The sequence below is a fragment of the Xanthomonas sp. 3075 genome (assembly GCF_014197275.1).
Lineage (GTDB): Bacteria > Pseudomonadota > Gammaproteobacteria > Xanthomonadales > Xanthomonadaceae > Xanthomonas > Xanthomonas campestris_B.
Genome location: NZ_JACIFI010000032.1, coordinates 1 through 40,836, shown reverse-complemented (window position 1 = coordinate 40,836; position 40,836 = coordinate 1). Strand labels below are relative to the sequence as shown.

Below are 40,836 nucleotides of genomic sequence, written 5' to 3'. Positions count from 1 at the left end.
CCGGAAACGTTGGCCGGTTTGCACTTTGTCGCCTTTACGATCCTGATGCTTGGAAATGCAGCCACGCTCTTTCAAAGTTCATAACACGCTCTAAGGGAAATCTCAATAACCAAACGGCATGTTGCAGTTTCAATTAGCACCGCCTAGATGGCGTGCAATGTTGGCATCTGCGTGTCAACCATGTGCCTCCTGGCGGCTTATCCTGCCACCAGGCAGCATTACCCCTTGCTGCTTCAGCGCGAAATCTGCGCGATCCATTCCTGCAGGTTGTAGTAGTTGGTGACGCGGGTGATCGTGCCCTCGCGCGCCTCGAAGAACGCACCACCGGGCAACACGTAGGTCTGCCCGGTGGCATCGGGAAGACCTTCGTCGGTGGTGTGATAGACCCCGTGCACCACGTACTCGGCACCCACGCGCGTGCCGTCGTCGTTGGCGGTGATCGCGATGTCGCGCAGCTGCTCGCGGTAGCTGTCGTTCATGCGCTGCAGAAAGGCTGCGAAATCCGCGCGGCCGATCTCGCGCGCGCCCTGATTGAGGTCGTGTGCCACATCCTCGGCCAGGAACGCCAGCATGGCGTCCCAATCACCGCGGTTGAAGGCGTCGTAATAGGCCTGGACCAGGCCGATGGCGCGTTGCCGATTGCTCTCGCTCATGCTCGAACCTGCCGCTGGGAAAGCCGCATCATAGAACGCGTGCGGCATGGATGCGTCGGCCATGCGCCATGCCCAACGTGGCTGCGCAGCGCCGGCATGACCGTCGCCGAGGCAGGCTGCGCGGCGCACGCGGTCTGGCCAACCAGCAACCCGCGCCACCCCGGCAGTGCGTGCCGGCAATGAGGCAGCGAGCGATGGCGCGCCGAATCGACCTCGCGCAGTCTTGCGGACAGCCGGCACGGGGGCGCAGCGCCTGCCTTCTCAACGCACAGCACGCACGCATCCCAGCCAGAGCGCGCTGTCAGGCCCCTTGCACCAGCAGATCGCGGTGGAAGAAATAGACCTCCTGCAATAGAAAGCGCCAGCTGCTGTGGACGCTGCGGAAGCGCGTGCTGGGCGTGGACGAGGCCAGCGCATCCACGCCCAGTTCCTGACTCAGCCGCAGCGCGCGCGCCATGTGCAGCGGGTCGCTGACGATGATGGCCCGATGCATGCCGTGGCGCTGCATCAGCGTGCGGGCCTGCTCCAGATTCTGGCGGGTCGTGCGCGAGACCGTCTCGATCACGATCGCCTCGGATGGAATGCCATGACGCAGCGCATAGCGCCGCGCCACCTGCGACTCGGCAAAACGCGCGCCATCGCCGAAGCCCCCGGTGAACAGCAGCCGTGGCGCATAGCCTTGCGCATACAGATCCAGCGCATGCCGGATGCGCTCCTCGAACACCGGCGAAGGACGCGCGTCGTAGGCCGCCGCGCCCAGCACGATGATCACGTCCGCTGGTGCGGCCTGGTCGCGGTCGCCGATCCAGACGATCCAGCCCGCCACGCCCACCAGCCAGATCATCGCCAGCATGCACAGGCGCCACCCCCAGCCCCACAGGCCGAATCCGCGCCCACGCGAGCGCCTGCTCACGCGCTGGCCCACGGCAGCGCGTCCAGATCGACATTGCCGCCGGACAGGATCACCCCTACCCGGCGCCCGGCAAACCGCGCCGGGTCGGCCAGCACTGCGGCCAGGGCGATCGCCGACGACGGCTCCACCACCTGTTTGAGCACCTGCCAGATCAGGCGCATCGCCTGCACCACCGCAGCATCGTCCACGGTGATGACCTGGGCGTTGGCGGCCTGCAATAGCGCGAAGTTCGGCGCACCCAGGGTGCCGCGCAGACCATCGCACACGGTGTCGGGCACAAAGTCGACCAGCCTCTCGCCAGCCGCCAGCGACCGCGCGGTATCGGCCGCGCCGCTGGGTTCGGCCAGCACCAGCGCGCAGCCCGGCGCCGATTGCAGCGCCAGGGCAGCGCCGGCGGCCAGCCCGCCACCGCCGACCGGTGCCACCAATACGTCCAGCCCGCCGCTCTGGTGCAGCAGCTCCAGCGTGGCGGTGCCCTGCCCGGCGATCACGGCCGGATCGGTATACGGATGCACCAGGCTCGCCCCGCTGCTGGCCTGGACCTCGGCGCACAGCTGCTCGCGTGCGGCGATGGTGGGCGCGCAGCGCCACAGCGTGGCGCCGTGGCGGGAGATATTGGCCAGTTTGGCCGCCACTGCGCCCTCGGGCACCACCACATGACAGCCAATGCCACGGGTGCGCGCAGCCAGCGCCAGCGCTGCCCCGTGATTGCCGGACGAATGCGTGACCACCCCACCGGCGGCAAGCTCGTCGGACAACGACCACACTGCATTGCAGGCACCACGGAATTTGAAGGCGCCGCTGCGCTGCAGGTGTTCGGCCTTGAACACCAGTTGCGCGCCACATAGCGCATCCAGGCGATGCGAGGTCAGCACCGGTGTCGGCGTGCACTGCGGCGCGATGCGCGCAGCGGCTTGCAGGACGTCGGAATACGCAAGTGGGGCCGTCTTGATCATGCCTGCAAGATTAACGTATCCCCCACTCTTCACGGGCCACACGCACAGGGGCCGCGCATGCTGGATCGATGAAAAAGCGCCACATTGCCGCACAGTTAAGGACCGATTCAATGCACCGGTCCAAAAGTGACATCATGGTTGCAGGAGGGCACCATCCATGAAATTGCGTCTGATCTTCGCCGCCGGCCTGCTGGCCTTGAGCGGCTGCGCCACCTACGACTACACCCGCACCGGGTCGGGCGGCTATTACCGCGGCGCCCCTGCCGTGCAGTATCGCTATCCGCCCGGCTACTCACCGTATTACTACGGCAGTCCCTACGGCGTTCCGTATGGATATGGTGCCGGTGCGATCGGCCTGTACGACTATCCGGTGTACCCGGTCTATCGCGGTGGCGGGGGCTATTACTACCGGCAGAACGATCGCCGTCCGCAATACCGGCCGCCGCGCGGCAACGGCTCGTTCAACAATGGCTCGCGCCCGAGCGGGCCGCGTCCGCAACAGCCCGACCGCCCACCGGCGAGCGCACAGCCGGCACGACCACCCGCACGCATCGGCGCACCGCCCAGGGTGATCCGGGAGATCCAGCGGCAAACGGCGCCCCGCACCTCGCGCGAGCAGATTCCATGAGTGGCTGACTGCGACGCGGCCCACAAATGAAACGTTTGGGGGCTTGCGTTTGGTCGGCAGTTGCCCGCAAGCTAGGTACTCTGTGACCCGTTACGTCATTTTTTGACCTAACTGGCTTCATTGACCGACTTATGTCGATGTCCGACAGGGAAATCTGGATCCCCCCTGTTCCGGCCCTGTCGGATATCGGCGCCTCCAATGCATAAAGCCCCGGCCTGCCGGGGCTTTATGCATTTTATTGTCGTGCGCCAGGCGATGCCCGCATCGCGCATGCCGCCCGGCGGCATCGCTGGGATTCGGCCAATGTGGCAAGAAGGCAAAAAAATAAGGGTCGGCAGTCCCCCGACTACCGACCCTTACGCGAACCCGTCGCACGCGTGGCTGGCCCCTGTTCCAATTCCAGCCTTGCGCCCATGTCGCAATGCCACGACGGGTGCATGAGGGATATCCGCACGAACTCCGCAAACTTGAGTGGCATTACTCAATAGTGTGATGAACATCACTATTTTTCGATTTTCGTGACCTCTCCGGCCCTTCAGCCGATACTTCCGCTACTTCTGCGCCCTGCCCGTCTCCTTCCGCTTCTCAGTCCACGCCCATGTCCACTTCTTTTTATCGCTACGACGTCATCGTGATCGGCGGCGGTCATGCCGGCACCGAGGCGGCGCTGGCGTCCGCGCGCGCCGGTGCGCGCACCTTGCTGCTGACCCACAACATCGAGACGGTAGGCGCGATGAGCTGCAACCCGGCCATCGGCGGGATCGGCAAGGGCCATCTGGTCAAGGAAATCGACGCGCTGGGCGGAGCGATGGCAGGCGCCGCCGATCTGGCCGGCATCCAGTGGCGCACGCTCAATGCCTCCAAGGGGCCGGCGGTACGTGCCACCCGCTGCCAGGCAGACCGCAACCTCTACCGCAACGCGATCCGCCGCATCGTCGAAGCACAGCCCAACCTGACCGTGTTCCAGGCGGCGGTGGACGATCTGATCATCCACAACGGCGCCATCGAAGCCGACAGCGTGCGCGGGGTCATCACCCAGACCGGGCTGCGCTTCGAAGCGCCGGCGGTGGTGCTGACCGCCGGCACCTTCCTGGCCGGCAAGATCCATGTTGGCGAGACCCAGTACGCCGCCGGGCGCATGGGCGACCCGCCGGCCACCACGCTGGCGGCGCGCCTGCGCGAGCGGCCGTTCGCGATCGACCGCCTCAAGACCGGCACCCCGCCGCGCATCGATGGGCGCACGCTCGACTACGGCGTGATGCAGGAGCAACCCGGCGACGACCCGCTGCCGGTGATGTCGTTCATGGGCCAGGTCAGCGACCATCCGCGCCAGGTCAGCTGCTGGATCACCCACACCACCGAAGAAACGCACGACATCATCCGCGGCGCGCTGCATCGCTCGCCGCTGTATTCCGGGCAGATCGAAGGCATCGGCCCGCGCTACTGCCCGTCGATCGAAGACAAGGTGGTGCGCTTCGCTGAGAAGACCAGCCACCAGATCTTCGTCGAGCCCGAAGGCCTGGAGGTCACCGAGATCTATCCCAACGGCATCTCCACCTCGCTGCCGTTCGACGTGCAGCTGGCGCTGGTGCGCTCGATCCACGGGTTTGCGCAGGCGCATATCACCCGCCCCGGCTATGCGATCGAATACGACTTCTTCGACCCGCGCGGGCTCAAGGCCTCGCTGGAAACCAAGGCGGTGGGCGGGCTGTTCTTCGCCGGGCAGATCAACGGCACCACTGGCTACGAAGAGGCCGCCGCGCAAGGCATGCTGGCCGGCCTCAATGCCGCCCGCCATGTGCAGGGGCTGCCGGCCTGGTCACCGCGACGCGATGAGGCCTACCTGGGCGTGCTGGTCGACGACCTGATCACCCACGGCACCACCGAGCCGTATCGCATGTTCACCAGCCGCGCCGAATACCGGCTGCAGCTGCGCGAGGACAATGCCGATGCGCGCCTGACCGGCGTTGGCCGCGCAATGGGCCTGGTAGACGATGCGCGCTGGGCACGATTTTCATCCAAGCAGGAGGCCGTGCAACGCGAGACCGCACGCCTGTCGGCGCTGTGGGCGACGCCGGGCAATGCGCTGGGCCGCGAAGTGGCGCAGACGCTAGGCGTGTCGCTCAGCCGCGAAACCAATGTGCTGGACCTGATCAAGCGCCCCGAACTCAACTACGCCACGCTGATGCGCGTGCCGACCCTGGGACCGGGCGTGGACGATACGCAGGTAGCCGAACAGGTGGAAATCAGCGTCAAGTACGCCGGTTATCTGGATCGCCAGCGCGACGATATCGCGCGCCAGCAACGCCAGGAAACGACACCGATCCCGGAAGGGTTCGACTACGCCAGCGTGCGCGGCCTGTCGATCGAAGTGCAGCAAAAACTCGAACGCGTGCGTCCGCAACACATCGGCCAGGCGCAACGCATTCCCGGCATGACCCCGGCAGCGATTTCGCTGCTGCTGGTGCATCTGGAACGCGCGCGCCGCAGCCAGGTGGCATAACCGCCGCGGTGCGGGGACGCCTGTGCGCAGGCTGGTTATGATCAGGAACGTCGTACACCAGGACAGCCAGGTCATGGACATCCATCCCATCGCAGCGGACAAGCGTGAGGCAGTGCTGGCGGCCTTGGGCCAGATCGAGCGGCAGCATGATGTCCGCATCCTGCTGGCATGCGAATCGGGAAGCCGCGGCTGGGGATTTTCGTCGCCCGACAGCGATTATGACGCGCGCTTTGTCTACGTCCATCGCCCCGACTGGTATCTGACAGTCAACGAAAGCACCGGTCCCGGCGAGCCACAGCGCGACGTCATCGAGCTGCCGATCTCCGACGATCTGGATGTCAGCGGCTGGGACCTGCGCAAGGCCTTGCGGTTGGTCTCCAAGTCCAATCCGACGCTGCTGGAATGGCTGCATTCGCCGGTGGTCTATCGGCAGGATACGGTTGCCGTCGCGCAGTTGCGCGCGATCTCGACGCAGTTCTATTCGCCGCTTGGCACCTGGTGGCATTACTTCAACATGGCCAAGAGCAACTACCGCGGTTACCTGCGCGGTGAACGCGTTCGCACCAAAAAGTATCTGTACGTGTTGCGCCCGGTGCTGGCCTGCCAATGGATCGAGCGCAGGCAGGACATGCCGCCGATGGCGTTCGAAGTATTGCTGGAAGAACTGTTGCCCAAGGGTGAGCTGCGTAACGAGGTGGATCGTTTGCTGGCGCTCAAGCGCGTCTCCACAGAAGTGGAAGATGGGCCTCGGATTGCACCGATCAGCGATTTTCTGGGGGCAGAACTCGACCGCATGGGCACGTCGCAGCCACACCTGCCTGCCGGCAACGGACGTTCGGATGCCCTGGACATCTTGTTTCGGCAAATGCTTTCCAACGAGGCTGCATTGCCCTGACGCATTGCGGCGGGCTGCCGTTCGGCGATCGACCGCCAGTCACTGCAGCGCTGCCGGTGTTGGCGTATCGGTCCGGTCAAGCAGAGGGCAAATACCGACATGCCACCTAGCCCGATATCTGCACGTGTTGCCCTCGAATGCACTGAAGCGATGGCACATCCCGATTAGCGAAGCTGCAGGCGAACAGAGGCGCGATGGGTCGACCAGACGGTCGATGCAAACAGAAAAGATGTTGCTATGATTTGTCAACGCCGACACATTCGACTAAATGGACGCATCTGGCACGCTACGGACCGCAACGTTTCGCATCGCCGGTCCTGTTCTGTTTTTACTGCTGGGAAGCATCTCCACAGCTCACGCCACGACTGAAGAAGATGGCCGGTATTGGTTGAGTATCTATGCCCAGGGCAAGCTGCCGGTCGAAAACCTGTACTGGAGCATGGATATTCACCCGCGCTGGCGCGAGGAAGGCGAGCAGTTCGATCAATTGATCCTGCGCCCCGCAGTGTTTTACCGGCTCAACCCCAAGGCCAGCGTCTGGATGGGCTATGACACCATCATCAGCCATCCGGCAGGCCAGCCGTCCAGCCGCGAAAATCGCTGGTGGGGACAGTTTCAGTATCAGTTCGATCCGATCGCCGGGGTCAGCATCACCAGCCGTACCCGCCTGGAACAGCGCCACCGCGAAGACTTCAGCGATGAAGGCTACCGTGTGCGGCAGATGATCCGCGCCACCCGCCCGAGTGGATTCAGTCCGCAACTGTCCTGGGTGCTTTTCAACGAGCTATTCGTCAATCTCGATCAGACCACATGGGGCGCGCGCCGCGGCATTGATCAGAATCGCGTCTTCGTCGGCATCAACTGGAAATTCAACGCCATCTCCAATATGGACGTTGGGTATCTCAACCAGTTCGTCAATACGCGCGCAGTGGACCGCGAAAACCACGTCTTGATGACGACGTTCCGCTTCAATTTCTAAACGCGCAAGTAGTGCACCGGCACCGAATGCCGGATCGCGCGGGCGTTGTGCCAGCGCGATTGCATCTGCGTCGCGTGTAGGTGCACCTGCACGCTGCGCGCCATGACGCTGAGGTGTTGCCGACATGTCGGCAACACGCCGGATCAGACCGGCAACAGCCGCTGTCGTAGCGTTTCGGCACACATGTCCACGGCCTTGTCGGCGGCCTGGATGATGCTGCCCATCTGGATGAAGCCGTGCACCATGCCGGGGAAGGTGTGCACGCTGACCTCGACGCCGGCTGCGCGCAGGCGCTCGGCATAGCGCAGGCCTTCGTCGTGCAGCATGTCCCGCTCGGCCAGCACGATCAGTGCCGGCGCAACGCCGCTCAGATCCGGCGCCAGCAACGGCGAGACGCGCCAGTCCAGGGTGATGGCCGGGTCCTTGATGAAATGCTGGTTGAAGAACTGCGTGGCCTGCCGCGTCAGCGGCGGGATGTCGGCATTGGTCGTGCGGGACGGATGCTCGCCGCTGTCTTCGCGCGTGTCTGTCAGCGGGTACAGCAACAGCTGACAGCGCAGCGCAATGCCGGCATCGCGCGCGGCGATGGCAGCCACGGCAGCCATCGCACCGCCGATGCTGTCGCCGGCCACCGCCAGGCGCTGCGGATCGGCGCCCACCTGCCCGGGATGCGCGGCCAGCCATTGCAGCGTGGCGATGACGTCCTCCACCCCGGCCGGCGCAGGGTGCTCCGGAGCGAGCCGGTAATCGACGGCCAGCACCTGGCAACCGGCCCGTGCGGCGAGTTGCCGGCACACATCGTCATGCGAGTCCAGATCGCCCACCACGCCACCACCACCGTGCACGAACAGGCAGGTGGGCACGGGACCATCGCTCAACCCCGGCGGACGATAGAGCCGCAGCGGCACGTTGCCGACAGCGGTATCGGCATCGATGGCGCGCACCTGCGCCATCTCCAGCACCGGAAAGCCAAGTTGCGCACCCATGCCACGCATCATTGCGCGCGCCTCTGCCAGCGGCAGCGTTTCCATCGGCGGCTGGGCGGCCTGCTGTATCACGGTGAACAAGCGAACGACGTCGGGATCGAACATGGCGGTCTCGTTGGGAGGAAACGACAACCGAGTCTGCCTGATACTTATTCTTGATAACAATTAATTTGAGTAACGATCTGGCCGGATGACGGCCAACCGTGTGGGCGCACCAGTATTAGCTTGATACACAAGGGCTTTGGTCTGCCAAGCGCGCGATCTTGCTCAGCTGCGAGCGACCCGCTGCGATACCGATTGCTGCGTTGCATCGCGCGCATGCGCAACTGCGCGGCGCCTGGGCAGGCATGACACCTGCAGGCAGTGCGGGATGACGGCGCCGCACCTTTCACGACGATAAGTTTCTCAGTGCTGCCACGCTGACATCGCCTGGGTAGCATGCGTCTGCAACACCATGGTCGCGGCTGGGCCTAGGCTGACCGGGCCGCGTCCAACACCCGCCCGCCGCACTGGCAACGCGCGGCTGCACCGCAGGCAGCGCTCAGTCGTCGTCTTCGGCGGCGGCTTCGCGGCCTTGCTGGCGAATGAGGTTTTCCTGCCGCGCGTCTTCGATCGAGGCGCGGATGGCGCGCACGTCGGCGCGCTTGGTGTCGAACTTGAAGCGGCCGGTGAGCGCGCTGTCCGGACGCAACTCGCCCTTTTCGAACAGCGCCCACATTTCTTCGCCGTAGTGGGTGTCCAGCAGATCCGGAGCGAAGCGGCCCAGGCAGTCGCGCAGGTTGTGCACATCGCGCAACAGCATGTCGCGCGCGGCATTGTTGCCGGCGGCGCTGACCACCTGCGGGAAATCGATCACTACCGGACCGTCGGGCGAGACCAGCACGTTGTATTCGGATAGATCGCCGTGCACCAGGCCCAGCGACAGCATCTTGACCACATCGCCGATCAGGCTGATGTGGAATGCGCGTGCCTGCTCGGGTTCAAGCTCCACCTCGCCCAGGCGCGGTGCGCTGTGGCCGGCTTCGTCGGTGACCAGATCCATCAGCAGCACGCCATGAAAATAGCCGCGCGGCTTGGGCACGTGCACGCCGGCATCCACCAGCTGGTAGAGCGCGTCGGCTTCGGTGTTCTTCCATGCGGTCTCGGCTTCGCGACGACCGAACTTGGTGGCCTTGCCCATCGCGCGCGCCTGGCGGCTGCCGCGTACCTTGCGGCCTTCCTGATATTGCACGCGTGCCTGGAAGCTGCGTTGCGCCATGTCCTTGTAGACCTTGGCGCACAGGATGTCCTCGCCGGCGCTGACAACGTAGACGGAGGCTTCCTTGCCGCTCTTCAGTGGTCGCAACACTTCGTCGATGACACCGTCGTCGATCAGCGGCTGCAGGCCCTTGGGGGTTTTCATGGACGAGGGGGACCGATCCGAAACAAGTCAGCAGCGATTATGCGGCAAGCAGGATGAAGTGCTTACATGCGATGCCCACAGTGGGACCGGAGGCAGGCATTGGCGCGAGCGCTTACCATGCATGGACCTGCCTGACGCGCGATCCGATGCCCGAGCCCACCGCCAGCCGCCGCAAACGTCCCGTCGCCGCGACCGGGAGCGAGCGCGGCCTGCCGCATGAGTTGATGCGGCAGATTGCCGCCGCCCAGGGCGACCCGGACTTCATGACCTCGCTGGGCCGCGGTCTGGTGGTGCTGAGCGTGTTCGCCCAGCACGCGCGCGAGGTGACGATGTCGCAGATCAGCCTGGAAACCGGCATCTCGCGCGCGGCGGTGCGGCGGGTGCTGCACACGCTCACCAAGCTGGGCTATGTCGGCGAGCAGGGCCGTGGCTATGTGCTGTTGCCGCGCGTGCTGGGGATCGGCGGCGCGTATGCGGCGTCTTCGGCGACCACCGCGGCGGCGCAGCCGGTGCTGGACGGGCTGCGCGACCAACTGCACGAATCCTGCTCGCTGGGCGTGCTGGACGGCGACGACCTGCTGTACGTGGCGCGCGCGGAGACGGTGCGGATCATGTCGATCGGGCTGCGCCCGGGCACGCGGCTGCCGGCGTATTGCACCTCGATGGGCCGGGTCTTGCTGGCCGCCCTGCCCGCCGACACCTTGCAGGCCTATCTGGAGCGCACCACGCTGCGCCCGCGCACCGACCGCACGGTGACCCAGACCTCGGCGCTGCTGGAAATCCTGGCGCGCGCGCGCCGCGAAGGCATGTGCCTGACCGATCAGGAGCTGGAAATCGGCCTGCGCTCGATCGCGGTGCCGGTGCGCAACCTGCGTGGCGAGGTGATTGCCGCGCTCAACATCGGTGCGCAGGCCGGACGCGTCAGCCTGCAGACCATGCAGACGCAGTTACTGGAGCCATTGAAGCTGGCGGCGCAGCGCCTGGGCGCGTTGCTGAGTTAGCACCTACGGCGCGTCCTGGGTGGTGGAGCTGATGGAACAGCCTCGCTCCTGAGTGAAGCGACCGAGATCCTCGGGCGGCGCGTGGCCGGGTCCCGCACACACGCGTTAGCTGCGACCCGCGCATCGCCGCATGTCACTGCTTCGCATGCAGCCAGCAACGCGTTGGTCGCGTGCTCCTGCAGCTCCTGCAGCTTTTTGCGTCGGCCGCCTCAGGGCTCAACGCGGCCGACGCAGGAAGCCCACCACCGTCTCCACCCAGGCGGCGTGTGTGTCCTCCACATGCGCCACATGATCGGCGCGCGGCAGTGTGACCCAACTGCGGTCTTCGCTGTGCAGGCGTGCAAACAGATGCGCGTTGTCCGCCTGCGTGGCGATTGGATCGTCGACGCCCCGCAGCAGCAGCACCGGCAGCGTCGTGACCTGTTCGGGCTGGAACGCGAACTGCTCCATCGCGCGCCAGTCCGTGCGCACCGGGTCGGCGGCCACCGCCTGCGCCTGGTAGGCCGCGCGCACGCCCGCGGGCGCGGCGTTGGCAGTGATGAAATCTTCGCCTGCCGCCGCGATGGTGGTGCGCGCGCGCAAGGACTGGGCCGGGGTTGGCGCGTCGGTGGGCGGCGCGTCGACATCGTCGGGGAAGCCATACAGCACCAGCGCGGACACCGCCTGCGGCTGTTGCTGGCCGATCAGCAGCGCCACCCGCGCACCGTTGGAATAGCCGATCAAGGCGGGCGGCGGCAGGCCCGGATGTTGCCGGGCGACCCAGGCCAGCACCTGCGCGACATCGCGCACTGCGCGGGCGGGCGTGTTCCACCCGCTGCGATCGCGCGCACTGCCGCCGTAGCCGCGCAGGTCCACCGCGTAGGCAGCGAGCCCGGCCCGTGCGAAGGCGGCCAGCACCGAGCGCGCGTCGGCCGCTTCGCCCGGCACCTGCAGATCGAAGTTCGGCAGCGAACTCCAGGTGCGGCCATGTACCAGCAGCACCGTTCCACGCGGCTGGGCCGACACGCGCGACCACACCGCCAGTGTCTGGCCATCGTCGGCGCGCACCTGTGCCAGCTGGGTGCCTGGCCCGGACTGCGGTTGCGCGCCGACGGCCAGCGAGAACACCATCAGCAGGAGCAGGCAGGCGGGTCGGAACGTCACGCGGCATCTCGTCATGGGCGCGGTGGACTGGGCACGCTGCCTGGCAGGGCAGGCAGACGCGAAAGCGAGGATGCGGGCCGGATCAGGTCTCGGCAGCCTGTTCTTCCAGAATCGGTTTGGCCAGCGCAAAGGCGTGGTTGGCCGCCGGAACGCCGCAGTAGATCGCCGCCTGCAGCAGCACTTCCTTGATCTGCTCGGGGGTGACGCCGTTGTTGCGCGCGGCGCGCACATGCAGCTTGAATTCTTCGTCGTGGCCCAGCGCGACCATCATCGACAAGGTGATCAACGAGCGGGTATGCGCAGGCAGGCCGTCGCGGGTCCAGATGGTGCCCCAGGCATAGCGGGTGATCAGGTCCTGGAAGTCGGTGGTGAGCTCGGTGCGCGCGGCCAGCGAGCGCTCCACATGCGCATCGCCCAGCACGCGGCGGCGTTCGCGCAGGCCGGATTGATAGCGTTCGTCTTCGTGCATGGGGCGTCCTCGTCCTACGGGAAAGATCAGTCGGCTTGCAGGAATCCCAGCACCGCGTCGTTGAACGCGGCCGGCGATTCCAGATTGCAGATATGGCGGCCCGGTACCTGGGCGTAATGTCCGTCGGGCGCGGCGTAGGCGATCTCGCGCAGGTTCGACGGCGGGCACACCGGGTCGTCGTCGCCGGCCAGGGCCAGCAGCGGCAGGTTCAGCCCATCCAGCGCGCCACGGAAATCCGCCTCGGCCACCGCCTGGCAGCAGGCGATATACCCGTCCGGCGAGGTGGAGACGAAGGCGGCGGCAATCATGTCCAGGCGCTGCGCGTGGCTGATGGCAAATTCCGGCGTAAACCAGCGTTGCAGCGTGGCATCGATCAGCATCGGCAGGCCTTCGCTGCGCACCTGCTCGATCCGGGTCTCCCAGGTAGCGGTGCTGCCGATCTTCTTCGCGGTGGCGCACACCACCAGCCGACGTAGCCGTTGCGCGGCATGCAGCCCCAGCCACTGCCCGGTGAGCCCGCCGATCGACAGCCCGCAGAAATCGCTACGCTCGATCTGCAAGGCATCCCACAGTGCCAGCACGTCCTGCCCCAGGTCGGCCACGCTGTACGGGCCGGGCGGCGAGTCCGAATAGCCATGGCCGCGGCGGTCGTAGCGCAGGATGCGGTAGTGCGGGGCGAAGGCTTCGATCTGCACGTCCCACATATGCAGGTCGGTGCCGAGCGAATTGCAGAAGGTCAGCCAGGGCCGCCCGTCGGTGCCATCCACACGGTAATGCAGGCGATGCGTGGGCAATTGCAGATAAGCCATCGAAGCACCGTCAACGGAAGGAGGAGGCGGCCAGTACGCGATCGATCCAGACCGAGGACATGCCGCGCCAGCTGTCGCTATCGAACACCGCCTGCAGTTGCGCGTGCGTGAGTACCGCGCTCACCTGGGCATCCTCGGCCAGCACCTCACGCAGATGCCGCTGCTGCGCCTGCGCACGTGCCACCGCCTGTTCGACCAGCGCGTGCGCCTGCGGTTTGCCCAGCTGCGGGGCCAGCGCGAACACCACCGCCTCGGCGTAGAGCACGCCGCCATGGCTGTCCAGATGGTGGCGCATGCGCGTGCGGTCCAGTTCCAGCTCGGCCAGGCAGGCCTGCATCTGCGCCAGGCTGCCGGCGGTCAGGCACACGATCTGCGGCAAGGTGTCCCATTCGGCATGCCATTGCCCGGCGGCGCGCTCGTGCGGCTGCGCCATCGCGCTGAACAAGGTGGCGATCAGCCCGGGCACGCGGGTGGCCGCGGCCACGGCCGCCACGCTGGCAACCGGATTGCGCTTGTGCGGCATCGCCGACGAGCCGCCCTTGCCGGCCGCCGCGGGCTCGAATGCCTCAGCGACCTCCGATTGCATCAGCAGCACCACATCGCCGCCGATCTTGCCCAGCGTGCCGGCAAGCAGGCCGAACGCGCAGCCGACCTCGACGATGCGGTCGCGCGCGGTATGCCAGGGCAACGCAGGCAGGGGCAGTGCCAAGGTTGTCGCCAACGCCTGGGCCACGTCCAGGCCGCGCTCCTGCAAGGACGCCAAGGTGCCGGCCGCGCCACCGAACTGCAGCACCAGCGCATCGTGCCGCAACGCGTGCAGGCGCCGATGCGCGCGCTGCAAGGCATCCAGCCAGCCGGCCACCTTGAGCCCGAAGGTCACCGGCACGGCCTGTTGCAACAAGGTGCGCCCGGGCAGACCGGTGTCGCGCTCGCGTGCGGCCAACCCAGCCAAGGTGTCGCACAACTGCTGCAGACGCGGCAACAGCAGATCGAGGGCGGCGCGCAGTTGCAGCACGCTGCCGGTATCGATGACGTCCTGGCTGGTGGCGCCCCAATGCACCCAGCGCGCGGCTGCAGCATCGTGCGCGGCGACGCGCGCGGTCAGCGCCTTGACCAGCGGAATGGCGGGGTTACCGGCGAGCGCGGTGGCCTGCGCCAGGGCGGCCATGTCGTAGTGCTGCACCTGGCAGGCCGCTGCAATCGCTGCGGCAGCCTCGGCAGGAATGACACCGCACTGCGCCTGCGCGCGGGCAAGCGCGGATTCGAAGTGCAGCATGGCCTGCACACGCGCCGCATCATTAAACAATGCGTCGCACGCAGGCTCGCCAAACAAGGATCCCAACAACAACGACGTCGCACTCATGCATCGTATCTCTTGGCGTGCCGGCAGCATGGTACCGAAGCACGGGAGTGCCAACTAGACGTTAGGGCAATGCGCGCGGTGCACCGCAGCGCGGCCGCGGCCGGCGCAGGGGGCGGAAGGCTCGCCCGGGTGCATCCGCGCCCTGGGCACCGCAGTGTGCGCTGCGGGCTGTCATCGTGATCGACTGCTGTGCATGGCGGGCTGGCGGTGCATGCCGCATGGTCAGGCGCACGGCGCGCATGGCAACACCGGCTGCGCGCAGCGCTGGCGACGATTTGCGGGTCAATAGCGGAAGAACACGGTCTCCATCTCGCCCTGCATGTGGATATCCCATGCATAGGCACCATTGCCCACCGGCTGGGCCAACAAGGTGGCGCGGCGCTCGGCCGGCACCAGCGCCAGGATCGGGTCGCTGCCCAGCTGCGGGTCATCGGCGAAGTACAGGCGCGTCGATGCGCCGCGCAACAGCCCGCGCATGAACACCAGCACGCTTAAATGCGCGGCCTGCGCCCTGCCCTCCGGCCCGGCGACGGCACCCGGCTTGACCGTGCTGAAGCAAAAACGCCCCTGCGCATCGGTCGGCACCCGCCCCCAGCCATCGAAACCGGCGTCGTGCGCCTGGTGACGGGCATCGGCGGCATGCGCGTAGATACCGGCGGCATCGGCTTGCCATAGTTCCAGCACCGCGTCGGCCACCGGGACGCCGGCACCATCGAAGACGCAGCCGCTGATCTGCACGTGCGTGCCGGCGGCCTGCGCTGGCGCGAGTCGGTCGCGATACAGCGGTTCCAGCCCGAGCCGGTAATACGGGCCGACCGTTTGCGAGGGGGTTGCGTGCAGGCTCATCGATTCACTCCCAGACCGTTTGCTTGCGACCGCGCAGCACGATGTCGAAGCGGTAGGCCAGCGCGTATTCGCTGATGGCATTTTCCCAATCGAAACTGGAGACCATGCGCTCGCGCGCCAGCGCGTCGTCGACGCAGTTGTAGATGGGGTCGTGCGCCAGCAGCGGGTCGCCCGGGAAATACATCTGGGTGATCAAGCGTTGCCCGATGCCATCGCCATGCAGCGAAAAATGGATATGCGCCGGCCGCCAGGCGTTGTAGTGATTGCGCCACGGATACGCGCCCGGCTTGATGGTCTTGAAGACGTAGCGGCCATGCGCATCGGTGAGCACCTGGCCGGTGCCGCGGAAGTTGGGGTCCAGCGGTGCGTCGTGGCGATCGCCTTCGTGCTGGTAACGGCCGGCGGCATTGCATTGCCACACTTCCACCACGCTGTTGCGCACCGGCTTGCCGTTTTCGTCGAGCACGCGGCCGGAGACGATGATGCGCTCGCCCAATGGTTCGCCACTGAAGCCGGCAGTGAGGTCGGCAGCATGCTCGCCCAGGGTGAGCCGATCCAGGCGCGGGCCGGTGACTTCCGACAGCGTGGCCGGGATGTCGATGGGCGCGCGCGTGGGGCCGCGCAAAGCGGTGGAGGCGTAGGCCGGATGCAGATAGGCTGGCTGCGTGCCGGGCCGGGTACGGCGATAGCCGAGCAGCGGGTCTGCAAGTGACGGATCAACGGGGGCATCGCGCATCGTGAGATCTCCCTGCGCCGCACTGCGGCATGGTCAAGCGATGTAGGTGTGCGTTGGCGGCGCAGTGGTTGCAGCGGGCAGGCTTACAGGCGCTCGATCGCCAGTGCCACGCCCTGCCCCACCCCGACGCACATGCTGGCCAGCCCGAGCCGGCCGTTGCTGGCTTCCAGCTGACGCAGCAAGGTGAGCGCCAGCCGCGCGCCGCTCATGCCCAGCGGATGACCGAGCGCAATGGCACCGCCGTTGGCATTGACGTGCTGTGCATCGTCGGGCAACCCGAATGCGCGCGCGCACGCCAACGCCTGCGCGGCGAAGGCTTCGTTGAGCTCGATCGCATCGAACTGTTCGATGCGCAGGTTCAGACGTGCCAACAGACGCTGGGTGGCCGGTACCGGGCCCATGCCCATGTAGGCCGGCTCGACACCTGCCGACGCAAACCCCAGTACGCGTGCGCGCGGGGTCAGCCGATGCGTCTGCACGGCCTGCGCGGAGGCCAGCAACAACGCGGCGGCACCATCGTTGATACCGGACGCGTTACCAGCAGTCACGCTGCCGGGCTGGCGGAAGACCGGCTTGAGTTTGGCCAGCATCTCGGCGGTGGTGTTCGGGCGCGGGGCTTCGTCGTATTCGACGGTGACGGCATCGCCGCCCTTGCGTGCAGCCACCGGCACCGAAGTGATTTCCGCATCGAAGAACCCGGCGGCCTGGGCGGCGGCCACGCGCTGCTGGCTGCGCAGTGCGAAGGCGTCCTGATCCTCGCGCGCGATGGCATGGCGCTGCGCGACGTTTTCGGCGGTTTCGCCCATCAACTCGGTGCCATAGGCCTCCTGCAGACGTGGATTGATGAAGCGCCAGCCCATGGTGGTGTCTTCCAGCTGCTGGGTGCGTGCGAAGGCGCTCTCGGCCTTGCCCATCACCCACGGCGCGCGCGACATCGATTCGACACCGCCGGCAATCGCTAGCCCCAGTTCCTCGGCGCGGATGCCGCGCGCCACCGTGCCGATCGCATCCAGCCCGGAACCGCACAGGCGATTGAGCGTGCTGCCCGGCACCGAACTCGGCAGGCCCGCCAGCAACAGGCTCATACGCGCGACATTGCGGTTGTCTTCGCCGGCCTGGTTGGCGCAGCCCAGATACACATCGTCGATGGCGGCCGGGTCCAGCTGCGGATGACGGGCCAGCAACGCGGCAATCGGCACCGCGCCCAGGTCGTCGGCACGCACGTTGGACAGCGCACCGCCATACCGACCGATCGGTGTGCGGATGCCGTCGATCAGATACACCTCGCTCATGCCTCCGCTCCCGCCGCTTGGGTGCCATGCGCGGCGTCGGTGCGTGCCTGCAGCGCGCGCAATGCCTGCAGTTCGGTGGTGCTGGGCGGTGCGGTTTGCGCAAGCTCGTCGGCAAAGCGGATCGGCCAGCCGGTTGCCGCACTCACCTGCTCGCGGCTGATGCCCGGGTGCAGCGAAGTGACGGTGAGTTCGCGGGTGACCGCATCGGGCTCCATCACGCACAGGTCGGTGACCACCACGGTGGGGCCGGCGCCGGGCAGGCCGGCACGCGCGCGCGCATCGCCACCGCCCAGATGCCCGACCGTGGTGATGAAGTCCAGCACCGGCACGAAGCTGCGCCTGGACTGCCGCATGATGATGAACACCTGCTTGGCGCTGGCGGCGATTTCCGGCGCGCCACCGGCGCCGGGCAACCGTGTCTTCGGCGCTGCGTAGTCGCCGATCACGGTGGTGTTGAGGTTGGCGTGGCGATCGATCTGCGCCGCGCCCAGAAAGCCCACATCCACCCGGCCGCCTTGCAACCAATAGCGAAAGATCTCCGGCGTGGAGACCACGGTGTCGGCAGTCTCGGCCAGCTCGCCGTCGCCGATCGATAGCGGCAGCACGTCCGGGCGTGCGCCGATCGGGCCGGATTCGTAGATCAGGGTGGCATCCGGCGCATGCGTGAGCCGGGCCAGATTGGCCGCGGTGGACGGCAGGCCGATGCCGACGAAACACACCGCTTCATCGGGCAGGCGGCGCGCGGCGGCCACGGTCATCATTTCGTTGGTGCTATACGTGCTCATGCGGCTACCTGCTGCTGCGATTGCGCATAGACGCGCACGAATGCGGCGAAGTCGTCGGTGTCCAGAATATGCGTCTGGATCCATGCCTGGAACCGCGCGCGGTCGCGTGCGATCGCGTCCCAGGCCAGATAAAACCGGTTGTCGCGGGTGTAGTAGCCGTGCGCATACGACGGCGCGGCACCGCCAGGCACATGGCACACCGCATCGACCACCCAACGCGGCAGGATGCAGGCATTGGGTGGGGCATCGAGCGTGTCGACGATCTCTTCCACCGTCACGATCACCTTGCGCGCGGCCAGTGCCGCCTCTTTCTGTACGCCAAGAATGCCCCACAGCAATACGTTGCCGCGGCGGTCGGCCTGTTGTGCGTGGATCACGGTGACATCGGGGTTCACCGCCGGCGTGGTGGCCAGCGTCTCGCCGGTGTAGGGGCATTGCAGGAACTTGATGCTGTCGTTGACGCGCGGCAGGTCCGAGCCGACATAACCACGCAACACCGCAAACGGCAGCCCGGAGGCGCCGGCCACGTACGCGTTGGCCATGTCGGCGTGGCTGTGTTCGCGGATCTGCAACGGCTGCGGCCAGGCGTGTTCCACCGCATCGCGCAGCCGGTGCAGCGAGCCGACCCCCGGGTTGCCGCCCCACGAAAACCGCAACGCCGCCGCGCAACCGGCACCGATCAGTTGGTCGTAGATCAGGTCCGGGGTCATGCGCACCAGGCGCAGGTCGCGCTTGCGTTGGCGGATCACCTCGTGACCGGCCGCATGCGGGATCAGATGGGTGAAGCCTTCCATCGCCACGCAATCACCGTCGGCGATCAGGTGGGACACCGCATCTGACAAGGAAACGATTTCGGCCATGAGCAAGACACCACTGCGAACGTGCAGCCACGGTAGGGCCGGCTGAACAGCCTGGTCAATACGATTATCGGAAATTGAATTCGATAATCGCACAACTTTCGCCGCACAGTCATGCGTCAACATTGTCTCCGGTGTATACATAACTTCGCTCGCAAGCAGACGCCAGCGCTGGCATGCCCGTCAACTGGCTGCAAGCCGGCGCAGTGCGTCGATTCGCACCCCAGGTTGTATACCAAACCCCAGGAGTCACGGTCATGTCCCAGTCCAAGCCGCTGTTTCCCCTCAACGCGTGGTATGCCGTCGCCTGGGACCACGAAGTCAAGCACGCCCTGACGCCGCGCAAGGTCTGCAACCTCGAAGTGGTGGTCTACCGCACCACGGCCGGCGCGGTGGTCGCACTGGAAGACGCCTGCTGGCACCGGCTGGTGCCGCTGTCGATGGGCAAGCTGCGCGGCGACGATGTGGTGTGCGGCTATCACGGCCTGGTCTACAACACCCAGGGCCGCTGCGTGCACATGCCCTCGCAGGAAACCATCAATCCCTCGGCATGCGTGCGCAGTTTTCCGGTGGCCGAGAAGCACCGCTTTGTGTGGCTCTGGCCGGGCGATCCGGCCAAGGCCGACACCGCGTTGATCCCCGACCTGCATTGGGCGCACGACCCGGCCTGGGCCGGCGATGGCCGCACCATCTACGCCAAGTGCGACTACCGGCTGGTGCTGGACAACCTGATGGACCTGACCCACGAGACCTTCGTGCATGGTTCGAGCATCGGCCAGGACGAAATCGCCGAGGCGCCGTTCGATGTGGTGCATGGCGACCGCTCGGTGGTGGTGTCGCGCTGGATGCGCAATATCGACGCGCCGCCGTTCTGGGCCGGCCAGATCGCGCGGCATCTGGATTACCACGGCAAGGTCGACCGCTGGCAGATCATCCGCTTCGAAGCGCCCGGCACCATCGCCATCGACGTCGGTGTGGCCATCGCCGGCACCGGCGCACCGGAGGGCGACCGCAGCCAGGGCGTCAACGGTTACGTGCTCAACACGATTACGCCGGAGACCGATACCACCTGCCATTATTTCTGGGCGTTCATGCGCAACTACGCGCTGCACGATCAGTCGTTGACCACGCTCACGCGCGCCGGCGTCACCGGTGTGTTCGGCGAGGACGAGGCGGTCCTGGAAGCGCAGCAACGTGCCATCGACGCGCATCCGGATCACACCTTCTACAACCTCAACGTCGACGCCGGCGGCATGTGGGCGCGGCGGGTGATCGATCGCCTGATCGCGCACGAACAGCGCGCGCAGGATCTGTCGCTGCGCATGGTGGGTTGAGCGCAGCGCGCAGGAGACCCCGATGCCACCGACCACACCGTTCCACAGCAGCGCGGCGCAGACCACGCGCGCGCTGCTCTCGCTGCGCGAGCTGATCCTCGACGGCACCCTGCCCGCCGGCGCGCGATTGTCCGAAGTGGCGGTCGTGCAGCGGCTGGGCATGTCGCGCACGCCGGTACGGGCCGCATTGCAGCGCCTGTGCGAAGAAGGCCTGGCCAGCGCCTTGCCGGGCGGCGGCTACGCGGTGCAGGCCTTCAGCGAGCACGACGTGCACGACGCCATCGAACTGCGCGGCACGCTCGAAGGCCTGGCTGCGCGCATGGCCGCCGAGCGCGGGGCGAGCGCCGCGCAGCTGGCCCAGGCGCATCAGCTGCTGGAGACGCTCGATGGCATCGTCGGCGCGCCGCAGGATGCCATCGACTTCGCCGCCTATGTCCAGGCCAACGCGCTGTTCCATGCCTTGTTGGTGGCGATGGCCGGCAGCGATGTGCTCGGCCGCGAGCTCACCCGCGTGCTGCAGCTGCCATTCGCCTCGCCCAACAGCCTGGTCATGGCCCAGACCAGTGCTGCCGATGCGCAGGTGATCCTGACCGTGGCCCAGGACCAGCATCGTGAAGTGATTGCCGCCATCGCACAGCGCCAGGGTAGCCGCGCCGAAGCGCTGATGCGCGAGCACGCCCGTCTGGCCCACCGCAATCTGCGCCACATCCTGCAAACCCCCACGGCCATTGCCAAGGTGCGCGGTGGCGCCCTGCTCGGCCGCGCCCATGCATCCACCGCCGGCACCGCCCGGCACGCTCTTCTGCCTGGAGTTCCCCATGCGTAAAGACACCCAGTGGCATCGCGCCCATGTCGTCAGCATTGCCGACGCCTGCGAGGGCGTGCGCGAAATCGTGCTCGACCCAGGCACTGCAGCGCGTTCCTTCGAGGTGGGCAGCCACCTGGATTTTCGCCTGCAGTTGAACGGCCGCAGCGATGTGCGCTCTTACTCGCTGGTGGGCGAGCCGCGTGCGGACGGTTATTACCAGATCGCGGTGCGGCAAATGCCGGACAGCCGTGGCGGCTCGCTGCATATGTGGACGCTGCAACCGGGCGATGTGGTGGACATGTCGCCTCCCAGCAACAACTTTGCGCTGGACGAGAGCGGCGAAGAAATCCTGTTGATCGCCGGCGGTATCGGCATCACGCCGATCCTGGGCATGGCGCAGCGGCTTGCGCAGCGGCACCAGGCGTTTCGCCTGCTGTATGTCGGGCGCTCGCGCAGCGCGATGGCCTACGCCGACCAGTTGGAAGCGCTGCTCGGCGCGCGCCTGCAGCTGCATTGCGACGACACCGACGGCCCACCCGATCTTGCCGCCGAGCTGACGCGGCTCTCGCCCAATGCCGAGGTCTATGTGTGCGGCCCGCTGGGCATGCTGGAGGCGGTGCGCCAGCACTGGCATGCAGCCGGCCGCCCGCGCGCGCGGCTGCACTTTGAAACCTTCGGCAATAGCGGCCGGGTGCCGGCGCAGGCGTTCGTGGTCAAGCTGCCCGGGCTCGGCCTGGAAGTGCCGGTGGCCGAAAACGAATCGATGCTCGATGCGCTGGCCGATGCGGGGGTCGAACTGATTGCCGAATGCCGTCGTGGCGAATGCGGCCTGTGTGCGGTGGAGGTGCTCGACAGCGCCGCCGATATCGATCACCGCGATGTGTTCTTCAGCGACGAACAACGCCGCGAGAATCGCAAACTGTGCGCGTGCGTGTCGCGCGCGGTGGGCGGCAGCATCAGCATCGACACCGGCTACCGCGGCGAGCTGGGCTGAGCGGCCGCGTCCTGCTCACCGCGCTTGCTGTCGGGCCGGCGCGGTGCTGCTGAAGTCGCCACGCGATGAGCGGCCGCGTCAAACCGGTGCGTCCACGCGACCGATCATCGCCGGCAACCGCTGTGCTTGCATCCTCACGCGCATGCGCGATCATCAGCGCATGGAGTCAACTCACTACAGGACTGTCCCGGCGCCGGCATTGAACCCGCGCCAGGAGCAATTGGTGGCGCTGGTGCGGCAGCAGGGCTTTGCCGATGTCGAAGGGCTGGCCACGCGCTTTGAGGTCACCCCGCAAACCATTCGGCGCGATCTGACCTTGCTGTGCGATGCCGGCGTGCTGCGCCGCTACCACGGTGGCGTCAGCATGCCCTCCAGCGTGGAGAACCTGGCCTACACCGCGCGCAAGGCGCTGCAGGCACGCGAAAAGCAGCACATCGCCACGCACGTCGCGCGCTTCATTCCCGACGATGCCTCGCTGTTCATCAACCTCGGCACCACCAACGAAGAAGTCGCGCGGGCATTACTGCAGCATCGCGGCCTGCGCGTGATCACCAACAACCTCAATGTGGCGGTGATGCTCAGCGCCAACCCGAGTTTCGAGGTGATCGTGGCCGGCGGCGTGGTGCGCGGACGCGACCAGGGCGTGACCGGCGAGGCCACGGTGGAACTGATCCGTCAGTTCAAGGTGGACTTCGGGGTGATCGGCATTTCCGGGATCGATCTGGACGGCACCTTGCTGGATTTCGATTACCAGGAAGTGCGGGTGGCCCAGGCCATCATCGAGCACTCGCGCCAGGTGGTGCTGGCTGCCGACCACAGCAAGTTCGGCCGCAATGCCATGGTGAGGCTGGGCGCCATCGCACAGGTGCACGACTGGTTCACCGATCGCCCGCCACCGCAGGAACTGGCCAGCGTGCTGGCCGACGCCGGCACCCGGGTGCACCTGGCCGACGCTGACGGCGGCTGAATTTGTTCGTTTAAGTACGTTTTCGATGCGTAGGCGCGTGAAACGGCATGGTGCCCGATTCATAATTTGAATCGAACCTTGTCAATCGATTGCCTCCACGGTCAATTTCGTCAACGATTTCAGGCGGCCGCTTCTTCACGTCCCGAAAAGGTTGGATGTTCGAATATGTTCGAACATGACAACTTAGGTTCGCTCACAGCGCACCTGGACGGAGGCACCGATGGGTGAAACGTACGATCTTCTGGTGGTAGGCGGCGGCATCAACGGGGTCGGCATTGCCCGCGATGCAGCCGGACGTGGCCTGTCGGTGTGCCTGTGCGAGCAGGACGATCTGGCCGCGCATACCAGCAGCGCCAGCACCAAGCTGATCCATGGTGGGCTGCGCTACCTGGAGCAGTACGAGTTCGCGCTGGTCGGCAAGGCGCTGGCCGAGCGCGAAGTGCTGCTGCGCCTGGCCCCGCACATCATCTGGCCGCTGCGCTTTCTGTTGCCGCATCAGCCGCACCTGCGTCCGGCCTGGATGATTCGCGCCGGGCTGTTCCTGTACGACCATCTTGGCGGCAGCAAGCGCAGCCTGCCGCGCTCGCGGCGCCTGTCTCTACGCACCCACCCGGTCGGGCAGCCGTTGCAGGAATCGCTGCGCACCGGCTTTGTGTACTCCGATGCCTGGGTGCAGGACGCGCGCCTGGTGGTGCTCAATGCGATGGATGCTGCCAAGCGTGGCGCCAAGATCCACACCCGCACACGCTGCGTGGGCGCCTGGCGCGATGCCGGGTTCTGGTACGCCGAACTCGAAGACCGCGATGGCCGCCGCCGCACCGTGCAGGCGCGCGCGCTGGCCAATGCTGCCGGGCCGTGGGCGGTGTCGTTCCTGGACAAGGTGGCCGCAGTGCCGCATCAGCACGCGCTGCGTTTGGTCAAGGGCAGCCACATCGTGGTGCCCAAGCTGTTCGATCACGATCACGCCTACATCTTCCAGCAACCGGATCGGCGCATCGTGTTCGCCATCCCGTACGAGCATGACTTCACCTTGATCGGTACCACCGACGTCGATTACGAGGCCGACCCCGCCACACCCAAGATCGATGCGGCCGAGGTGCAGTATCTGTGCGATGCGGTGAACCTGTATTTCCAGCAGCAGATCAGCCCCACGGACGTGGTGTGGAACTACAGCGGCGTGCGCCCGCTGCTGGACGATGCCGAAGACAATGCCGCCGAAGTGACGCGCGACTATCACCTGGAAGTCGTCAACGACGGCGCGCCGTTGCTCAATGTGTTCGGCGGCAAGTTGACCACCTACCGCAAGCTGGCCGAAGAGGCGGTCGATCGCCTCACCCACGCCCTGGGCGCGCGCAAGCCGGCATGGACGGCGCGCGGCGCTGCATTGCCCGGCGGCGAACAGCGCGATATTGCCAGCCTGCTGGAGCGTGTAAGCAATGCGTATCCCTGGCTGCCAGCCGCCACCGCGCAGCGGCTGGTGCGCAATTACGGCACCTGTGCAGAACAGCTGTTGGGCGATGCACAGGAGGTGGCCGGCCTGGGCGTGCACTTTGGTGCAGACCTGTACCAGGCCGAGGTGGACTACCTGCGTCAACACGAATGGGCGCAGACCGCCGACGATATCCTGTGGCGTCGCAGCAAACTCGGGTTGCGGCTCGATGCGGACGGACGCCAGCGGCTGGACGCGTATCTGCAGACGCCCGCGCTCCAACCAGCCGACGTCGCGACCGTTTGAACACACCGCGTTGCCGGCGAGGACGGGTCGTCGGCAACGTATCCTGGCGCATTGCCTGCATCACCCTGTGGAGGGCACCCCCGATGAGCAACACCCACTCCCCCTGCGCGCCAACGCGCGTGTCGCAGCTCCCTGTTGGTTGCCATGACCTGCCCGCGAGCATGCGCGCATGAACCGTCAACTCGTGGGTGAGTTGATTTCCGAAGCGATCGCGATGTTCATCATCATCGCGCTTGGCGATTCGGTCGCGGCGATGTACATCCTCTACGACCCCAGCCCGTATCAGAACGCGTATTGGGGCGTGTGTATCGCCTGGGGCCTGGCGGTGACGCTGGCGATCTATGTCACCGGCTCGGTGTCGGGCACGCATGCCAATCCGGCGGTCACGCTGGCGCTGGCGCTGTTCCGCGATTTTTCCTGGAAAAAGGTGGTGCCGTACTGGATTGCCCAGGTCGCCGGTGCCTTCCTGGGCGCGGCCATCGTCTATCAGTTGTATGGACCGGTGATCGACCACTTCAACCAGGTGCAACAGCTCACCCGCGAAGCCGGCGGCGCGGCCGGTGTGTTCTTCACCGCACCGGGTCTTGCGGTCACGCCGATGCATGCGCTGGTCGACCAGATCATCATCACCGCGTTCCTGATCTTCGGCATCTTCGCCATCACCGAGCGCTTCAACGAAGCCGCGCCGGGAGCCAATTCCGGCGCGTTGATGATCGGCCTGCTGGTGGCAACGCTGGGCGCGTCGATGGGTTACCTGGAAGCGTGGGCGATGAATCCGGCGCGCGATTTCGGCCCGCGCCTGTTCGCCTACCTTGCCGGCTGGGGCGAGGCGGCCTTGCCGGCCAAGGACAATTACTGGTGGATCCCGATCGTTGGCCCCTTGATCGGCGGGCCGATCGGCGCACTGGCGTATCAGTGGCTGATCCTGCCGTTCCTGCCGGCCCGCGTGCGCCATCTGCAGGGCGACACCGCGCCGCTGGATCCGCGCTAATCGCCGTGCATTGAATCGACCAGCACGACGATGCGCGGGCGAGCGATCAACGGCCGCCCGCGCATCGCTCCCAGGCTGCACCGACCACTCTCGCCGCGCACCAATGCCGGCATTGTTTGAGGAATCTTCGATGGAAAAGCAATACGTCCTTGCGATCGATCAGGGCACCACCAGCTCGCGCGCGATGTTGTTCGATCGCCAGGGCAAGGTAGCCGGCGTGGCGCAGCGCGAGTTCGGGCAGATCTTCCCGCAGCCGGGCTGGGTGGAACACAACCCGCGCGAGATCATGACCAGCGTCTACACCACCATTACCGAGCTGCTCAACAACGCGCAGATCGATGCGCGCGCGATCGCCGGTATCGGCATCACCAACCAGCGCGAAACCGCGGTGGTGTGGGACAAGGCCACCGGCCAGCCGATCTACAACGCCATCGTATGGCAATCACGGCAGACCAAGGACATCTGCACCCAGCTCAAGGAAGCCGGCCATGAGCAGATGGTGCGCGACAAGACCGGGCTGCTGATCGATGCTTATTTTTCCGGCACCAAGGTCAAGTGGATCCTCGATCACGTGGAAGGCGCGCGCGAGCGCGCACGCAATGGCGAACTGGCTTTCGGCACCATCGACAGCTGGCTGATCTGGAATCTCACCGGCGGCAAGGTGCACGTCACCGACTACACCAATGCCTCGCGCACGCTGATGTACAACATCCACACGCTGGAGTGGGACGCCGAGCTGCTGGCGATGCTCGACGTGCCGGCGGCAATGCTGCCGGAGGTGCGCTCGTCCAGCGAAATCTACGGCATGACCCAGACCCAGTATTTCTACGGCGAACAGGTGCCCATCGCGGGCATCGCCGGCGACCAGCAGGCTGCGTTGTTCGGCCAGGCCTGCTTCGAACCGGGCATGGCAAAGAACACCTATGGCACCGGTTGCTTTGCATTGATGAACACCGGCGACAAGGCAGTCGCCTCCAAGGCCGGGTTATTGACCACCATTGCCTGGGGCATCGACGGCAAGGTCGAATATGCGCTGGAAGGCTCGATCTTCGTTGCCGGCTCGGTGGTGCAATGGCTGCGCGACGGCCTGCGCATGCTGGGCAAGGCCAGCGACTCGCAGGCGTATGCCGAACGCGCCGGCGACAACGACGGTGTGTATCTGGTGCCGGCCTTCGTCGGCCTGGGCGCGCCCTACTGGCGCAGCGATATCCGTGGCGCGGTGTTCGGGCTGACCCGCGGCACCACGAAAGAGCACTTCGTGCGGGCGGCGGTCGAATCGATGGCGTATCAGACCCGCGATGTGCTCACCGCGATGCAGAGCGATTCGGGCATCGAGTTGAAGGAACTGCGTGCCGATGGTGGTGCGATCGCCAACGACTTCATGGCGCAATTCCAGAGCGACATTCTCAACGTACCGGTGCTGCGCCCGGAAGTGGCCGAAACCACCGCGCTCGGCGCGGCCTATCTGGCGGGTCTTGCGACCGGCTTCTGGAGCAGCCGCGAAGAGATCGCCAAACAGTGGGCAGTGGACCGGCGCTTCGAACCGTTGATGGCCGAAGACAAGCGCGAACAACTGTATGCCGGTTGGCAGCAGGCAGTGGAAGCCACGATGGGCTTCCGCATCAGCTAAACGCTGCCACCGAAACGACTGCGCCCACCATCCGGTGGGCGCAACGTTAGGTTGGCAACTCGCGTGAGTTACGCACTGCAGGACTGCATGCTGCACCCCTGCAATGTCGCAGCAATTACTGACCGCCGGTGTTTGCGCGACCGGCAATGGTGTCCGGGTCCCAATGTTCCTTGATCAGACCCTTTTCGATACGGAACATGTCGAACCAGGTGGTGGTATAGGTCTTGCCGGGGTTACGCGGGTCCGGCAGCGTGCGCACCGACACCAGCGTGACCAGATCGCCATCGGCGGTGATGGCGACCAACGGCAACTGCACGCGCGGCTGCACCGGGGTCGGCTTGACGAAGGCGGTCAGGAACGCAATGAACGCATCGCGCCCGTTGGCGACATTCGGGTTGTGCTGGATGTAGTTCTTGTCCATGTACATCGGCGCGTACTGCACCTGCCCCGCTTCGAACACGATGCGCCAGAAGTCGTAGACCAGGCGCTTGTTGGCGGTTTCGTACCAATTGGAACCGAGCAACAATTTCTGGTGATTGGTATTTTCAGTGACGGCGGTCTGCGCGAACGCCGCCATCGGTGCGACCAGCATGATCAGCAACAAGGCGCGGGAAACAATCTTTTTCATGGGGATCTCCTGGGAGGAAACGGACCGTGCGCTCGCAGGGGAGTCGGCGCACGGCGCGATTGGGCAACGACGCGTCCTTGCACAGACAGCAACCGCCACGCGTCCACGCCACCCTACCGAGCACATCCGCTGCCGCGCTAGCCACCCCGAAGTGCACCAGGGCACTTCGCAACGGCCTGGTGATAAAAAAATGACCTTTGAACAGACTGCTTCAGACCTCGGCCACTTCGACCAGCGGCAGCCCCGCATAGTTTTCTGCGATGGTCGCGCGGCCAGCCTCGCTGCCGAGCAGATACTCCAGCTCGGCCTGGCGGATGCGCGCAGTGAAGGCATCTTCGTCGTCGAAGGTATGCAGCAGCGTGGTCATCCACCACGAAAACCGCTCGGCCTTCCACACCCGCTGCAGCGCCAATGCCGAGTACTGACGCAGCACCTCGGCATCGCCGGATGCCTTCCAGCGCACGAACAGCTGCGCAAGCAGGCCGACGTCGGCCAACGCCAGGTTCAGCCCCTTGGCGCCGGTGGGCGGCACGATATGCGCCGCATCGCCGGCCAGAAACAGACGGCCGTACTGCATCGGTTCGGCAACGAAGCTGCGCAGCGGCGCGATGCTCTTTTCGATCGATGGGCCGGTGACCAGTTGCTCTGCCAACGCTGCCGGCAACCGTGCGCGCAGCGTATCCCAGAACGCCGCATCGCTCCAGGCTTCCACACGGGCATCGGCGGGCACCTGCACGTAATAGCGCGTGCGGGTAGGCGAGCGCATCGAGCACAATGCAAAGCCACGCCTGTGACGCGCATAGACCAGTTCATCGTGCACCGGCGGCGTATCGGCCAGCACACCTAACCAGCCGAACGGATAGACACGCTCGAACAGGCGCATGCACTCGGCCGGGATGCTGGCGCGGCTGACCCCATGAAAGCCATCGCAGCCGACGATGTAGTCGCAGGCAACGCGCATGCGACTGCCCTCATGGGTGAATTCCACGCTGGGCGCAGCGCTGTCCAGCGCGTGCAGGGTGACGTCGTGTGCGTCGTAGTAGGTCGGCGCACCACTGCGCTGACGCGCCTGCATCAGATCGGCAGTGACTTCGGTCTGGCCATACACGGTGACCCCGCGGCCGCAACCGCGCAGCAGATCGATGCGCTCACGCTGGCCGTCGAGCGACAGTTCAAAGCCATGATGCGGCAGGCCTTCACGCTGCAGGCGATCGCCCACACCGGCGCGTTGCAGCAGCTCCACACTGCCCTGCTCCAGTACCCCGGCGCGGATACGCCCCAGCACGTGTTCGGGCGTCTGCCGCTCGACGATGAGCGTGTCGATGCCGGCGCGCAGCAACAGTTCGCCCAGCAGCAGGCCCGAGGGTCCGGCACCGATGATTGCAACTTGCGTCCGCATGGCGGCGCTCCTGCCTTCAATGATCAGGCCTGCAGTGTCGGTAGCCAAACGCGACCATTGAAGGGATGATTGCGCGCAGTGCTTGGACTTTTCGACGATGCCCACACGCGCACCCCACACTGCTGCAGTCACTGCTGTTCCCGCCTTCGGCCTGTACGGCGAGCGGCACGCCGACGCACCGGAGTTATTGCATTGGGAATCGATCGCCGCGCGCAGCCGGCTGCATGACTGGCACATCACCCCGCACCGGCATGAAGACCTGGCGCAGCTGCTGTATGTGCAGCGCGGGCCGGCGACACTGCAACTGGATGGCCGCACCCAGCGTCTGCGTGGCGCCAACGTGGTGTGGCTGCCGCCGCTGTGCGTGCACGGGTTTGCGTTCGCCCCGCAGGTCCGCGGGCACGTCATCACCTTGTGCATGCCACTGGTGCGCAACGCACTGAGCGCTGCACCGCTGCTGCAATCCGGCCTGGCGATGCCGGCAGTGTTGCCGGTCAAGGCATCGCAACGCCTGCTCGATGTGCTGTTCGCCAGCATCGCCGACGACCACGCGCACCAACGCATGGGGCACGAAGCCGCGCTGCAGGCCGCAGCAACGCACTTGGTGATCTGGACCGCACGCGCTGCACTGCAGGGACTGCAAGATGCGGCCGTGGCCAACGCGCAGGCCGATCCGGCGCTGCGTCATCTGCGCGCGTATCAAGCCTTGATCGACCAGCACTATCGCGCGCATTGGCCGATCTCCCGCTACGCCGACCAGCTGGGGCTGACGCCGGGTCATCTCAATGCCTTGTGCCGACGGCTTGCCGATGCCTCGGCCCTGGAACTGCTGCAACGCCGGATCATGCTCGAAGCACGTCGCAACCTGCGCTACACCAGCCTGAGCGTGCAGCAGATTGCCGCAGCGCTTGGATTTTTCGATGCTGCGTACTTCAGCCGCTATTTCGCCCGCCACACCGGCTGCTCGCCGACATGCTTCCGTGCCGGTGATTAGGAGCGACCAACAGACTTTCGACTCTCTCCCCCCAGTTGGGCGGGGCAGGCTATTACTCACTGCCGTATGTCTTGAAGTGATTTGACAGCACCACTAGTTCAGGTGCAGAGCAGCTGATCTGTGGTTTGCCTGCAAGGTCCTTGCCCGCCCAGCGTCGCGGGACACGCCGCAAGTACGTCCTTGTAGGCTCTTACGCGACGCTGGGCGGGCAAGGCCCCCTCAAGATGGTCGGTGTGCAGGGTGCAAGCAGCATGACGCGCCTTTGATTCGCCAGCTCTCATGTGGGTGCGACCCGCAACAGCAAGCCAATACAACGAGATGGTTCGCTTCTCATCCAACCACCGACCAACTTTATGGCGCGGTGTCCTCGCCGCTTGCGGGACCGTGTGGCGGCATGGATGCCGCCACCGAGCCTACGTGGACGTACTTGCGGCGTGTCCTGCGAGCGGTGAGGGCATCGCGCGCTCGACGCACTGAGCTTTCAACTGCATCTACACGTCGGTTGCACCTTGCCAATCAGAACGGATACTGCGGCACCTCGCTCTTGATCGTCAGCCACTGCCAGTGCGTGTACTGCTCCCAATCGGCCGGACCACCAACGCTGGTGCCGTTGCCGGAAGCGCCGGTGCCGCCGAACGGGTTGATCACTTCATCGGCCACGGTCTGGTCGTTGATGTGCAGCAAGCCGGTATGCAGGCGCTCGCCCAGCGCCAGCGCCCGCGACACCGAGGTCGACATGATGCCGGCAGCCAACCCATATTCGCCGTGGTTGGCCATTTGCGCCGCTTCTTCGTCGGTGTCGAACACGGTGATGTTGATCACCGGCCCGAACACTTCCTCATCGAACACGCGCATGCCCGGGCGCACGTTGGACAACACGGTCGCTGCGTAGAACAAGCCCTCGTTGGTTGCGCCGGCTTCCACCACCGCGCCGGCGGCGACACTGTCGGTGACGATATCGATCACCCGTTGCAGCTGGCGCTGGTCGATGATGGGGCCGAGTGCCACGGTGCCGCTGACCGGGTCGCCCACCGGCAGATGACGCGCCTTTTCCGCCAGACGCTGGGTCAACGCATCGGCCACGCTGCGCTGTACCAGCACCCGTCCGGTGGCCATGCAGATCTGGCCCTGATGCATGTACGCACCAAAGGCAATCGCCGATGCGGCGCGGTCCAGATCCGCATCGTCGAGCACGATCACCGCGTTGTTGCCGCCCAGTTCCAGTGCCACCTTTTTCAGATGTCGCCCGGCAATTTCGCCGATACGGCGGCCGGCAGCAGTCGAGCCGGTGAAAGCGATCATCGGGATATCCGGCGCTTCCACCAGCGCCTGGCCAATTTGTGCATCGCCGTGCAGCACGTGCAGCAAGCCCTTGGGCAGGCCGGCTTCTTCCAGCACCTGGGCAATGATCACGCCACCGGTGTAGGGCGTGCGCGGGTCGGGCTTGAGGATCACCGCATTACCCATCGCCAATGCCGGCGCCACCGAACGCAGCGACAGGATCAACGGGAAGTTGAACGGCGATATCACCGCCACCACGCCCAATGGCAAATGGCGGGCCAGGCTGAGCTGGCCGGCACCGGTCGGCAGCACCTGCCCCATCGCCTGCAACGGCAGGCCCGCAGCGTGCTGGTAGAACGCCACCGCCTCATCGACCTCGCGCTGCGCCTTGGGCAAGATGCCGCCGGTTTCGCGTGCGATCAGCAACGCGGCTTCGGCACTGCGTGCCTGCATCGCCTGCGCGGCGCGGTGAAAGACCGCAGCACGTTCGCGCGGCGCGGTGGCGGCCCAGGCGCGCTGCGCCTGTTTGGCCTGTGCCACGGCAGCGGCAACATCGGCCAGATCGGCCTTGCTCACCTCGTGCAGCAAACCGCCGGTGGCCGGCTCATAGATCGGCAAGGCGCCGCCGTGGCCCGGTATCCAGTCGCCATTGAAGATGCAGCCGTGCCACGCGGGAGTGGCGATTGCAGCGGCCGCTCCGCTGGGAAGAGCATTCATGGTCTAGCCTCCTGCTGAAAACAGTGGGGAATTACAGCGTGGTGGATGCCAGGCCACCATCGACCGGCAGGGTGATGCCGTTGATCCAGCGCGCCGCATCCGATGCAAGAAACACGATCGCCTCGGCCACTTCATCTGCATACGCAGGGCGCGTCATGCGCTTGGCGTCTTCCTTGACGCGCTCCTCGCCCAGCATGGCGGCGAAATCGCCAAGGATCGGGGTAAAGACCGGCCCGGGCGAGACGTTGTTGACGCGCACGCCACGCTCGGCAAACCACGGCCGCGATTGCAGCAAGGTCCACACGATCAACGCTTCCTTGAAGTATTGATAGCAGGTGTCGTGCGCCACCGGATGGGCGGCCAGCCATGCGGCGCCGGCATCGAAGCTCTCGGTGGCGGCCAGTTGCTTGTGCAGGTCCAGCCGCTGTGGCCATTCGGCGCCCAGGATCGACGCGACATTGATGATGCTGCCGCCGGAGGCGATACGCGGCAACAGCGCCTGGCTCAGATGGCGCAGGCCCAGGTAGTTGACGCGTGCCACTACCTCCAGCGGTGCGGTGCCGGGCACGCCGGCCACGTTGGCCAGCGCATCGATCTGCTCCGGCAGCGCGCGCACCAGCGCATCGATGGAGGCCGGGTCGCCCAGGTCGGCCTGATGGAAGCCATGCAGGGTCATCTGCACCGGTGTGCGATCGACACCGATCACCGTGGCGCCATGGAACCGCGCAAGCCGTGCGACCTCTGCGCCGATGCCCGACGCCACACCGGTCACCACGATCGTCTTGTTTTGCAAATTCATTGCCACCCTCCGTTAGGAGCCAGCTGCGCCGGCACTAGAACACATGGACGTACTGCAGATTGACGTTGTTGCCGGAAGCGGCATTTCTCACGTCCACCGGCAGGTAAAGATTGGCGAACAGGATGTTGTTGGCATCGAACCGCCACACGCCGCCTGGGCCTGCGTAGAACACGCGCTGGCGGCCATCGGGACGCGCCGGCCATTGGTGCGGTTATCGCGAAATTGCGTGAGGTAATACGCGTTGATGCCCAATCGCACGTTCGGTACCACTTCCCAGGAGGTGGCGAGATGGATCCAGCCCGCATCGCCGGCCTGGCCGTTGCGGAAGGCAACCCCGTCGGGCAGGTTGGGCCGGCGCTCGCTGCGAAAGAGGCCGTTGGTCAACGCCATGCTCTGCGGCGCGCCCTGCGCAAACGTCGCCCCGCTCGCAAGCGGCGCCACGCTGCCGAGCGCTGCAGGCAGTCGCCACGCCGCCCTGACAGCCACGCCACGCACCACCGAGGATCGAATCACTACGCACATCTCCAGCGTTGGAAGGAAGCAGCGGGCGTGCCACCTGGCACGCGATCAGGCAGGGCGATCCCCGCGCTGCGCAAGGCACGTGCCATCAAGACGTTGGTGAGATCACGCTGGCCGGCAGAGGGACGGCGCAGTGGGTTTACGGCGTGTCGAGCCGATCCAGACGATCGAGCGCGCGCAGCAGTGGCGCCTCGCTGGTGCCGAGCACCGCACTGAGCTGCTGCTCCATGCGCAGCACTTCGGCTTCGGCATCGGTCAGCAGGGTGACGCCGGCCGGCGTCAACGACAAATGCTGCATGCGCCGGTCCTGACGCCCGCGCACCTGCCGCAGCAGACGGCGCTTGACCAGCCTCGCCACCACGATGGCTAGGTTCGGCGGCGACACATGCAAGACGTCGCCGATCTGGCGCTGGTTGATGCCCGGGTTGCCATCCACCAGCATCAGCAAGGAGAAATCGACCGGTTTCAGATCGAAAGCGGCAACACATTCCTGAAACATCCGCCGCACCAGCAGCTCGGTGCGGGTGATGCGGTAGCCCAGCAGTCGTAGCAGACGCGCCTGGTCCACCGCGGTGATGGCATCGGGCAACGGTGCAGCAGTGGCTGTAGCGGGCATGACGGTTCTCGCGACAAAGGCAGCGGGCGGAGCGGTACGCGCCATGCGCCCGGTCCGCAACGCCGATCCCCGGCGTGCAGCGCATTGTAGACGCGGCAAGGCCTGGCGATGTGGACATGCCGGCTGTCGATACCTGCTGCGACCATGCGCATGTGCGCGCCGCCGTCGCACCGGCCGTCCACGCGCGCGCCTGACCGCAATGCAGCGCTGCGATGTGCGGGGGACGGCGGTGATCCAGGCATGGCGTGGACATGAGATCCGGTCGGCAAGTGATTGCGTTGCAGAATAGTTATAGATCATAACTACATTGCCAAGCTGCAGCGCAGCATAGTCGCGTCCGCTAGCCCGCGAGCGGGTGCCGGGCGGGTGTGAAGGCACGTACGGATCGCAGGCGAGCCCGTTACGGTGGCTGCCACGGCGGGGTCGTCGCAGCGTTGTGTCGAGGTCATCGATGTCCGGGCATGCACGCGCCCGGCAATGCAGACTTGCGCAGCGCGCCTACGGCAGCCAGAGTTTTTCGAGATCGCGGAAGCCCCAGTCGGTCGGGCTTTCCATCTGCGCGATACGGTCCTGGCAATCGGGCCGCGACAGGTCGATGTCCTGCACCAGCACATGGCTGCGCAGCTTGGCCGAATAGAACACGCGCACCTTGGGCTTGAGCAGCGCGTCTGGCGTCTGTTCGATCACCACGGCCAGCTTCTGCGATTCCAGGCGCACCAGCGAGCCGACCGGGTAGATGCCCAGCCGGCGCACGAACGCCTGGAATACCACCGGGTCGAAATGACCCTTCCACGACGCCATCTGCTTGAGCGATTCGGCCGGGTCCCAGGCGCGTTTGTAGGGGCGGTCGGAACTGATGGCGTCATACACATCGCACACCGCGCCCATCCGCGACATCAGCGAGATGCCTTCGCCGACCAAGCGGTTGGGGTACCCGCTGCCGTCGATCTTTTCGTGATGATGCAGCGCAATTTCCAGCACCACCGCGTTCTGCACGCCGCCGGCCATCAGCAGGCGATGCCCATCCAGCGGATGCTGGCGCATCACCTCCATTTCTGCATCGGTGAGCCGGCCGGGCTTGTTGAGAATCTCCAGCGGCGTCACCGCCTTGCCCATGTCGTGCAGCAGGCCGCCCATCGCCGCTTCCACCACCTGCGCCTCGGGCAGGCCGAGCTGCCGCGCCAGCCCGCTCATCAAGCCGGCCACGGCCATCGAGTGCAGATAGGTGTAGTCGTCGGCGGTCTTGAGCCTTGCCACGCTGATCAAGGCCTGCGGGTGCCGTAGCACCGAGTCGTTGATGGCTTCCACCAACGGCATCGCTGCCTCGGTGTCGACGGTGCGCCCCAGCCGCACATCGCGAAACATCGCTTCCACCATGTCGCGGCCGTCTTCAAAAATACGCCGCGCCCGCACCACTTCGGCTTCGATACCGACCTGCGCGGTGACGCTGTTGGTCCGCGCACTGCGCGCGGTGGGGGCCGACTCCGGCGGTTGCGGTTCCGATTCCGGTTCCGGCATGGGAGGTGGCGATGGCGCATCGCCAGCAGCCTGCTCGCCGACTGCCGCGCCCCTGTCCACATCCAGGCCGCGCGCGGTGTCGATCACCAGTTGCTCGATCCGGCTGGCATGGATCTTCTCCACATCGTCGGAATCGACCAGAAACGACGTCTTCCAGAACGGATGGTGCACCCACGCGCCCAGCAGCTTGTAGACATACATGCCGGGGCGGAGTTGATCTGAGTCGATGGTTCTGAGCATGCCAGCGCTGATCTGCACGATGTCCGCGAAAACGCCCGCCACGGGTGCGGAGGGTCATCACGTCTTATCGGCACTGGGGGAGATTTCTTTGGTCCGCTCGACCTCGCCAGACTGCGTGGGCGCATGGCGGCTGAGCAGGCCAGCAACCGTGCCGGGCAGTGTGGAACGGGGCGTCGCGGCGTGCTGCCGGGCATGCGGCAGGCCGAGTTGCCACCGGTAGCCAAACGTCCGGGGAGCGTCCTTCACGGTCGCAGTGCCTGGACATCGGCCATCGCAAACCCATAGCGCACCTTTTGCAGGGCCACGCAACGGCGAAGTGACCTGCGCTCTTGTTGCACAAACGCCAACGCGGATGCGTGAGTCGTACTGGCGACGTCGATGCTCAGTCTGGGTCTTCTTCGTGAGCGCGTAGGCGTGATTGCCTCATTCCTCACCCAGCCACAGCGCGGCCTGTTCAACAGGCCCGCGCACTGGCAGTTATCATGCAATCACTGCCCATCGTGGGCGACCTGTTTGATGCGTGGAGAATGCCGTGACCCCGATCCGTTCGTTCCTGGAACACACCCCGCAGCTGGGCGCGCGCGTCTATGTCGACCCGGCCTGCACCATCATCGGCAAAGTGAGCTTGGGCGATGACGTGTCGGTGTGGCCGGGCACGGTGATCCGTGGCGACGTCAATCAGGTGCAGATCGGCGCACGCACCAACGTGCAGGACGGCACCATCATCCACGTCAGCCACCACAGCCCGTTCAATAAGGCCGGCTATCCAACCATCATCGGCGAGGACGTGACCGTGGGCCACGGCACCATCCTGCATGCCTGCACCATCGAAGACCTGTGCCTGATCGGCATGGGTGCCTGCGTGCTCGATGGCGCCACCATCAAACGCTACGGATTTGTCGGCGCCGGTGCGGTGGTCGGCCCGGGCAAGGTGGTTGGCGAGGCGGAATTGTGGCTGGGCAATCCCGCGCGCCTGGCGCGCAAACTCAGCGACAAGGAAATCGAGAGCCTGCATTATTCGGCGCAACATTATGTGCGGCTCAAGGATCAGTATCTGGGCATGCTGGGCGGCAGCTGACCGCCGAGTGGACGCACCCGGCTGTCAAGGCTGGGTCGCCTGCTCCAGTGCGGCCAGCATCGTCAACGCCTGCTCGCGCGATGCCCCGCACATCTCCATCGATGGCCGCAGGCTGCTGCACACCGCCGGGCGCGCCGGCGAGCCGAACAGCCGGCACCCCAGCCGCGCATCAAGCTGCACACACGCCATACCCGCCGGCTTGCCATCGGGCATGCCGGGAATCGGTGAACTGATCGAGGGCGCGATGCAGCAGGCTGCGCAGCCCGAACGGCAGGAAAACTCGGAAGACATGCGCCTAGTGTAGCTGCGCATCGCGTATCGCTTGTAGCAACCGCAAACGCGCCCTGGAAGCGGAACAGTCTCGATCCCGGCAGCGCCAGTAACGTACACGCACCGCCTGCCGAGGCACGGCGTTGCACGACGCAGGACGCAGGACGCGATCGTTGCCACACTGCTCCAGGCCAGCGCGGCGATGCGCAGATGCGTGATCCGAAGGGAACAGGTTGGCGTTTTCTGCGCAGATGCTGGACGCTGCGCGCCGGCACGCAGCGTGCGCAAGCGCCTGACCGGCTACTGCACAGCCCGCGCGTCGCGCAGCCCCGCCCGACAGCTGCGTGCTACCGTGCGAAATCGCCAGAACGCATCGCGACGGTTGCAGCAGCAACAGTCGCAACGCGCTCTAATTGCCAGCCACCGCTCGCTGATCAGCCGCCGACTTCGCCATGCCCGAGTATCGCTCCAAGACCTCCACCCACGGCCGCAACATGGCCGGCGCCCGCGCACTCTGGCGCGCCACCGGCATGCAGGATGGCGACTTCCACAAGCCCATCATCGCCATCGCCAACTCGTTCACCCAGTTCGTGCCCGGGCACGTGCATCTGAAGGATCTCGGTCAGCTGGTTGCGCGCGAGATCGAGCGCGTCGGCGGCGTCGCCAAGGAATTCGACACCATCGCCGTGGACGATGGCATCGCGATGGGCCACGACGGCATGCTGTATTCGTTGCCCAGCCGCGAAATCATCGCCGACTCGGTCGAGTACATGGTCAACGCCCATTGCGCCGACGCGCTGGTGTGCATTTCCAACTGCGACAAGATTACCCCCGGCATGTTGATGGCCGCGTTGCGGCTCAACATTCCCACCGTGTTCGTCTCCGGCGGCCCAATGGAAGCCGGCAAGACCAAGTTGTCCGAACATAAACTCGATTTGATCGATGCAATGGTGATCGCCGCCGACGACAGCGCATCGGACGAGAAAGTCGCCGAATTCGAACGCAGCGCCTGCCCCACCTGCGGCTCGTGCTCGGGCATGTTCACCGCCAACTCGATGAACTGCCTGACCGAAGCGCTGGGCCTGTCGCTGCCGGGCAACGGCACCGTGGTGGCCACGCATGCCGACCGCGAGCAGCTGTTCCTGCGCGCCGGACGCGTGGCGGTGGAGCTGTGCCACCGCTGGTATGGCGGCGAAGATCCCACCGCCCTGCCGCGCGGCATTGCCACCTTCGACGCCTTCGAAAACGCGATGACGCTGGACATCGCCATGGGCGGCTCGACCAATACCATTCTGCATCTGCTCGCCGCCGCGCAGGAAGGCGAAGTGCCGTTCGGCATGCGCGATATCGACCGCCTGTCCAAGCGCGTGCCGCAGCTGTGCAAGGTCGCCCCGAATACGCCCAAATACCACATTGAAGACGTGCACCGCGCCGGCGGCATCATGGCCATCCTCGGCGAGCTGGCGCGCGGCGGGCTGCTGCATACCAACGCGGCCACGGTGCATGCACGCACGCTGGCCGATGCCATCGCGCAATGGGATGTCACCCAGACAGACGACGAAAAGGTGCACACGTTCTACAAGGCCGGCCCGGCCGGCATTCCCACGCAGATTGCCTTCAGCCAGGCCACGCGTTGGGACAGCCTGGATACCGACCGCAGCGACGGCTGCATCCGCGATGTCGCCCACGCGTTCTCGCAGGAAGGCGGCCTGGCCGTGCTGTACGGCAATATCGCCCGCGACGGCTGCGTGGTGAAGACCGCAGGCGTGGACGAATCCATCCACGTGTTCGAAGGCAATGCCCGCGTCTTTGAGAGCCAGGATTCGGCGGTCAAAGGCATTCTCGCCGACGAAGTAACGGCCGGCGATATCGTGGTGATCCGCTACGAAGGCCCCAAGGGCGGCCCCGGCATGCAGGAAATGCTCTACCCCACCAGCTATCTCAAATCCAAGGGTCTGGGCAAGCAATGCGCCCTGCTCACCGACGGCCGTTTCTCCGGCGGCACCTCGGGCCTGTCGATCGGCCACGCCTCGCCGGAAGCCGCCGCAGGCGGCGCGATCGGCCTGGTACGCGATGGCGACAAGATCCTGATCGACATTCCCAACCGCTCGATCAATCTGCTGGTGTCCGACGAAGAGCTTGCCAGTCGCCGCGCCGAGCAGGATGCCAAGGGCTGGAAGCCGGTGGAGGTGCGCCCGCGCAAGGTCACCACGGCGTTGAAGGCGTACGCGTTGCTGGCGACCAGTGCGGACAAGGGTGCGGTGCGCGACAAGGCGCTGCTTGACGGCTGAAGCATTGCCATGAAGACCGCGGATTCTTAGCCGTCTTCATCGTATCCCGGCATCGGACTGTGGAAGACACTTCAGTCCCGACGCCTGACCGCCAACCCCCACAGCGGGTTGGCTTTTCCTGGCGGCGACGTCATCCATCGCCGATGCGCAGCCCATCCAGCGGGCTGCGCACCGCCGACGCCCCACGCCCGAGCACATGCGTGTAGATCTGCGTGGTTGCCACATCCTTGTGGCCCAACAGCTCCTGCACGGTGCGTATATCGTGGCCGGCCTCCAGCAGATGCGTGGCGAACGAATGCCGCAAGGTGTGGCAGGTCGCCGGCTTGTCGATCCCCGCATGGCGCCGTGCCGCCTGTACCGCACGCTGCAGGATCTCCTCCGACACGTGATGCCGAGCAACTCGGCCACTGCGCGGATCCACCGATCGACGCGCGGCGGGGAACAGATACTGCCAGCCGGGCTCGACATCGGCAGTGGGATACTTGCGCGCCAGCGCATGCGGCAGGAACACCCGTCCTGCTCCCTCGGCGAGATCAGCGGCATGCAGCAGCAGCGCCCGCTCGCGCTGCCGCATTAATTCCCCACGCAGGCTGCGCGGCAGCGGCACCCGCCGATCCTTGCCCCCTTTTCCGTCGCGCACCACGATCTCGCAGCGAACCATGTCCACATCCTTGATCCGCAACCGCAGGCATTCCAGCAACCGCATCCCGCTGCCGCGACGTCCCCCCGATTTTGAGTAGCGCCTCAGTTTGGAGTCCAATTCCCTACCCCGAAGGAGATTGGACGTGAAGAAGCGTTTTACTGACGAGCA

Annotated in this window: 37 protein-coding genes and 1 pseudogene; 15 read left to right on the top strand and 23 right to left on the bottom strand. The window is 65.9% G+C overall.

Translation table 11 applies throughout. The features are described from left to right. Positions 1–233: 233 nt before the first annotated feature. The 3 genes from GGR62_RS19985 to GGR62_RS19975 all read right to left on the bottom strand — a co-directional run bounded on the left by GGR62_RS19985 (position 234) and on the right by GGR62_RS19975 (position 2,522). Positions 234–653, bottom strand: a complete 420-nt coding sequence (locus GGR62_RS19985; protein WP_184409576.1) for a nuclear transport factor 2 family protein — start codon at positions 651–653, stop codon at positions 234–236. Positions 654–954: 301 nt separating this feature from the next. Further along, entirely contained in the window at positions 955–1,578 is a 624-nt protein-coding gene (locus tag GGR62_RS19980; protein WP_184409575.1) for a YdcF family protein, read from the bottom strand. Beyond that, entirely contained in the window at positions 1,563–2,522 is a 960-nt protein-coding gene (locus GGR62_RS19975) for a pyridoxal-phosphate dependent enzyme (protein ID WP_184409574.1), read from the bottom strand. Before GGR62_RS19975 ends, GGR62_RS19980 begins: the two co-directional genes overlap by 16 nt. A gap of 157 nt (positions 2,523–2,679) precedes the next feature. Between GGR62_RS19975 and GGR62_RS19970 the strand changes: the two genes are divergently transcribed. From GGR62_RS19970 to GGR62_RS19955, 4 genes are all read left to right on the top strand, one after another. Next, positions 2,680–3,150, top strand: coding sequence for a hypothetical protein (locus tag GGR62_RS19970; protein WP_184409573.1), 471 nt, complete (start codon positions 2,680–2,682; stop codon positions 3,148–3,150). Positions 3,151–3,748: 598 nt separating this feature from the next. Further along, entirely contained in the window at positions 3,749–5,653 is a 1,905-nt protein-coding gene (gene mnmG / locus GGR62_RS19965) for a tRNA uridine-5-carboxymethylaminomethyl(34) synthesis enzyme MnmG (protein WP_184409572.1), read from the top strand. A gap of 73 nt (positions 5,654–5,726) precedes the next feature. Next, the gene (locus GGR62_RS19960) at positions 5,727–6,548 is read left to right on the top strand and encodes a nucleotidyltransferase domain-containing protein (protein ID WP_184409571.1); all 822 of its coding nucleotides are present in this window, start codon (positions 5,727–5,729) and stop codon (positions 6,546–6,548) included. Between the two features lie 268 nt (positions 6,549–6,816). After that, a complete protein-coding gene (locus GGR62_RS19955; RefSeq protein WP_260306323.1) occupies positions 6,817–7,527 on the top strand; it encodes a DUF2490 domain-containing protein in 711 nt (236 codons plus the stop codon). Between the two features lie 143 nt (positions 7,528–7,670). On the opposite strand, the gene GGR62_RS19950 is transcribed toward GGR62_RS19955, so the two are convergent. Continuing rightward, on the bottom strand, positions 7,671–8,618 hold the full coding sequence (locus tag GGR62_RS19950; RefSeq protein WP_184409570.1) for an alpha/beta hydrolase: 948 nt from the start codon (positions 8,616–8,618) through the stop codon (positions 7,671–7,673). Between the two features lie 436 nt (positions 8,619–9,054). Then, positions 9,055–9,915, bottom strand: coding sequence for a PA4780 family RIO1-like protein kinase (locus GGR62_RS19945; protein WP_184409569.1), 861 nt, complete (start codon positions 9,913–9,915; stop codon positions 9,055–9,057). A 146-nt stretch (positions 9,916–10,061) separates the two neighbouring features. On the opposite strand from GGR62_RS19945, the gene GGR62_RS19940 reads away from it, so the two are divergent. Next, complete coding sequence (locus GGR62_RS19940; protein ID WP_184409568.1) at positions 10,062–10,916, top strand: IclR family transcriptional regulator C-terminal domain-containing protein; 855 nt, start codon at positions 10,062–10,064, stop codon at positions 10,914–10,916. Between the two features lie 216 nt (positions 10,917–11,132). Here GGR62_RS19940 and GGR62_RS19935 read toward each other — a convergent pair whose 3' ends face one another. From GGR62_RS19935 to GGR62_RS19895, 9 genes are all read right to left on the bottom strand, one after another. Then, positions 11,133–12,074, bottom strand: a complete 942-nt coding sequence (locus GGR62_RS19935) for an alpha/beta fold hydrolase (RefSeq protein WP_184409567.1) — start codon at positions 12,072–12,074, stop codon at positions 11,133–11,135. Between the two features lie 67 nt (positions 12,075–12,141). Then, the gene (gene pcaC / locus GGR62_RS19930) at positions 12,142–12,528 is read right to left on the bottom strand and encodes a 4-carboxymuconolactone decarboxylase (RefSeq protein ID WP_184409566.1); all 387 of its coding nucleotides are present in this window, start codon (positions 12,526–12,528) and stop codon (positions 12,142–12,144) included. Positions 12,529–12,554: 26 nt separating this feature from the next. Then, complete coding sequence (pcaD, locus tag GGR62_RS19925; RefSeq protein WP_184409565.1) at positions 12,555–13,337, bottom strand: 3-oxoadipate enol-lactonase; 783 nt, start codon at positions 13,335–13,337, stop codon at positions 12,555–12,557. Between the two features lie 10 nt (positions 13,338–13,347). Further along, positions 13,348–14,700 (bottom strand): 3-carboxy-cis,cis-muconate cycloisomerase, encoded by a 1,353-nt coding sequence (locus GGR62_RS19920; protein WP_184409564.1) that lies wholly within the window; start codon positions 14,698–14,700, stop codon positions 13,348–13,350. Positions 14,701–14,982: 282 nt separating this feature from the next. Next, on the bottom strand, positions 14,983–15,546 hold the full coding sequence (pcaG, locus tag GGR62_RS19915) for a protocatechuate 3,4-dioxygenase subunit alpha (RefSeq protein WP_184409563.1): 564 nt from the start codon (positions 15,544–15,546) through the stop codon (positions 14,983–14,985). 4 nt (positions 15,547–15,550) lie between these two features. Then, complete coding sequence (gene pcaH, locus GGR62_RS19910) at positions 15,551–16,282, bottom strand: protocatechuate 3,4-dioxygenase subunit beta (protein ID WP_184409562.1); 732 nt, start codon at positions 16,280–16,282, stop codon at positions 15,551–15,553. An 83-nt stretch (positions 16,283–16,365) separates the two neighbouring features. Further along, positions 16,366–17,574 carry a 3-oxoadipyl-CoA thiolase gene (pcaF, locus tag GGR62_RS19905; protein ID WP_184409561.1) on the bottom strand — a complete coding sequence of 403 codons (1,209 nt, stop codon included), beginning with the start codon at positions 17,572–17,574 and terminating at the stop codon, positions 16,366–16,368. After that, a complete protein-coding gene (locus GGR62_RS19900; RefSeq protein WP_184409560.1) occupies positions 17,571–18,359 on the bottom strand; it encodes a CoA-transferase subunit beta in 789 nt (262 codons plus the stop codon). The genes pcaF and GGR62_RS19900 overlap by 4 nt, the downstream gene beginning before the upstream one ends. After that, complete coding sequence (locus tag GGR62_RS19895) at positions 18,356–19,219, bottom strand: CoA transferase subunit A (protein WP_184409559.1); 864 nt, start codon at positions 19,217–19,219, stop codon at positions 18,356–18,358. The genes GGR62_RS19900 and GGR62_RS19895 overlap by 4 nt, the downstream gene beginning before the upstream one ends. Positions 19,220–19,473: 254 nt before the next feature. Between GGR62_RS19895 and GGR62_RS19890 the strand changes: the two genes are divergently transcribed. The 7 genes from GGR62_RS19890 to glpK all read left to right on the top strand — a co-directional run bounded on the left by GGR62_RS19890 (position 19,474) and on the right by glpK (position 27,675). Beyond that, positions 19,474–20,550: an aromatic ring-hydroxylating dioxygenase subunit alpha gene (locus GGR62_RS19890; RefSeq protein ID WP_184409558.1), complete on the top strand. Its 1,077-nt coding sequence runs from the start codon at positions 19,474–19,476 to the stop codon at positions 20,548–20,550. Positions 20,551–20,572: 22 nt separating this feature from the next. After that, a complete protein-coding gene (locus GGR62_RS19885) occupies positions 20,573–21,376 on the top strand; it encodes a GntR family transcriptional regulator (RefSeq protein ID WP_184409557.1) in 804 nt (267 codons plus the stop codon). Then, entirely contained in the window at positions 21,369–22,352 is a 984-nt protein-coding gene (locus GGR62_RS19880; protein WP_184409556.1) for a PDR/VanB family oxidoreductase, read from the top strand. Before GGR62_RS19885 ends, GGR62_RS19880 begins: the two co-directional genes overlap by 8 nt. A 142-nt stretch (positions 22,353–22,494) precedes the next feature. Beyond that, positions 22,495–23,319 carry a DeoR family transcriptional regulator gene (locus GGR62_RS19875; protein WP_184409555.1) on the top strand — a complete coding sequence of 275 codons (825 nt, stop codon included), beginning with the start codon at positions 22,495–22,497 and terminating at the stop codon, positions 23,317–23,319. Between the two features lie 220 nt (positions 23,320–23,539). Next, entirely contained in the window at positions 23,540–25,054 is a 1,515-nt protein-coding gene (gene glpD, locus GGR62_RS19870; protein ID WP_184409554.1) for a glycerol-3-phosphate dehydrogenase, read from the top strand. Between the two features lie 169 nt (positions 25,055–25,223). Next, positions 25,224–26,045 carry an MIP/aquaporin family protein gene (locus GGR62_RS19865; RefSeq protein ID WP_184409553.1) on the top strand — a complete coding sequence of 274 codons (822 nt, stop codon included), beginning with the start codon at positions 25,224–25,226 and terminating at the stop codon, positions 26,043–26,045. Positions 26,046–26,175: 130 nt separating this feature from the next. Then, entirely contained in the window at positions 26,176–27,675 is a 1,500-nt protein-coding gene (glpK, locus tag GGR62_RS19860; RefSeq protein ID WP_184409552.1) for a glycerol kinase GlpK, read from the top strand. A 115-nt stretch (positions 27,676–27,790) separates the two neighbouring features. On the opposite strand, the gene GGR62_RS19855 is transcribed toward glpK, so the two are convergent. Beyond that, positions 27,791–28,303 (bottom strand): nuclear transport factor 2 family protein, encoded by a 513-nt coding sequence (locus tag GGR62_RS19855; protein ID WP_184409551.1) that lies wholly within the window; start codon positions 28,301–28,303, stop codon positions 27,791–27,793. Positions 28,304–28,514: 211 nt separating this feature from the next. After that, a complete protein-coding gene (pobA, locus tag GGR62_RS19850; protein ID WP_184409550.1) occupies positions 28,515–29,702 on the bottom strand; it encodes a 4-hydroxybenzoate 3-monooxygenase in 1,188 nt (395 codons plus the stop codon). A 97-nt stretch (positions 29,703–29,799) separates the two neighbouring features. Between pobA and GGR62_RS19845 the strand changes: the two genes are divergently transcribed. Then, positions 29,800–30,696 (top strand): helix-turn-helix domain-containing protein, encoded by an 897-nt coding sequence (locus GGR62_RS19845; RefSeq protein WP_184409549.1) that lies wholly within the window; start codon positions 29,800–29,802, stop codon positions 30,694–30,696. A 516-nt stretch (positions 30,697–31,212) separates the two neighbouring features. Here the strand turns inward: GGR62_RS19845 and GGR62_RS19840 are convergent. From GGR62_RS19840 to GGR62_RS19820, 5 genes and pseudogenes are all read right to left on the bottom strand, one after another. Next, positions 31,213–32,694, bottom strand: a complete 1,482-nt coding sequence (locus GGR62_RS19840; RefSeq protein ID WP_184409548.1) for a benzaldehyde dehydrogenase — start codon at positions 32,692–32,694, stop codon at positions 31,213–31,215. A 31-nt stretch (positions 32,695–32,725) separates the two neighbouring features. Then, a complete protein-coding gene (locus GGR62_RS19835) occupies positions 32,726–33,493 on the bottom strand; it encodes a coniferyl-alcohol dehydrogenase (RefSeq protein WP_184409547.1) in 768 nt (255 codons plus the stop codon). A gap of 34 nt (positions 33,494–33,527) precedes the next feature. Further along, a pseudogene (locus GGR62_RS19830) lies at positions 33,528–33,862 on the bottom strand (transporter); the annotation flags it as partial. A 289-nt stretch (positions 33,863–34,151) separates the two neighbouring features. Beyond that, positions 34,152–34,628 (bottom strand): MarR family transcriptional regulator, encoded by a 477-nt coding sequence (locus GGR62_RS19825; RefSeq protein WP_046964772.1) that lies wholly within the window; start codon positions 34,626–34,628, stop codon positions 34,152–34,154. A gap of 498 nt (positions 34,629–35,126) precedes the next feature. After that, positions 35,127–36,386 (bottom strand): HD-GYP domain-containing protein, encoded by a 1,260-nt coding sequence (locus GGR62_RS19820; protein WP_184409546.1) that lies wholly within the window; start codon positions 36,384–36,386, stop codon positions 35,127–35,129. 532 nt (positions 36,387–36,918) lie between these two features. On the opposite strand from GGR62_RS19820, the gene GGR62_RS19815 reads away from it, so the two are divergent. Then, positions 36,919–37,464 (top strand): gamma carbonic anhydrase family protein, encoded by a 546-nt coding sequence (locus GGR62_RS19815; RefSeq protein WP_184409545.1) that lies wholly within the window; start codon positions 36,919–36,921, stop codon positions 37,462–37,464. Positions 37,465–37,488: 24 nt separating this feature from the next. Here GGR62_RS19815 and GGR62_RS19810 read toward each other — a convergent pair whose 3' ends face one another. Further along, positions 37,489–37,755 carry a YkgJ family cysteine cluster protein gene (locus GGR62_RS19810; protein WP_184409544.1) on the bottom strand — a complete coding sequence of 89 codons (267 nt, stop codon included), beginning with the start codon at positions 37,753–37,755 and terminating at the stop codon, positions 37,489–37,491. A 431-nt stretch (positions 37,756–38,186) separates the two neighbouring features. Here GGR62_RS19810 and ilvD point away from each other — a divergent pair, with 431 nt between their 5' ends. Then, complete coding sequence (gene ilvD / locus GGR62_RS19805) at positions 38,187–40,025, top strand: dihydroxy-acid dehydratase (RefSeq protein ID WP_184409543.1); 1,839 nt, start codon at positions 38,187–38,189, stop codon at positions 40,023–40,025. 130 nt (positions 40,026–40,155) lie between these two features. On the opposite strand, the gene GGR62_RS19800 is transcribed toward ilvD, so the two are convergent. Then, positions 40,156–40,836: integron integrase (locus tag GGR62_RS19800; RefSeq protein WP_260306322.1), on the bottom strand; the 681-nt coding region annotated here is incomplete at its 5' end.

What these genes read in the sequence shown, in the direction of transcription:
- GGR62_RS19985 (WP_184409576.1), bottom strand. Translation starts at nt 653, where the DNA reads ATGAGCGAGAGCAATCGGCAACGCGCCATCGGCCTGGTCCAGGCCTAT.
- GGR62_RS19975 (WP_184409574.1), bottom strand. Translation starts at nt 2,522, where the DNA reads ATGATCAAGACGGCCCCACTTGCGTATTCCGACGTCCTGCAAGCCGCT.
- GGR62_RS19970 (WP_184409573.1), top strand. Translation starts at nt 2,680, where the DNA reads ATGAAATTGCGTCTGATCTTCGCCGCCGGCCTGCTGGCCTTGAGCGGC.
- mnmG (WP_184409572.1), top strand. Translation starts at nt 3,749, where the DNA reads ATGTCCACTTCTTTTTATCGCTACGACGTCATCGTGATCGGCGGCGGT.
- GGR62_RS19960 (WP_184409571.1), top strand. Translation starts at nt 5,727, where the DNA reads ATGGACATCCATCCCATCGCAGCGGACAAGCGTGAGGCAGTGCTGGCG.
- GGR62_RS19955 (WP_260306323.1), top strand. Translation starts at nt 6,817, where the DNA reads ATGGACGCATCTGGCACGCTACGGACCGCAACGTTTCGCATCGCCGGT.
- GGR62_RS19950 (WP_184409570.1), bottom strand. Translation starts at nt 8,618, where the DNA reads ATGTTCGATCCCGACGTCGTTCGCTTGTTCACCGTGATACAGCAGGCC.
- GGR62_RS19945 (WP_184409569.1), bottom strand. Translation starts at nt 9,915, where the DNA reads ATGAAAACCCCCAAGGGCCTGCAGCCGCTGATCGACGACGGTGTCATC.
- GGR62_RS19940 (WP_184409568.1), top strand. Translation starts at nt 10,062, where the DNA reads ATGCCCGAGCCCACCGCCAGCCGCCGCAAACGTCCCGTCGCCGCGACC.
- GGR62_RS19935 (WP_184409567.1), bottom strand. Translation starts at nt 12,074, where the DNA reads ATGACGAGATGCCGCGTGACGTTCCGACCCGCCTGCCTGCTCCTGCTG.
- pcaC (WP_184409566.1), bottom strand. Translation starts at nt 12,528, where the DNA reads ATGCACGAAGACGAACGCTATCAATCCGGCCTGCGCGAACGCCGCCGC.
- pcaD (WP_184409565.1), bottom strand. Translation starts at nt 13,337, where the DNA reads ATGGCTTATCTGCAATTGCCCACGCATCGCCTGCATTACCGTGTGGAT.
- GGR62_RS19920 (WP_184409564.1), bottom strand. Translation starts at nt 14,700, where the DNA reads ATGAGTGCGACGTCGTTGTTGTTGGGATCCTTGTTTGGCGAGCCTGCG.
- pcaG (WP_184409563.1), bottom strand. Translation starts at nt 15,546, where the DNA reads ATGAGCCTGCACGCAACCCCCTCGCAAACGGTCGGCCCGTATTACCGG.
- pcaH (WP_184409562.1), bottom strand. Translation starts at nt 16,282, where the DNA reads ATGCGCGATGCCCCCGTTGATCCGTCACTTGCAGACCCGCTGCTCGGC.
- pcaF (WP_184409561.1), bottom strand. Translation starts at nt 17,574, where the DNA reads ATGAGCGAGGTGTATCTGATCGACGGCATCCGCACACCGATCGGTCGG.
- GGR62_RS19900 (WP_184409560.1), bottom strand. Translation starts at nt 18,359, where the DNA reads ATGAGCACGTATAGCACCAACGAAATGATGACCGTGGCCGCCGCGCGC.
- GGR62_RS19895 (WP_184409559.1), bottom strand. Translation starts at nt 19,219, where the DNA reads ATGGCCGAAATCGTTTCCTTGTCAGATGCGGTGTCCCACCTGATCGCC.
- GGR62_RS19890 (WP_184409558.1), top strand. Translation starts at nt 19,474, where the DNA reads ATGTCCCAGTCCAAGCCGCTGTTTCCCCTCAACGCGTGGTATGCCGTC.
- GGR62_RS19885 (WP_184409557.1), top strand. Translation starts at nt 20,573, where the DNA reads ATGCCACCGACCACACCGTTCCACAGCAGCGCGGCGCAGACCACGCGC.
- GGR62_RS19880 (WP_184409556.1), top strand. Translation starts at nt 21,369, where the DNA reads ATGCGTAAAGACACCCAGTGGCATCGCGCCCATGTCGTCAGCATTGCC.
- GGR62_RS19875 (WP_184409555.1), top strand. Translation starts at nt 22,495, where the DNA reads ATGCGCGATCATCAGCGCATGGAGTCAACTCACTACAGGACTGTCCCG.
- glpD (WP_184409554.1), top strand. Translation starts at nt 23,540, where the DNA reads ATGGGTGAAACGTACGATCTTCTGGTGGTAGGCGGCGGCATCAACGGG.
- GGR62_RS19865 (WP_184409553.1), top strand. Translation starts at nt 25,224, where the DNA reads ATGAACCGTCAACTCGTGGGTGAGTTGATTTCCGAAGCGATCGCGATG.
- glpK (WP_184409552.1), top strand. Translation starts at nt 26,176, where the DNA reads ATGGAAAAGCAATACGTCCTTGCGATCGATCAGGGCACCACCAGCTCG.
- GGR62_RS19855 (WP_184409551.1), bottom strand. Translation starts at nt 28,303, where the DNA reads ATGAAAAAGATTGTTTCCCGCGCCTTGTTGCTGATCATGCTGGTCGCA.
- pobA (WP_184409550.1), bottom strand. Translation starts at nt 29,702, where the DNA reads ATGCGGACGCAAGTTGCAATCATCGGTGCCGGACCCTCGGGCCTGCTG.
- GGR62_RS19845 (WP_184409549.1), top strand. Translation starts at nt 29,800, where the DNA reads ATGCCCACACGCGCACCCCACACTGCTGCAGTCACTGCTGTTCCCGCC.
- GGR62_RS19840 (WP_184409548.1), bottom strand. Translation starts at nt 32,694, where the DNA reads ATGAATGCTCTTCCCAGCGGAGCGGCCGCTGCAATCGCCACTCCCGCG.
- GGR62_RS19835 (WP_184409547.1), bottom strand. Translation starts at nt 33,493, where the DNA reads ATGAATTTGCAAAACAAGACGATCGTGGTGACCGGTGTGGCGTCGGGC.
- GGR62_RS19825 (WP_046964772.1), bottom strand. Translation starts at nt 34,628, where the DNA reads ATGCCCGCTACAGCCACTGCTGCACCGTTGCCCGATGCCATCACCGCG.
- GGR62_RS19820 (WP_184409546.1), bottom strand. Translation starts at nt 36,386, where the DNA reads ATGCTCAGAACCATCGACTCAGATCAACTCCGCCCCGGCATGTATGTC.
- GGR62_RS19810 (WP_184409544.1), bottom strand. Translation starts at nt 37,755, where the DNA reads ATGTCTTCCGAGTTTTCCTGCCGTTCGGGCTGCGCAGCCTGCTGCATC.
- ilvD (WP_184409543.1), top strand. Translation starts at nt 38,187, where the DNA reads ATGCCCGAGTATCGCTCCAAGACCTCCACCCACGGCCGCAACATGGCC.